The following is a 57,671-nucleotide window of genomic DNA, read 5'->3' on the forward strand; positions in this document are numbered from 1 at the left end:
CGGTCGGGATCGCGACCTCCGGGGCGGTGGAGGCGACGAGGTCGCTGATGGTGACCGAGCCCTGGTAGGAGGCGGTCGCGCGGGTCTCGGCGACGTAGAAGCGGTACACGGAGACGGGGTAGGCCACGCCGGCCGGCACGTCGAACTCGAGCCGGGTCCAGCCCGGCTCGGTCAGGTAGTCGCCGCGGAGCACCACGTCGGTCCCGTTGGCGTCCTTGAGATGCAGCGACGGCCACTCGCCGTGGCCATCGCCCTTGGCCCACAGCCCGAACCGCTGCGGCTGGCCCGCGACCGGGATGCCCGCGGGCGGCTTCGCGTAGGCGGCGCGGGTCGCGGTGGACTGGGTGAAGTCGTAGGTCAGGGCGAGGCCCGCCCCGTCGTGGCCGTCGGCGGGCGCCATCGAGCCGGTCGCGCGGGCCGTCGAGAACGTCCACTGTGCGGCGTCGCCGAAGTCCGCGACGGGTTGTTCCTCAAGGCCGACGGTGACGGCGAGCGCGGTGGTGCGCCCGGCGACGGTGAGCTCGACGGTCCCGGAACCCGCGGCCTTCGCGGTGATCGTGAAGCCGCCCAGGCCGTCCGGTGCGATCGCGTAGAGGTCGTCGTCGTACGTGATGTCGATGTCGCCCGGGTCGATGGGCGCGGTGAAGCCCTGCGCGTCGGCGCCGATGAGCTGGAACGGCGCGCTGGCGCCGATGTCCGCTAGGGACACGAGCCGGCGGGACGGTTCGAGTGCGGCGAGCGGGCCGAGGACCTGGAGCGCCGTGGTGCCTTCCGCGCCGCCGTCCTTGACGGTGACCGTGGCGGTGCCGGAGCGGTTGCGGGCGTGGAAGACGCCGTCGTCGTCGACCCAGCCGAGCCGGGACGGCGAGGTCCGCCAGTGCGGGTCGGCCGCCGCGGGCCCGTATGCGTCGTCGAACGCGGCCGCGTCGAGCGGCCTGGTCAGGCCCGGGAAGACCCGGTCGTAGTCGGCGCCGTCGATCGCGCCGGGGCTGAACGGCGCCTGCGGGGCGAGCGCGAACCCGGCCGGTTCGCCGTCGCCCGCGGGGACGGTGAACGCGAGGCCGTTGCCGACGGCGCGTTCCGTCGCGTCCGAAGGGCTGTTGACGGTGACGAGGTCGTTCGTGCCCGGCGCGCGGGCGATGAGGGTGGAGGAGCCGCCGCCGTCGAGGTTGAGGGCGCTGTGCGCGCCCATCGCGAGGAGCTGCTCGGCGGTCTCTTCGAGGGTGTAGCCGCCGCTGGCGGCCTGGCGGCCGTCGACGGTGAGGACGTAGAGCGTGCGGCCGTCCTCGGCGACGCCGACGGCGGTGCGCGGGTGGCGGGCCTGGTCGGCGTGCGGCACGACCTCGCCGTCCTGGAGGAGGATCTGGCGGCCGGAGACGGCGGTCTCGGGGAGGTCGCCTTGGGGGACGGCGGCGTAGTCGACGGCGACCTCGTCGCCGATCTGCAACTGCGCGAGCGCCTGCGCGCCGGCCTCGCGGCCGAAGAGCACCGTGGCGTCCGCGGCGATCGGACCCGCTTGGGGCGCATCGGTGACGGCCGCGACGACACCGTCCACGACGGTGACCTCGGTGAGGGCCGTCGCGCCGTCGGCGACTCGGGCGCGGCTCGCCTCGCCCCATGCGGCGTCGTACACGCCGATGCTGTCGGCGGGCAGCGCGGTGACGTTGAGGCCGTAGAGGTCGAGCGCGCCGGTGCCGGTCGTCGCCGTGCCGGCGAAGCCGATCGACTGGATCGCGGCGGTGCCGTCGGCGTCGAACCCGATCACGTTCGACGATCCGGCGGCGGCCGACTTGACGAGCTCGCCGTCCGCGATGGCGACGCCCTCGGCGCCGCCGGTGTCGTTGATGTCGAAGAAGTCCGCGTTGAAGGCCAGCACCGCGCCGTCCACGCCGGCGAGCTGGTCGCGGACGGGCGCGGTGGCGGCGACCGAGCCGGGGGAGAGGTATTCGGGGCGCACGTCGGCGTGGAGGTCGATCGTGGCGGCGTCACCGCGGATCCAGCCCTGGTCCTCCCAGCGGTCGAAGGACTCGAGGGCGATGCCGGGGGCGACGGTGGAAGCGCCGGCGGCGACGTCGATGGCGTCACCCTCCGGGGCTTGGGCGTTCGCGGGCGGGGCGGCGAGCGTCGCGGCGAGGACGGCCGCGGCGATCCAGGGGGTCGTGCGCACGATGGGACCTGGCCTTCGGGGAGTGCGGTGCAGGGTCCTCCACAATCTCCCATGAAAATCAGCTACACAGATAGTCCTCGATATGAAAATTTTCGCCGAATTCTGCGGGAACCGCTCACGCCTCGGCGGGGCGGCGGTGGAAGGAGAGGACGAACCCGCCGGTGGCGGCGGCGAGGACGAGCACCGTGAACACCGCTGCGAGCCCGGCTCCCAAGGCGGCCACGGCGAGCGGCGCCGCGACGAGCAGCAGGCTCCACCAGGCGCGGTGGGCGAGGGCGCACAGGGTCAGGCAGAGCGCGAGCGCGCCGCACAGGAGCCAGCGGTGCAGGTCCGGCAGCGGGTCGGTGGCGTGCTCGGCGGCCGTGCCGAGCCCGAACGCGATGAGGGTGACCGAGACGGCCACGACCAGGTGCGCGGGGAGCAGCACGCGCGGAGTGGTGGCGTTCTCCTCGTCGAAGCCGTACCGGAAGTTCAGCCACCACAGTCCGATGAGGAGCGCGAATCCGGCGAGGCCGATGCCCACCTGGCTCCAGCCCCATTCGACCTCGGAGATCGCGGTCACGAGCTGGAGCACGGCCTCGCCGAGGACGATGATGATGAACAGCCCCAGGCGCTCGCCCAGGTGGGTGCCGTCCGTCGACCGCAGTTCCACGGCGGGCACGGGGTTGCGGCCGCGCTGGGCGTGGCGCTCGATGCGGGCCTGGAACTCCTGCAGCCGCGCCGGGTCCTTCATGTCGTCGACGATGCCCGAGGCGAGTGTCAGCGCCACGCCGAACGCCCACAGGGCCAGCAGGTACTTCGGTTCGTCGGTGAACCAGAAGGCGATGATGAACGGCATCAGGCCCGCGTTGCGCTGCACCGCGGACCAGCCTATGACGAGGCGGCCGGTTCGCGTGATCCCTTGCGAGGCGACGCCGCTGGTGTAGATGTAGGCCGCGCCGAAGACCGCCGCGTGCGCGCCGGTGGCCTGGGGGATCGCGGCGGCCATCGCCGCGAGGCCGAGCATGCCCAGCAGCATCGTCCGGTTGCGGGTGCGGTCGGACGCCACGTTGGCGTACACGGTGAACGAGCTCCACACGAGCCAGATCGCGGCGTACAGGATGAAGAACGCCGCCACGTCGAGGCCGTCGGGATGCTCCAGCAGGTGCGTCAGCTGGGCCACGGCCGCGACGACCACGAGGTCGAAGAACAGCTCGAGCCAGGTGGCGTGGCGGGGGACGGTCGTCTGCTCGGTCACGAACGGAAAACCTACTCCTGTCCCGCTCGCGGGACGCGGCGGAGGCCGCCCCCGTTCACCCCGCGGACGCGGTGGAACCCCTCACGACGACCCGGCACTGGACGGTGTGGACGCCGCGGCCGTGCTCGTCGTCGATGGCCTCGAACAGGGCCCGCGCGGCGGCGCGGCCCAGCTCCTCCAGGTTCATGTCCACACTGGTCAGTTGGGGCCGGGCGCCGGTGGCGAGCACGTCCCAGTTGTCGAAGCCCATGACGGCCACGTCCTCGGGGACGCGGCGGCCGCGTTCGCGCAGCGTGTCGAGCACGCCCCGGGCGACCTGGTCGGAGCCGCACAGTACCGCGTCCACGTCCGGCTCGCGGTCGAGGAGCATCCCGGCCGCCGCGCGGCCCCAGCCCTCTTCCCAAGCGCCGTAAGCGACTTCACCGACGAGCGAGAGTCCGGCGGCCTCGAGGGCCGCCTCGGCGCCCGCCGCGCGGTCGCGCGCGGCGCTGTACTCGCGGTCGCCGCTGATGTGCGCGATCCTGGTGCGGCCGCAGGCGATCAGGTGCTCGACGGCCATCCGGCCGGCGTTCACGTTGTCCGGCACGATCGAGAGGTCCTCGGGCGCTTCCGAAGGCGCGTAGGCGTACACGACCGGCACGTCCACCGCGTCGGCCAGCGGCGGCCGCGGGTTCGTGGAGGAGCCCACCACGATGAGGCCGTCCACGCGGCGGCTGAGCAGGGCCTGCACATGGTGGCGCTCGCGGATCGCGTCGCCGCGCGCGTCGCACAGGAACACCGAGACCTGGCCGGCGCCGAACGCGTCCTCCGCGCCCATGAGGATGGGGAGGCTGAAGCGGCCCACCAGGTCCGAGGTGAGGAGCCCGACGGTGCCGGTGCGCCCGGCGAGGAGGCCCCGGGCCAGGGAGTTGGGGGAGAAGGAGAGCTGCGCGGCCGCCTCCAGGACCCGCTCGCGGGTCTGGGCGTGCACGTGGTTGCGGCCGTTGAGCGCCTTGGACGCCGTCGCCACCGAGACGCCCGCCAGGCGGGCCACATCGGACAGTGTGGCGGCGCGCGTGCCGCGCGGTGCGGGGGTTCGGGCCACTCGTCCTCCTTCAGCCGGAGCCCGGACCGGGACCGCCGTCGCGGCGGCCGGATTTCCTCCGGGCTGGATCGACTGTAGCCGACCGGCCGAAACTTTGCCGAACCGGCTTTCGGTCAACGGATCCGAGTGAATTCATGGCAATCAATGCATTGACATCGCTGTGGCCTGACCCATAGCATCGGTGGCGACGCAATGACCGAAAAGGTTTTCGGACCTTTCGGCGCCCCGGCACACCCCCGCATCCTTCCCGGAGGCACGCAATGGTGCATCGCCCCACGTCCACCCGACTCCTCGCCACCGCCGCCTCCCTCGCCCTGGCCGCCGGCCTGGTCGTGGGCACCGCCGGTCCCGCGGCGGCCGAGCAGACCATCGGCTACCCCGAGTTCACCGGCGGCGACGCCGTCCCGCCCGAACCCGTCCCCTACGACGTGACCGGCATGATGCCCGCGATGTACGAGGCCGAGGCCGGCGGCACCGACTTCTGGATGGACCGCCTCCTCGCCCGCGAAGGCGCCGACCCCGCCGGCGACCAGTGGCTCATGACCCGCGGCCGGGCCCTCCTCATGCGCGTCCACGATCCCGACGTGATCGGCTTCGGCGGCCAGCTCGCCTACTACGACCCGTACTTCGACCGCGCCGCGAACACCGACGGCTTCACGATCGACATCGGCGGCGTCGACTTCACCGAGGTCGTCGCCGAACGCCGCCAGACCCCCAGCCACTGGACCAGCGTCCACGAGGGCGGCGACCTCACCGCCGAGGTGCAGAAGTTCATCACCGACGGCAATGTGGCCGTGGCGAACGTGACCGTGACGAACGACGGCGCCGACGCCACCGTGCCGGTCCGCGTCGCATCCGACTTCGCCTGGCAGGCCTCGGGAGACGAGCTCACCGGCGTCCTGGACGCGCAGAACTCCCGCGGCGAGCGCCTCACCACCGTCTTCCCGCGCCTCTCCGGCACCGGCCTCGCTCCCTCGGATGGCGCCCTCGCCGGCGATCTCGAACTCGCCCAAGGCGAATCGGCCACGTTCAAGGTCCAGCTCGGCATGGTCACCACCGAGATCCCGGCGTCCGCCACCGAGTACGAGGCGTACAAGGCCGCCGCTCCTCAGGACGCCTTCGCCACCCACGTGCAGACCTACAACAAGTGGTGGGCGGACAACCTCCCGTACTTCGACGTCCCCGACGAGGCGCACAAGAAGTTCATCTACTACCGCTGGTGGCTGATGCGCTACAACTACCTCGACGCGGACATCCCGGGCAACGACTTCCAGTTCCCGACCTCCATCGAGGGCGTCACCGGCTACAACAACGCCATCGCCCTCACCGTGCCGATGTTCATCGACGACCTCAAGTACCTGCGCGACCCCGCGTACTCCTACGGCCCCTGGGTCTCCACCGGCGAGTCCTCGCAGGGCGGGCGCTTCATGGACAACCCCGGCGACCCCGAGAACTGGTCGAACTCCTACACCCAGTACATCGCCGAGGCCGCCTGGCGCTCCTACCAGATCCACGGCGGCCCCGAGGACGTCGTCGAGAACCTCGCCCGCTACGCCGAGGGCGACGTCAAGGGCCAGCTCGAGACCTTCGACTCCAACGGCGACAACCTCATCGAGTACGACTGGGGCGCGATGACCGGCAACGACGCCGACGCCGTCTCCTTCCACTGGCGGGACGGCGACCTCGACCGCGCCGAATCCGCCTACCAGTACTCCGGCGCCATGGCCGCCGCCGAAGCCTACGAACTCATCGGCGACACCGCGAAGGCCGACGAGATGCACGCCCTCGCCGACGACATCAAGACCGCCATCACCGACGTGCTCTGGAACCCCGAGACGCGGCTGTTCGAGCACGTCCATGTCGAGTCGGGCGAGCACGTGCCATGGAAGGAGATCAACAACTACTACCCGTTCTCCGTGGGCGCCGTCCCGAACGAGCCGCAGTACACGGACGCGCTGCGCCTCTTCGAGGACCCCGCCGAGTACCCGGTCTTCCCGTTCTACACCGCCAACCAGGCGGACAAGGCCGAGGCCGCCGAGCAGGGGAACCCCGGCTCCAACAACTTCTCGCAGATCAACTCCACCGTCCAGTTCCGCCTGTTCTCCTCGGCGATCCGCGACTACGACCAGGACTCCATCACCGCCGAGGACTACAAGCAGCTCCTGTACTGGAACGCCTGGTCCACGTACATCGGCGGCGACACCGCCTGGCCGGACTCGAACGAGTTCTGGGCCGACTGGAACCCCGAGAGCGAATCCATCGACTACCGCTCCTGGATCCACCACACCACCCTCGGCTCCAGCATCTGGACCTATGTGGAGGACGTGGCCGGCCTGCGCCCCCGCACCGACGACAAGGTCGAACTCTCCCCGATCGACATCGGCTGGGACCACTTCACCGTCAACAACCTCCGCTACCGCGACTCGGACCTCTCCATCGTCTGGGACAAGCCCGGCGACGGCACCGTCCACTACCAGGGCATCCCCGAGGGCTACTCCGTCTACATCGACGGCAGGCGCGCCTTCACCATCGACAGCCTCGTCCCGGCCGTCTGGGACCCGAACACCGGCAACGTCGAACTGCCCCAAGGCGGCAAGGTCGTCAAGAGCAAGAAGATGAAGGACCTCTCCGCCCCCGAAGAGGTCGCACTCGACGGCCGCGTCGTCGACGTCTTCGCCAAGGCCGGCGCCGACCTCGAAAGCGACGCCGAGAACCTCGCCGAGGGGCAGGCCGCCACCGCCTCCCACACCGCGAACGGCACCAGCACCGCCGGCGCCGTCGACGGCACCACCATCAACGCGCCCTACTGGTCCAGCGCCGGCTCCGGCAACGAAACCGACTGGTACGAAGTGGACCTCGGCGGCACCGTCGCCATCGACGAGGCACGGCTCTACTTCTACCGCGACAGAACCGTGGACGGCCTCGCCGAACCCGCCGTCTACCAGGTCCAGTACCACGACGGCACCGACTGGGTCAGCGTCGAGGACCAGGCCAAGACCCCCGCGGTCCCGCAGGCCAACTACAACCTCGTGCAGTTCCCGCAGGTCACCACCGACCGCGTCCGCATCGTCATGGACCACCAGGACGGCCACGCCACCGGCCTCAAGGAAGTCCAGATACTTGACACAGGCCACGAGGTCGCGGCCTCCGAGAATGTCGCGCCCTACGCCCTCGCCAGGCAGGACCTCCAGTTCCGCCAACCGATGCAGGCACGCCTCACCGGCACCGTGAAGGACGACGGCCTCCCGCTCGACGGCGCCCTCACCGCCGCGTGGTCCATGGTCGAAGGCCCCGGCGCCGTCGTCTTCGAAGACCCCGCCGCCTCCGCCACCATCGCCACCTTCACCGAACCGGGCACCTACACGCTCCAGCTCGCCGCGAACGACGGCACCGCAGAATCGACCTCCACAGTGGATATCGTGGTCGCCGAGCCCGACGACCGCACCAACGCCGCACTCTTCGCCACACCCACCGCCTCCTACACCTCCCCCTGGGAGAACGTCACCGCCGTCAACGACGGCATCGACCCGCCCCGCTCCAACGACGGCGGCAACCCCCGCTGGGGCACCTGGCCCGAAGAAGGCGAGCAGTGGGTCCAACTCACCTGGGACACACCGGTCCGCGTCGACTCCAGCGACATGTACTTCCTCGACGACGGCGGCGGCGTCCGCACCCCCGCCTCCTGGAGAATCCAATACCTCGACGGCGACCAGTGGAAGGACGTCACCACCACGGACGCCTACGGCACCGCCGCCGACCAGTACAACCAGGTCGCCTTCGACCCCGTCACCACCACCGCCCTCCGCGCGGTCCTCCAGAGCGGCGCCGCCAGCGTCGGCGTCCTCGAATGGAAGGCCTTCGCCGAAGCGCCCCAACAGGTCCGCGCCGTCCACCAGCCGACCATCGTCGGCACCGTGCCCCCACTCCCATCCGCCGTGACCTGCGTGTACGCCGACGGCACCCGGCTCGAACAGCCCGTCGTCTGGCAGCAGCCCACCCCCGAGGACCTCGACGAACCCGCCACCCACGTCGAAGTCGGCGGCCTCGTCACCGGCCTCGCCCTCCCCGCGAACGCCACCGTCCACGTCAGACTCCACGACCAGGTCGAGATCACCGCGCTCGAAACCGAAGCGGTCACCACCGTCGCCGGCCGCGCGCCCCAACTCCCGGCCACCGTCACCGCCGTCTACAACGACGGCTCGAAGGACAACGTCAGCACCGCCGTCACCTGGGAAGCCGTCGATCCGGCCGACTACGCCCAGCCCGGCGCCTTCACCGTCCACGGCACCATCGCCGGCACCTCCCTCGCCGCCGAAGCCACCGTCACCGTCATCAGTTGATCTCCCACCGGCATCTAGGAGACCTCCCATGCAGCCCAAGACACTCAGACGAACGTTCGCCGCCGCGCTGGCCGCGGCCCTGGCCTGGAGCCTCTTCCAGGTCGCGACCCCGGCGCAGGCGCAGCAATTGAATGTGGCCCGCTCGGCGACCGCCTCGGCCTCCTACACCTCCTCTTGGGAGTCCGTGGCCGCCGTCAACGACGGCGTCGAGCCGCCCGGCTCCAACGACACCCAGAACCTGCGCTGGGGCACCTGGCCCCAGACCGGATCGCAATGGGTGCAACTGACCTGGGCGACTCCGGTGACGGTGTCCTCTTCGGACCTCTACTTCTTCGACGACTCGTACAACTCGGGCCCCGGCGGCGTCCGCGTCCCGGCGAGCTGGCGCATCGAGTACCTGAACAACGGCTCCTGGACCGCCGTGAGCGGCGCCAGCGCCTACGGGGTGGCCGCGAACGCCTACAACCACACCAACTTCAACGCCGTGACCACCACCGCGCTCCGCGCGGTCCTCCAGAGCGGGACCGCCTCCGTGGGCGTCCTGGAATGGAAGGTCTGGGGCCAGGGCTCGGTCTCGCAGGCGGGCAACCCGATCGTGCGCGACATCTACACCGCCGACCCGGCGACCCTGGTCGTGGGCGACACGATGTACCTCTACTCGGGCCGGGACGAGGCCGCCACGGGCCAGGACGCCTTCGTGATGGACGAGTGGCACGTGTTCTCCTCCAAGGCGCCGGACGACGACCCGGCCGCGTGGACCTCGCACGGCGCCAAGCTCTCCCTCGCCACCTTCGCGTGGGCCGGGGCGAACGCCTGGGCGTCCGAAGTGGTGCAGGGCCCGGACGGGCGGTACTACTGGTTCGTCTCCGTGGACGGCAAGACCGACGACGGCTGGATGAACATCGGTGTGGCGGTGTCGAACAGCCCGCTCGGCCCGTTCACCGACGCGATCGGCGGCCCGCTGATCTCCGACTCGACGCCGAACTCCTCGGCGCTCAACATCGACCCGACCGTGTTCATCGACGACGACGGCCAGATCTACCTCTACTGGGGCTCGTACTGGCAGCCGCGCATGGCGAAGCTCAACCCGAACATGACCTCCCTGGCCGGTCCGGTGACGACCCCGACGGGGCTCACGGACTTCTGGGAGGCGCCGTGGATGTTCAAACGGAACGGCACCTATTACATGGCCTACGCCTCCAACGGCGGCACCGGCTGCGTGACCAGCTCCTCCTACGCCTGCATCCGCTACGCGACCGCCTCGAACCCGGCCGGGCCGTGGACGCACCGGGGCGTGGTCCTGGGCCAGGTCACCTCCACCACCAACCACCCTGCGATCGAGCAGTTCAACGGCCAGTGGTGGATGGTCTACCACACCGCCGACGCCCCCGGGGGCGGGAACTTCCGCCGCTCGGTCGCGATCGATCCGCTCTATTTCAACGCCGACGGGACGATGCAGCAGGTCGTCCAGACCAGGGGAACGTGATGAGACTGAACCGCCGCAATGCACTCCGCTTGGGCGCCTTGGCGTCAGCGGCTCCCGACTCGTGGGCCGTGCGCCCGTTCGGCCTCGGCGAGGTCGCCTTGGACGACTCGATCTTCACCGCCAAGCGGGACCGGATGCTCGCGTACGCGAAGGGGTACGCGGCCGACCTGGGCGAGTCCGGCGGGCCGGACCGGATGCTCTACAACTTCCGCGCGGCGGCCGGACTGCCCAATGCGGACGGTGTGGAGCCGCCGGGGAGCTGGGACGACGCGAACGGCTACCTGCGCGGCCACTACAGCGGGCACTTCCTGTCGATGCTCGCGCAGGCCTGGGCGGGCACCGGTGACCGCGTGTACAAGCGCAAGCTCGACCACCTCGTCGCGGGCCTGGGGGAGTGCCGGGACGCCTTCGCCGCTGCCGCCGCTGTGGCGACCCCGAGAGTGGAGGGCCGCAACGGGACCGCGGTGCGGCTCACCGGTTCGCCGCTCGGGAACGCCGAGCACCTGAAGCTCCCGGCCGGTCTCGTGGACGGCCTCGCCGCCGTCACGGTCGCGACTTGGATCAAGCTCGCCCCCGTGGACCAGTCGCGGCTGCCCGATCCCTGGGCCGACCCTGCGCCGCTCGCGAACGGCGTGAAGGTCTTCGACTTCGGGGCCGACGCGAACGCGCACATGTACCTCACGATCCGCGCCGACAACGCGAACCCGTTCCCGCGCTTCGCGATCACCACCGGCGGTGCGGCCGCCGAGCAGCGGGTCACCGCGACCGCGCCGCTCCCGGCGGGGGAGTGGGTGCACCTCACGGTCACGCTCGGCGGCGGCACCGCCGTGCTCTACGTGAACGGCACGGCCGCGGCCTCCGGCCCGGTCTCGCTGACGCCGGCCGATCTTGGTGCGGGCGTGGCGAACTGGATCGGGCGCGGACAGTTCCCGCAGGGCCTCACGCAGTACCTCGGCGCGGACGTGGACGAGTTCCACGTCTACGGCTCGGCCCTCACCGCCGAGCAGGTCGCCGCGCTCCTGCAAACCGCTAACGGCGACGTGGCCGCGTACCGCTTCGACGACGAGCCCGGCCCGGTCTGCGCGGACGCCTCCGAGAACGCCCGCCACGCCGAGCTCATCGGCCCCGGCGACGGCAACCGGCACAGCGGTTTCGTCGCCGCCTACCCCGAGACGCAGTTCGTGCGGCTCGAGGAGTTCGCCACGTACGGCGGCAACGCCGGGATCTGGGCGCCGTACTACACGACGCACAAGATCATGGCCGGCCTCCTCGACGCCCACCGCCTCGCGGGCAGCACCGCCGCCCTCGACCTCGCCTCGGGCCTCGGCGACTGGATCCACTCGCGCCTCTCGAAGCTCCCGCGCGAACGCCTCGACCGCATGTGGTCCATCTACATCGCGGGCGAGTACGGCGGCATGAACGAGAGCCTCGCGAACCTCGCCCGGGCCCGGCCCGACCGGCCCGAGTACCTGGAGACCGCGCGGCTCTTCGACAACACCGCGCTCCTCCAGGCCACCGTCGCCGGCACCGACCTCCTCGACGGCAAGCACGCCAACCAGCACATCCCGCAGTTCACCGGCTACCTGCGCATGCACGAGCAGGGCGCGGGCGAGGACTACCGGACGGCCGCGGCGAACTTCTTCGACATGGTCGTGCCGCACCGCCTCTACGCCCACGGCGGCACCGGGGTCGGCGAGATCTTCCGCAGGCGCGGCGTGATCGCGGGTTCCCTGTGGCAGTACCCGAACGACCCCAACCACGCCGAGACCTGCTGCGTCTACAACCTCCTGAAACTGGCGCGGAACCTGTTCTTCCACACCGGGGACCCGAAGTACATGGAGTACTACGAGCGGGCCCTCTACAACCAGATCCTCGGCTCGCGCCGGGACGAGGACAGCACCGAGGACCCCGAGGTCACGTACTTCGCGCCGGTGCGGCCGGGCCGGTGGCGCGAGTTCGGCAACACCGGGACCTGCTGCGGCGGCACCGGCATGGAGAACCACACGAAGTACCAGGACTCGGTGTACTTCGCGTCGGCCGCGGACGACGCCCTCCTGGTGAACCTCTACCTCCCGTCCACTGTGAACTGGTCCGCGCGCGGCGTCGCGATCGAGCAGACCACCGACTACCCGTTCGAAGGCGCGAGCCGCCTCAAGATCCGCGCCCGCCGCCGCACCGCCTTCGCGCTCAAGCTCCGCGTCCCGTCCTGGGCCGAGGAGTTCGCGGTGAACGTCAACGGCCGCGACCAGAAGCTCACGGCCGCACCGGGCACCTACGTCACCATCGACCGCACCTGGCGCGGCGGCGACACCGTCGACGTCGCGATGCCGCTGCGCCTCCACACCGAAGCGGCCCTGGACGACCCCGGCATCGAGTCCGTCTACTGCGGACCGACCCTGCTCGCGATCAAGCACGAGGCGGTCGGCGACGACCTCGCGACCGGCCTCGTCGACCTCGCCGTCGGCGAGGACCTCTCCGCGTTCGAGCCCACCGGCGAACCGCTCGAGTTCAAGGCCGACGGCTACACCTTCGCGCCGTTCCACCTCGGGAACGGCGAGCCGTACCACCTCTACTGGCGGCGGCGGTAGCCGTCGCCGAACCCCTTTGATCCCTTACAAAGAGGAGACCGGAAATGAGCATGAACAAGCGCCCCTCACGGGCCGTGCGCGCGGGGGCGGCGGTCGCCGCGGCGGCCCTGCTGGCCGCCGGGTGCGGCGACGGACGCCCGCCCGGCGGGAGCGACGACGAGGTCGTCCTCGAAGGCGTCGACGACGGCACCACCCTCACCATGTGGACCCGCGCCGCGACGGAGGCCCAGTCCCAGGCCCTCGTGGACGCGTACAACGCGAGCCACGAGAACCAGATCGAGCTCACCGTGATCCCCACGGACGACTACCAGACCCGCGTCGGCACCGCCGCGGGCAACCAGGAGCTGCCCGACCTGTTCGCGCTCGACGTCGTGTTCGCCCCCAACTTCACCACCGCCGGGGCCTACCTCGACATCACCGACCGCATCGACTCGCTCGAGTTCAAGGACGCCCTCGCGCCCTCGCACATCGAGGTGGGCACTGTGGACGGCCGGAAGTACCTCGTGCCGCACACGCTCGACCTCTCTGTCCTGTTCTACAATCGGACGCTCTATGAACAGGCCGGGCTCGACCCGGAGCGGCCGCCCACCACCTTGGCGGAGTTCGCCGAGCAGGCCCGCGCCGTGGACGCCCTCGGCGGGGACGTGAGCGGCACGTTCTTCGGCGGCAACTGCGGCGGCTGCTTCGTCTTCACCTGGTGGCCCACGCTCTGGGCCGAAGGCGTCGAGGTCATGAACGAGGAGGGCACCGAATCGCTCCTCGACTCCCCTGAGGCGCAAGAGCTCTACGCGACCTACCGGGGCCTCGTCGAAGACGGCGTCGTGGCCCCCGGCCACGCCGAGGAGACCGGCGCGACCTGGGTCTCCCTCTTCCCCGAAGGGAACATCGGCGTGATGCCGATGCCCTCCACGATGCTCGGCCTCATGCCCGAGGACATGAACATCGGCGTCGCGCCCATCCCGGGCCTCACCGGCGGCCAGTCCACGTTCGTGGGCGGCGACTCGATCGGCATCAGCGCCAACTCCGAGCACCCGAACCAGGCGTGGGACTTCCTGCGCTGGAGCCTGGAGGAGGAGCAGCAGGTCGAACTCCTCGCCGCCAACGGGGACGTCATGGCCCGCACCGACCTCGCCGACAACGAGTACTACGCGGACAACCCGAACGCCGTCGTCATGAACGACCTCGTGCAGGTCGGCCGCACCCCGTACTCGCTCAACTTCGGCCAGACCTTCAACGACCCGCAGGGGCCCTGGCTGCCGCTGGTCCGCGAAGCGGTCTACGGCGACGCGGGCGCCGATCTCAGCGCCCTCAACGACGACGTCACGGCCTCCCTCTCCAGTTAAGGAACAACCGCATATGCGTCATTCGCGCAAGCTGGCCGGCGCCCTCTACGCCGCCCCCGTGGCGGTCTTCGTGCTGGTCTTCTTCGTCGCGCCGCTGCTGCTGGTCGGGCGCATGTCCGCGTCCGACTGGCCGCTGCTGGCCGGCGACCTCGGCCTCAACCTGCCGGACAACTACGCCGGGATCGCCGACAACCCGCTGTTCTGGCCCGCGGTGGGCTTCACGCTCAAGTACACCGGGATCGTCGTCGTCATCCTCATCGGACTCTCGCTGCTCCTGGCGCTCATCGTCGCCGACCGCCGCAAGGGCACCGGCTTCTTCCGCACCGCGTACTTCCTGCCGACCACGCTCGGGCTCGCGTCGGCCTCCCTGCTGTTCTTCGGCTTCTACAGCCCCGCGATCGGCCCGCTCGACCCGCTCCTGGAATTCCTCGGCATCGGCCCGGTCTCCTGGCTCGGGACCCCCACGGCCGCACTGTGGTCCACTGTGGTCCTCATCGTGTGGAAGTTCGCCGGGTTCTTCATGATCATCCTGCTCGTGGGCCTGCAGGGCATCCCGCCGGACGTCTACGAGGCCGCCCGCCTCGACGGCGCCAACCGCTGGCAGTCCTTCCGGCACGTCACGATCCCGCTGCTCCGTCCCGCGCTCGGGCTCGTGCTCATCCTCTCCGTCACCGGCTCGCTCCTGGCGTTCGACCAGTTCTTCATCCTCACCAAGGGCGGCCCGGACAACTCCACAGTGACCGTGGTGCAGCTCATCTACCGGGAGGCCTTCCAGCGCTTCGACCTCGGCGCCGCCGCCGCGATCTCCGTGGTCGTGCTCGCCGCGCTCCTGGTGCTCAACATCGGCCAGTTCCGCGCCCTCAGAAAGGACCACTAGTGAGCCAGAAGCTCTGGACGACGTCCTACTACGCGCTCGCCGGGGGCCTCACGGTCCTCTTCCTGTTCCCGCTCATCTGGACCGGCTACGCCTCGGTCGCCCCCGCCGGGGCCACCAACCAGCAGGACGGGTTCGGCTTCGGGAACTACGCGAGCCTCCTCGACTACGACGCCGGGCTCGGCCGCTACCTGTGGAACAGCACGTACGTCTCGGTCCTCACCGTCGCGTTCACGCTCGCGCTCTCGATCGCGGGCGGGTACGCGTTCGCGCGGTTCTCCTTCCGCGGCAAGGACACCTTGTTCCTGCTCACCCTCGCGATCCTCATGGTCCCGTACTCGACGCTGCTCATCCCGCTGTACTCGATGCTGGGCGACCTGGGCCTGCGCAACACCCTCACCGGGCTCGCGCTGGTCCTGACCCTCTACCAGCTCCCGTTCGCGGTCTTCATGATGCGCATCTCGTTCGAGGCGGTGCCCAAGGAGATCGAGGAGTCGGCGATGTGCGACGGCGCCGGCACCTTCGGCGTCCTCACCCGCATCATGCTGTTCGCGGTGTGGCCGGGGCTGATCACCGTGGGGCTGTTCTCGTTCCTCGCCGCCTGGAACGACTTCATCGCCCCGCTCATTCTCGTCAGCGAGGCCGACAAGGCCGTGCTGCCGGTGGCCATCGCCAACCTGCGCCAGCAGTCGATGGGCGCCGTCGACTTCGGGGCGACGCAGGCGGGCGTGGTCGTCATGGCGCTGCCGTGCCTGGTGCTCTTCGCCCTGCTCCAGCGCCACTATGTCCGCGGATTCATGTCAGGAGCTGTCAAAGGATGACGACCCCCGTCGTACCAAGTCGCGGGGCGCTGCGCCCGCTCGGCCTCAACGAGGTCCGCCTCACCGGCGGGCACTGGGCCGAACGCCAGTCGGTCAACGCCGCCAACACCATCGCGCACTGCCTGCACTGGCTCGAGACGCTCGGCTGGATCGACAACTTCACGCGGGCCGCCACCGGCGCCCCGTTCGAGCGGGCCGGGCGCGAGTTCTCCGACTCCGAGGTCTACAAGCTCGCCGAGGCCATGGCCTGGGAGATCGGCCGCACCGGCGACCCCGCGCTCGAAGCGCGCTTCACCGAACTCACCGCGATCATCATCGCCGCCCAGGAGGAGGACGGCTACCTCAACACCATGTTCGGCCACCCCGGCCAGCGCCCGCGCTACTCCGAACTCGAATGGGGGCACGAGCTCTACTGCTACGGCCACCTCCTCCAGGCCGGGGTGGCGCGGCTGCGCTGCCACGGCGAGGACGACTTCACGCGGCTGTGCCGCCGCGCCGCCGACCACGTGTGCGACGTGTTCGGCCCCGGCGGGATCGAGCGGGTCTGCGGCCACGCGGAGATCGAAGTGGGGCTGGCCGAGTTCGCGCGCGCGACCGGCGAGGCCCGCTACCTGGAGCAGGCGCGCCTGTTCATCGAGCGGCGCGGCACGCACACGCTCAGCGCCGAAGGCTTCGGCCGCGCCTACTACCAGGACGATGTGCCGGTGCGGGACGCCGAGGTGCTGCGCGGCCATGCCGTGCGGGCGCTCTACCTCGCCTCGGGCGCGGTGGACGTCGCGGTGGACACCGGCGACGACGAACTCCTGGATGCCGTTCGGCGCCAATGGGACCGCACCCTCGCGCGCCGCACCCACCTCACCGGGGGCATGGGCTCGCGGTACATCGACGAGGCCTTCGGGCCGGACTTCGCGCTGCCGCCGGACCGGGCCTACTCCGAGTCGTGCGCGGGGATCGCGGCCGTCATGACCGCGTGGCGGCTCATGCTCGCGACCGGCGACATGGGCTACGGGGACCTGATCGAGCGCGTCTCCTGGAACGTCCTCTCAGGAGCGACCGACCCGGACGGCACGACGTTCTTCTACGCCAACCCGCTCCACGTGCGCACCGCCGACGCGACCCCGCCGCCGTATGCCGTCCTGCCGCACCAGGCCGCGGGCGGGCAGCGCGCGCCCTGGTACGACGTGTCGTGCTGCCCGACCAACCTGGCCCGCACGTTCGCGCAGTTCGCCGTGTACCTCGCCACCGCGGACGAGTCGGGGGTGCAGCTCCACCAGTACGCCCCGGCCGCGATCGACACGGTCGTCGGCGGCTCCCGCTTCGCCCTCACGATGTCGACCGCTTACCCGGACGACGGCGTGATCGTGATCCGGGTGGACGCCAACGACGGCGGCGAACGCACCGTCTCGCTCCGGGTCCCGGCCTGGGCCGAGGGCGCGACGGTCACGGGCCCGGACGGCGCGACCCGCCCGGCCGAGGCCGGCCGCACCGCCCGCGTCACCGCCGCTTTCGCGCCCGGCGACGAGATCCGATTGCAGCTTCCGGTGGCCCCGCGCTGGACCGTCCCGGACCCGCGCATCGATGCGGTGCGCGGCTGCGCCGCCGTCGAACGCGGCCCGGTCGTGCTGTGCGCGGAGTCGATCGACCTCCCCGGCGGCGCGGACGTGGCCGAACTCACGGTGGACGTTTCGGTCCCGCCGCTCGAGCGCGACGGCCGGATCTCCGTGTCCGCGCAGGTCCACGCCCGCGACGGCGGCTGGCCGTACGGGCCGGCCACACCCGACGAAGAGGGCAAGTCCGCCGAGGTCGCGCTGATCCCCTTCCACCGCAGGGCGAACCGCGGCCCCTCCTCCATGCGGGTGTGGCTCCCCGCCACCTGACCGAATTGGGCCGGTGTCGCCCGGAATGCGGGGGCACCGGCCCGCCTCGCCCGCCGCGACGGAAATATCCGGCGGAACATCGCACCGGGAGTCCAAGTGCCGCATGGCCTTGCACCCTTAGGATGAGGTCCGTCGGGTGGGTCGGACGGAGACGAGGAACCGAATAATGAGCGAGCTGCTGGAAATCCTGGGCACCGCGGAGCAGGCGGCCGAGACGGCGGTGGCGGTGATCCGGGCCGGACTCGGGCGCGAGCGCTCCATCAGCGGCAAGGGCGACCGCGATTTCGCCACGGACCTCGACTACGCCGCGGAGGACGCCGTCCGCGCCTTCCTCGAGCAGGAGACCCCCGAGATCCCGCTGCTGGGGGAGGAGCGGGGCCGCACCGGCGACACCGAGTCCCACTACGAATGGGTGCTCGACCCGATCGACGGGACCATCAACTTCGCGCACGGCTCGCCCCTGTTCGGCGTCTCGCTCGCCTTGATGCGCAACGGGATGCCGGTGGTCGGCGTCGTCCACGCCCCCATGTCCGAGGAGCGCTTCAGCGCCGCCCTCGGCCACGGCGCGGCCCTCAACAAGCAGGCCCTGCACGCGAAGGGCCCCACCGATCTCGCCGAGGCCGTGGTCGCCATGGGGGACTTCTCGGTCGGCACGGACGCGGACAAGCGCAATCTCCGCCGCCTCGCGACCCTCCAGCGGCTCGTGCCGAAGGTGCAGCGGATCCGGATGCTCGGCACGGCCGCGCTCGACATGTGCTGGCTCGCCGCCGGCCGGGTCGACGCGGTCATCCACGAGCGCATCAACCTCTGGGACGTGGCCGCCGGGACCGTCATCTGCCGCGAGGCCGGCGTGCTCGTCACCGACCTCGACGGTGTCGACTACGGCGACGGCGCCCTCTCGGTCCTCGCCGCGGGCCCGGCGATCCACCGCGCCCTCCTCGCCGAACTCGCCTGAGCGACAAGCAGAAAGGCGCCGGGGCCGCATGGCCTCCGGCGCCTTCGTCGTGCACAACCGTGTCAGGGCATCCACTCGGGCGGGCCGTCGTGCCGCTCCCGGCAGGCCGCCTCGATCTCGCCCTTCACGTCTTCCCCGGCGTGCAGGCGGACGAGCAGCGGGACCGGCCAGTCCAGTCGCGCGGCCGTCACGCGGCGAGCGCCTGCTCGTCGTAGGCCTTCCGGGCCTCGATGATGTCGGGCTGGTGCCGCTCGGCCCATTCGAGCAGTCCTGTCAGGTGCCCGTAGAGCTCCCGTGCGCTCGGGGTCGCGCTGTACTCGACCTTCGGCGGCACGGTCGGGTAGACCGTGCGCTCCAGCAGGCCGTCGCGTTCGAGGTTCCGCAGCGTCAACGTGAGCATCCGGCGGCTGATGCCGGGGACCGAGCGCTCGAGCTCGGTGTAGCGCACCGGCTTCCGGATGGCCGCGACCAGGATCGAGACCGACCACTTGCCCGCGACCCGGTCGATGATCTGGACGATGGGGCAGGCCTCGGCCTGCACGTCGGACTTCGGCAGGACGCAGTCGTCGCTCATCGGTCCTTCTCTCCGCCCCCGGAACGAGACCGGAGGCACCTGTGTCGCACGTCATAGCCAGGGAAACGGCCGGTCGACCTGGACAGGAACATCCCTGTACCCCCTGGCACATGAAAGTGCCTTCTTACGGATCGCTCCATTGGAACACATGATTACCCCAGGAACAAAACGTTCCCCAATGCAGCCCTTCCCGGAGGAGACACCATGTCACCCATTGCAGGCCAGAGCCTTCGCACCCGCTGGCTCGCGGTGATCGCACTCGCGGCCGCCCAGGTCATGATCGTCCTGGACCAGAACATCGTCAGCATCGCGCTCCCGGCCATCCGCGAGGACCTCGCGTTCAGCCAGGCGAACCTCGTGTGGACCGTCAACGCCTACGTGATCCCCTTCGGCGGCCTGCTGCTCCTCGCCGGCCGGCTCGGCGACCTCGTCAGCCGCAAGCAGGTGTTCCTCGCCGGACTGGCCCTCTTCACCCTCGCCTCCGTCGCGGCGGCGCTGGCGGACTCGCAGGGCTTCCTGCTGGCCGCCCGGTTCGTGCAGGGCATCGGCGGGGCCGTCACGGCCGCCGGGCTGCTCGGCATGATCGTCACGATCTTCCCCGAGCCGCAGCACCAGGTGAAGGCCATCGGCCTCTACGGCTTCGCCTCGGCCGGCGGCGGCGCGGCGGGCAGCGTCGTGGGCGGCGTGCTCACCGAGACGCTCGGCTGGGAATCGGTCTTCTACGTGAACCTCCCGCTCGGCCTGATCGTGGCCGCGATGGCCTGGAAGCTCCTTCCCGCCGAGCGCGGCATCGGACTGAAGGCCGGCGCGGACGTGATCGGCGCGGCCCTCGTGACCTCCGGCCTCATGCTCGCCGTCTACACCCTCATCGAGACCGAGCGGTACGGCCTCACCTCGGCCCGCACCCTGGGCTTCGGCGCCCTCGCCGCCGCCCTGCTCGCCGGGTTCGCGATCCGCCAGGCCAAGGCCGCCTCGCCGCTCATCCCGCCGCGGATCCTGCGCTCCCGCAACGTGACCGGGGCGAACCTCGCGCAGGCGCTCATGGTCGGCGCGGCGTTCGGGTTCATGTTCTTCACCGTCCTGTACCTGCAGCAGGTCCTCGAGTTCGCGCCGCTGGCGGCGGGCCTGGCGTTCCTGCCGGCGCCGGTCGTGATCGCGGTGGTCTCGATGTGGCTCGCCCCGAAGCTCCTCACCCGCTTCGGCGCCCGCCCGATGGTGATCGCCGGCCTCGCTCTCATGGTCGCCGGGTTCATTCTCTTCGCCCAGATGCGGGCCGACGGCAACTACCTCGTGGACGTGCTGCCCGGCATGGTCACCGCGCCGCTCGGCTTCGGCCTGGCGATGCCCGCCCTGATGACCCTCGGCATGGCCGACTCCAAGCCCGAGGACGCCGGGGTCACCTCCGGCCTGTTCAACACGGCCCAGCAGGTCGGCGGCGCGGTCGGCCTCGCGGTCATCAGCACCGCGGTCTCGGCCCGCACCGGCTCGCTCCTCGACGGCGGCGAGTCGCAGGCCGAAGCGCTCACCGGCGGATTCCGCCTCGGCTACGGCGTCGCCGCCGGCCTCGCGGCGGCCGCCCTCGTCATCGCCATCACGGTCATCAACGCCCGCAAGGCATCGGCAGTCGAAGCCGAACCGGTCCCGGTCGCCATCGGCTAAGACGCACAACACGCCCAGGGCCGCCTTCCGCAGTGGATGGCGGCCCTGGGCGTTCTGTACGAGTGGCTCATCCGTTGCGCCGCCCTCGGTTCGCAGGGGCGGCCCTTCGTACCGTCGTGCCGGGCGGTCAGTCGACCGGGGCCACCCGGATCAAATTGTCGTCGGGGTCGGCGACGACGAAGGTGCGTCCGAAGCCCTCGTCGGTCGGTTCCGCCACCACTCGTACGTCTTTGGCTTTCCAGGACTCGTAGAGGGCGTCGACCGAGGCGGGGGCGCCCTCGACCGCCAGGCACAGTTCGCTGGTGCGGATCGTCGTCGCGGCCAGATCGACTTCCGCTCGGCTCCACAGTGCGAGTTGGACTCCCGAGGCGAGGTCGAACGCGATGAAGCCGGGGGTCTCGAGGACCGGCTCCATATCGAAGAGGTCGCCATAGAAACGCGCCGCTGCGGGGGCGTCGCTGACATAGACGATGAACTGGTTCGGTACGGGCATCACTGCGCTCCTTCGAGGTTGTCGAAGGCGCCACCGTAACGGGGAAACATGCCAGGATCCGTCATGTTCACTGCCACCATGGGGAGGTGACTCCCGACAGGTTCTCGGCCCTGCTGCTCGCGCTGCAATCGCGGCCTGAGACGACCGTGGCCGCGCTCGCGGACGAGACCGGCGTCTCGGCCCGGACCGTGATCCGCGATCTCAACTGGCTGCGGGACGCCGGGTTCCCGGTCCTCATGCGGCGCGGGAAGTACGGCGGCGTCTTCATGCTCCCCGGCGGCACGTTGGACGCGGCCCGGCTGACACCGCACGAGCGCGAGCACTTGACGCTCACCGGCCTGGACGAGGAGCAGCGGCGCAGGCTCGGGGTCGAGCCGGTCACCGGCCGGGCCCTCCGCAAGGTCGCGGGTTCGCGTCCGAGCGAGGACCTGCTGCCGATCGGCGACCTCGTGGTCAGTGACAACCGGCCGTGGTTCGGGCGCGAACCTCACGGCGTGACCCCAGCGCAGCTCATCGGCGATCTGCGCCGCGGCGTGCGACTCCGCGTCGAATACCGGCGACCGGGCGAACCGGCGGCTCGCAGGACTGTGGATCCTTACGGGCTTTTGGCGAAAGGCGGGCGGTGGTACCTCGTCGCCGACGAGTCCGGCAAACCGAGACTGCTCAACCTCCAGCGCATCGCCGGATGGGAACCGCTCCGAGCCGTCCGGCGGCTGCGACCCGGGGCACGCCTCACTACCGTTGCGGCTGAGCTGACCTCGGGCTGGGAGGACAAGGGCGACTTGACGTTCCACCTGCTCATTGAGGACTCCCAGGCGGCGCGGGCCGAGCGGATCCTCGGCAGCCGGCTGTCGATCGTCGGGTCCGATGGGCAGGGACGTACTGAGGGCATCCTGCGCTGCCGTGAATTGGAGGACGTGCGTCAGCTCCTGCCGTTCGCCGACACCGTCACCGTCACTGACCCACCCGAGGCGCGCCGCCGCATCAGGAAGCTGGCGCACCAGATCCTCAACCACTATGCGTCAGCGGACTGACCCCGCCCGAGTCCCTGCCTTAGTCCCTGCCCTGGTCCCTGTCAGCCTCCGGCTGTCCGCCCTGACCGGATCCCGGTTCGATCAGGGCGACGACAACGAGGTGGCGCCGGGGGCCCCGGTTGCTCTTCGGCCCGCTGGTTCGATTGGGCCCGAATTCAATCAGGCAGCGACAACAGGGCCTCTCACACGGTCGCAGCGGGTCTCCGGCTGCCCGGGCCTAATTGGGGGTTCGGGTTCAACCTGGCAGCGACAACGAGGTAGCGGCAGGGCTCGGGTCTGACTCCGGCCGCCCGGCCCGAATCGGCCCAAGCTCAACCTGGCAACGACAACCAGGCCTCAGGCGGTCCCGGCCGGTCTCCGACTGCTCGATCTGATCGCCTCGAGGTTCAACCTGGCAGCGACAACGAGGCCTCAGGCGGTCCTGGCCGGTCTGCGACTACCTGGCTTGATCGGGTGCGGCAGCGAGGTGGCAGCGGGGCTCGGGTCGACTCTTCGGCTTCCCGGATCACTTGTCTACCGGTTCAATCGGGCAGCGACAACGAGGTAGTGGCAGGGCCCGGTCGTTCTGCGGCTGCCCTGGCCGATCGGGTCCTGGTTCAACCCGGCAGGGATGGGAGGGTGTTGGCAGGGGTTGGTTTCCTGCCCCGGGCATGCCGAGGGGCCCGATCCCTCTGGGGGATCAGGCTGCGTTGCGTGGTGTTGCCGTGCGGCGCTTCCCCCAGCAGTCGCCCGCTGGGGCAGCCTAAGACCGGCACAGGGGATGGTGGCTTCGGTGTTGCGAACTTCTCTCGGCATCGGGCCTTCGCCGCTCGCATGGCCTTCATTGCCCGGTCTCTGTCGATGGCCTCAGCCATCCCATCCAGGTCGGGCTTCATCGTCTCGGACCATTCCGAGCGGTAGAGCCCGGTCGGGAACACATCCCAGTCTGAGCCTTGGTTCTCGGTGTCCATGTCGTGGTCGGTGCGCCAGTCCGAGCAGCCACAGCCGCCCCCGCTGTCGTTGCCGCCTGGGCCTTCATGACCGTCATGGTGGGTGATGATCGCCTGGCCGGGCCCGGTCTTCTCCACCGACCAACCAGTCGTATGGATCCGCCCGTGGTGGAACCGGCACAGCAGGATCAGGTTCTCAGCGGCCGTCACACCGCCATCAGCCCAATGCTGGATGTGGTGCGCCTCAGTCCAAGCGACCGGCCGGTCACAACCGTGCCAAGCGCACCCGTAGGTGACAGTTTCACACGTTTCACGCGTGACAAATGTTGCGCGTGTGACCATGAAACTCAGTCATCAGGAGATGCAATGGCACATCAACGATCCAAGTCCCGCGCGAAGATGAACCGGTCCGGGCTCCGCATAGTCGGCGTCGTCCGCCTGTCGCGGGTCACCGACGTGACCACCTCACCCGAACGCCAGAAGGAAGCCATCGAACGCTGGGCGCTCGATGCCGGGCACACGATCGTCGGCTGGGCCGAGGACCTCGACGTCTCCGGCTCCACGGACCTGTTCGAGCGCGAGGAACTCGGCCCCTGGCTGCGCGAGCGCGCCTCGGATTTCGACGGGCTGTGCGCGGCAAAGATCGACCGGTGGGCGCGCTCGATCGTGCACTTCTCGAAGCTGCTGGCCTGGTGCGATGAGCACAAGAAGCTCGCCGCCACCGCCGACAAGCAGCTCCACACCGCCGAACCCTCGGGCAAGCTCATCGCCTACGTCGCGGCGATCTTCGCCGAGATGGAACTCGACGCGATCTCCGAACGCGTCACCTCCACCCGAGCGAAACTGCGCCAGCGAGGCCAGTGGGCCGGAGGCGTGGTCCCCTTCGGGTACAAGACCAGCCACGACGTGCAGGGGCGGGCGACCGGGCTCGTACCCGATCCCGAGCGCGCCCCGTGGGCGCGGGGCATGGTCGCCCGGCGCCTCGAGGGCTGGTCGTTCCAGAAGATCGCCGACTGGCTCAACGAGAACGGCGTCTACGGCCTCAAAGGCGCATTCTGGCTGGGCACGAGCGTCGCCAAGTTCCTCGGTGGTCGCCACCTGATCGGGCAGGCGATCCACGACGGCCGCACCGTGGTCGACGAGGCCGGGGAGCCGATCCAGTTCGCCGAACCGCTGATCTCCCTCGCCGACTTCGAGGCGCTCCGGGCCGGATCGGTGGTCCACAACGACCGCGACGGCAAGAGCTACACACAGCGACCCAGAACCGAGCTGTACCTGCTCAAGGACTTCCTGCGGTGCGGGGCGTGCGGGAACAAGATGTACCGCTTCGCCAGCACCCAGAAGGGCATCTTGTACGTCCGGTACGGGTGCAAGGGGACCATCAACCACTGCCCGCACCCGGCCTCGATCAAACTCGAAGAACTCGACCAGGCCCTGTCGGAGCGGTTCCTGGACGACATCGGCAGCCAAGAGGTCTACGAGCGCCGCTTCGTCCCCGCCACCGGCACCGCGGCACAGCTTGAACGACTTGGGCACACCATCCGCGACTTGCGCGACGACCGCGACGCCGGGCTGTGGGAAGGCGAGGACGACGAGTACCGCCGCCGCATGAAGGCGCTGATCGACAAGCGGAGCCAGCTCGAAGCCCAACCTTCGGAGGAGGCGAGGTGGGAGTATGCACCCACTGGCACCACCTATGCGAGGGCGTGGGAGGCCGCCGACATCGCCGAACGCCGTGACCTGCTGGCGGGCGCCGAGTTTAAAGCGCTCGCCTGCCGCCCCGCTATCGACGCGCCCGCCTGGTTCGAGGCGGGCCGGGATGTCATGGTGCCCACCCGCGCCTGCCGCGTCTACGCGGCGTGGAGCCCGCGCCGACTCTGAGACCCCGTGCCGCCCTTGTTCCCCCTGGAGAGGTATCTCGGACCTGCCCGAGCCGGGTAACACGCGCCGTGAGCGGGTCTTTCGCTCGTTTCCGTTGATCGGGTGCTGTTGGGCCCGGTGTGGGGGCCAGCGTCGGGGCGGATGTGGGCACCCGAGTGGGGGCCGGGGGGGGCGGGGGGGGGGGGGCGGGGGGGGGCCCCCCCCCGCCCGCGCGGGGGGAGGCCGGGGGGGGGGCCCCCGGGCCCGCCCGGGCCGGGGGGGCCCCCCCGGCGGCCTCGATGTGGAAGCGCGGGTCGGCGGCCGAGGAGGCGACAACCCCCTCGGCCGCCGCTCCCGCGACCAGGAGCGACCCGCCTTTTGCCAAGCGGGCCAGGCATTTTACGAGGGTGGCGTTAAGCCGCGCGCCCTCGCATTCGGCTAGGACTGGCACGATGCCGAGCGTTGCGGGTGCGCCGTCGGGGAGGCCGCGGTGCCACCTGCTGAGGTCGAGCAGTGCGAAGCGGCGCTCGGTGAGGCCGTAGCCGTGGCCGATGCCGGCCCCGTACCACTCGCCATGATGTGTTCCCGGTCCGAGCACGGCGAGCTCAGCGGCGTGGGCGGCAACCCAGGTGGCGAAGCCGAAGTTGTCCCGGCCGACCCCGTTGCGGGCGTCAGACTCAGACACGAGCCACCGAGTGCGACTCGCAGCCCGGACACTCACCTGCCGACCATCCGGGCCGCGAGCGAGGGCGAGGCCCGGCCCTGCGATGTCCTCGGCGGTGGCGGGTTTGATGACAATGACGGCGTGTGTGCCGTCGACCATCTCGGTGACCGTCCACCGCTCGCTCAGGCGGATGGTTCTCGGCCATGCGGGCACGGGTGGGCCCGCTTCGGCGGTTGGTGTGGGTGCAGACCACGACATGGGAGGCGACGCGGCGTCACCGTGGTCTCAGATGCACTCGATCCTACCGGGCCATGACACAGGAGTCGAGTGTTGTGGCTGTAGGTAATCAAGGTGGGTCGCGAACCGGCCTGCGAACAAGGGGCCTCGCGCTGCTTCCGCAGGTCGAAGAGTTCACGAGACCCTTCTTGGGGGAATATCAGGTAGATACTAGTAGGACCCGCACACGCGCCCGGCTCTATTCGTCGCGAGCTGCGGAAACACTACCCGGCTCGGCCCGATGGCGTCTCGGGAGTGTTCCCGGTAGCGCTTCCGGTACCCCGCACGGGGCAGGTTCCGGGAGTCCTCAGCCGGATGCGGTACCGCCGTCACCACAGGTGGCTGAACGTGTAGATCTCCTCGAGCCTGCGCAATCGACCCGCCGGGTCACCGGCACACCACCAGACTGGACCGAGCGGATCGGCACTGCGGTCGGTGGCGGTGGTGGCGACGAGGTTACGGTCCTCTCCGCGATTCAGGCGGTCGTGCAGGTTCGCTTCGCGGCCGGGTTTGGTGAACTCGATGAGCATCATCCGCGGCGGCGCCTCGGCCAGGATCTCCTCACGGGTCCACTGCCCCTCCTGAACGCGGTTGCTCGCGATGCGTTGCTGCCTGCCGATCTCCTTGCCGTAGTGATAGATCTTCTGGATCAGTCGATCCAGTGTCTCGGTCCCGGTGTCGTACTCGAACCAGAACTCTCGCTTCAAGCCCACAAGCGTGAGGTCAAAACACCCGTCCGCTCGCATCCCCATCACCGACGACACCCGCTCGGCTTCCTGCTCGACGTACCAGCGCTGCAGCGTCGCCGTCGCGTCGTGGCGGCAGGAGAAGGCCAGCCGCGAGTAACAGTCGTTGATGCCCTCCAGATGCGCGCGGTGGGCGGAGAAGAAGAGCGCGTCGGCGTGCTCGCGGGCTTTCGCCTTCGTCGGCGTCCGGCCGGGCTTGGGCTTCTCGCTCTTGCCGAACCAGTCCGTGCCGGGGTCCCTCGCGTAGTCGGCGACCGCGACTGCATGGGTCAAGGAAAGTCCCAGCAGGCCGAGGAAGTACCGGTACGCCTCGTGCGTTGAGGGACGCCGGCGGTCGAGCAGTCCCCGCTCGGTCAAGGTCCGGACCCGGTCGTACGCCGAGGACGCGGAGTCGAAGAAGATCCGCTGCAATTGCTCGATCGTGAACAGTCGAAACCGGGCCAGGTGCTCGATGATCGCCCGGTCTCGGTCGGTGAGCTGATGCGCGATCTCACCGAGCGAAGCCGCTGCGTTCGAGGGCGTGCGCCATGACGCCATCAGTTCACCGCCCCACCGGGCATGGCGCGGGCACACCGAACAGCGGCACCGCCCACAGCGCGGCACCGTTTCACCGTTATCGACATCCAGCGGATCGTGTTCGTGTCCTTCCTCCCGATCGGTGGAAGCAGCCCGGTCTGGCCACCTCCCGTGAACGCGAGTGTCGCTCGAAAATGCCGTTGAGTCGAGGCTTGTGCGGGTCAGCCACCCTGACAGACCCGCACAGGGCCCGCACAAACGATCGCTGTGCGGGCCCTGTGCGGGTGAACGAGCTGACCGGGGCGGGACCCGCGACTCCGTTCGGCTCCGGTCCTCAAGGCCGAAATCTGGTCCGGCCCCATTCGAATACCGGAGACTCGTCCACCATTGTGGTGTCGGAGGTAGGAGGGCCGCCGCGCTCCACCTGGCGCGGCGGCCCGGAGGGGAACCGTCGCTCAGTCGCGGCGCGCGGCGGCCCCTCGGGAGGCAAGTCAGTCGTGACGCGGTGCTTGGTCGATGATCCGTTGCGCCTCTCGAACGGCGTGCCAGTGCGCTTCGAGCCGCTCGATGGCGCGTTGCTCGCGCTCGGCCTGGTCGCCGCGGGCGCGATCGAGGTACCACCCGAGCGTCCGCCGCGGGTAGTCCGGCGGTGGCGGAACATCCCATACTGACGCCTGGCCGCCGAGGATGAGAGCGAGTATCCGGCCAGTCATCTCGTCACCCCAGCCCGGAACTGGTCGAATGCGTGCCGCAGCTCAAGCGGTGCGAGGTCATCGTCGGGAGCGAAGACGGTCAGATCGAGTCGGCCGTATCGGATCACGCCCATACCGGTGAGTGTGGGCCCGGTCCGGTTCAACCAGATGACTTCGCCCGCGAGCGGACTCGCGATCCTGTCAGCTTCGATTTCCCAGCCGCGCCATGTGAACTGTCCGATGATCATGGCGCGGCCCTTCCGGCAAGACACTCCTTGGTGGCCTGGCCCAGGGTCGCGACGTCGAGATACCGGTGTTCGGGCGTCAGCGCGAGCCCGGCCGGGCCAGACACGGCGACGAGCGCTTCCGGGTGCACGTCGGTGCGGTACACGTAGACCATCGGCTGACCGCTGAGCCGGTCGGTGGCAACGTGAGGCCGAAACCGCATGCCTCCGAGCTCGAACTGGTCCCGGTTTGCGAGCACCTCGGCCAGTTTCGCTTTGATCTGGACGCGCTCGGTTGCGGTCCAAACACCTGCTGGCGCCTGCCAGGTGACATTGTGGAGAACGCCGCCAGCATGGCCGAGGAGGGCGATTACCGGGAAGCCGCGACCGGTAGAAGTCAACTGCCCGTCGCCGACTTCATCGTCCACGTACAACTCAGTGCCCGGCAGGTCCCACCGCTCCAAGTACCGCATCCGGTCAGGCACCATGTGGTGCCCCAGATCGTCTTGCATTGGGACCCTCGCGATGCCGACGTTTCGTCTCGCCACTTGCAGCTCCCTCCTTGCTGGCGCTTCGCCCCCAGGAATGACCTGGTAGGGCCCTCTTGATTCGAACGGTGTCCGATTCGCTACCCCAGGCTATGGAGGCGGGAGCGCAGAGCGTTGCCATGTGGCAACGGCACTTGTAGGCTGAGGCGGACCCTGTAGGTATGGAGCAGCGCATGGCGACCGAACCCATCGGCGAACGCATCATGACCCGGCGGAAGCTTCGCGGGCTCAGCATTCGCCGGGCTGCTGAGCTGGCCGACATGAACGCGAGCACCTGGAGCCGGATCGAGAACGGTCTCCGCGGCGCCGACAACCTCCAGATCCTGGCGTCCATGAGCATGGTCCTGCGCTGCTCGGTCATGGACCTGATCGGCGACGGCTACGTCTCCCTCACCAGCGACGGCGTCGGGCTCGTCGACGACGTCCACGACATCCTCGCGGCCCTCATCGAGACGGCCCTGGAGGATGAGGCCACCGCCGACCCGGCGGGGCTTGGCTACCTCAATGCCGAGGCCGATCTGCTCGAAGAGCTATACCGGCGAGGCGACTTCACTGGGACGGCCGCGCGGCTGGCGCCGTTTCTACGTCGTCTGCACGCCACCGCCGTCACCGCAACCAACACAGCCACGGCCACGCGCACACGAGAGCTGACCGTCCAGGCAGCGCACCGAACCATGAACGTCATGCGCTCCACCGGGCAGCGCGCCGACACCTACCTCGCCGGTGAGCGCGCCCGAGACGCCGCCGCCGAACTCGACGACCTCAGCCTAAAAGGCATCGCCGCATTTACTCGTGCGCACGCGGCGTTGAGCTGCGGCAGTATGGAACGCGGCCACAAGTTCGCCGCCGCCGGCCTTCGCATGCTCGAAGGCGGCACGGCCGACCAGCGGACTATGGCCGTCGCGGGCCAACTTCACCTGACCTCAGCGATGACGCTGTATGGGCTCAAGCGCGAATCCGAAGCCGAGACACACCTGGCCGAAGCCGAAGACCTCGCCACGCGCACCGGCGACTGCGGGCAAGAACTCGGCTGGTTCGGTCCCACCAACCTCACGTTCTGGATGGTCGCTATGGAAGTCGACCGGGACCCGCGCCGGGCCATCGCCATCGCGAACACCACCAACCCCAGCGCAATCGACGCCCCCACTCGACAGGCGTCGTTCTATCTCGACGCGGCCAGGGCATGCGCCCGGATCGGCTCGCGCGACTCCGACCGAGCCGCCATACGCATGATCGCCTCCGCCGAGAACGTCGCCCCACAGCGCATCCGCTTCAACCCCCTCGCACGCGAGGTCCTGCGGATCGTCGTGCGCCGCACCAAAGAGAACGCGATCGACCCACAACTGCGAGGCCTGTGCGAACGGATCGGAGTCAAGACATGAACGTCGTCTACCTCATCGTCTGCGGTGCCGGACCCACCATGCACGCCGCCGGGTTCGTTGAGGCCGCCCGCGCCTCGGGATGGGACTGCCACGTCATTGCCACCCCCACCGGCGCTGCGTTCGCCGACCTTGACGCGCTCGAAGCCGCCTCGGGCCACCCGGTGACCACCGAACACCGGAAACCGGGGACGCCCCGCCGAGACCGTCCAAACGCCGACGCCGTCGTCATTGCCCCGGCCACCGCGAACACGATCTGCAAACTCGCCGCCGGGATCGCCGACACCTACGCACTCGATGTCGCCTCCGAACACATCGGTCTTGGCATCCCGACCCTGGTCGTGCCGTTCGCAAACACCGCACTCACCGGACGGGTGCCATACCTACGCGCGACAGCGACGTTGACCGAGGAGGGCGTGACCTTCCTAGAACTAGCCGAGCACGAACCCCACCACGGCGGCCCGCTCGCCGAACAGTTCCCCTGGCACCAGGCCATGACACAAGCCGCCAAACTCGCCGAGACACGCCGCTCCGAGCCAGAGCCAACCGCCACTTCTTGGAGCGGTCCTGCGGAGCCCCCGCCTACAAGCAACACCCACGAATTGCCGGAATCCCGCTAAGCTGACCGAGCCGCCACCCCCTTGGACGGAGCCGCTGCGTGCCCTCAGTCGATGAACTCGCTGCCGCGATCCGCGCCGCGATCGACCAAAGCCGTGACCTCATCGCCGGCCTCGGCGCGAGCCGTGAACAGGCCACCGGGCTTCGAGACGAGCTCGGCACGCTCGGCGTCGAAGCGAAAGCTGAACAGGTCGGCTCGATCGTGGACAGCCTGGAGGAAATGCAGGCGGAGGCTTCGGCAGTCACTGCCAGCCTCGAGTCCGCTCTTGCCACAGCCGAGGCGATCCGCAGCGGCACCGCAGGTGGCGGAGGCGGTGGCGCATCACCGGGTCCGCCGCTGTCACCGTCAGCGCCGCAGCCCGGGCCGAACCGGCCCGGCCCTGACCTCACCCGAGCCGAATTCGATGATCGGAAACTCACCAAGTACGCCCTCAACCCCGAGCACCCAGTCGGCGGCAACAAGGCGCGCGTCATCAAGTCCCGGACTGGGTTCGGGCTCAACGACGCCGCTGAGATCAAACGTCAGATACTGGAGAAAGCCCCGGCCGCAAAGCCGATCATGGGCGACACCGACGAACACGGAACGCGCTGGAAAGTGGATGTGGAGCTGACCGGCCCTGATGGGACGATGGAAGTCCGCACCGGATGGATCGCCGACGCTGCCGGGAGGACTCGGCTGGTGACGATCAGCTTCCCGCCGAAGGGGGAGAGATGAAACTGTACGACGTGGTCGAGCTCGCCGTGGACCTGCCCGAGAAGGGCCTCCGGGAAGGCATGATCGGCACCATCGTCGATGTTTACGACGACCCGCGAGCGTTCGAGGTGGAGTTCGACGACGAGGACGGCGTAGAAATTGCGCTGCTTGCGCTCAAGCCAGAGCAACTGCGGTCGAAGCGGAAGACACTTTGATGACCTATTCTTGGAAGAGGTGCGGCCGGGTGATACTGGTGTCATTGGCAGAATGGCCCGACCGAAGGACCCGGGTTCTCGGTGTGACACCACAAAATCGCCTATTGGATAATACTCTGAATTAATTGACTGTTCAACGAGATTGAGGTCAAATCGTGTCTAGCGACTCAAGTACACCCAGGAAAGCACGGCGCGCTAGTCCGTACTCAACTGGGGGAGGCGGCACCGTTTTTGAACAGCAGTATGGTGCAATAGTCCTCAGTCATATGCTAACGGCTGAACCCCTCGAGGAGCTGGGTAGCAACTTGGTTCCAGTGGAAGTCTCGTTTCAGGCGATGGGTGTGACACCAGTTGACGATCTTCTAATTAAAGGGATTCTCCCGGATGGAACAGTCCGTTCGGTTTCGATTGGGATTAGAAGGTCTCCTTCTTTTGCGCCAAGTAGTGAATCCACAGTTGACTTGATTCGTGCTTACCTCAGGGCACTCGACCGCCATCATGACGAAATTGAGTCGGGCAGATGGGGACTCGCGCTAGTTGTAGCAAGCCCAAATAATCAAGTCAAGCAGATTCGAGAACTCGCAAACATTGCGCGAGATTCGAGAGACTTCATGCAATTTCGCAATAAGATTCTTATCGAAGAGGCAGCTAATCAGCAAGCTCGTGATCGTCTGATTCAAGTTGAGAGAATGATTGAGAAGGCTAAGGTTAACGAATGGAGTGAGGAAGTCAGCCCGATTCACCTCGATCTTACTTGGCAGTTGCTTGCAGCCTTGCGGATTATAGAAGTCCGAGCTGAGGGTGTTGATCAATCCGATCGAACTTCGGCTGTGGGACGGCTTCAAAACATCGTGAAAGATGGAACCGTGGCAGAAGCTGACCATCTCTTTGACAAGCTCTATAATCTGACTGGAAGGTACGCGCCCGCTGCAGCTACAAAGTCGGCAACCTCTGTAAGAAGAGATCTGATCGGATTTCCTTTTTCAAGTGATGCCGTAGAGCACTTGGCGGGCTCGGACGCAAATGAACCTTCATCCTCGCCAATCGTCCGCTCGGACTATCTATCTCTGGTTCAACGAATTTGTCCGAGCATGCTTCATGAACGTCATGATGAACTCGGCAAGATGGAAGACTTTTGTGCCTCCAATAGTAACGAAGGCTATTTTTGGTGGCGAGCACCTGCGTGGGCAGGAAAATCTGCTCTCCTTGCAACTTTCGTACTTAGACCGCCACAAGGAGTCCGCGTTGTTTCGTTCTTTGCGACGGCTCGTTGGGCGGGACAATCAAATGTACGTGCCTATACCGAGATCGTCTTGGAGCAGGTTCTTGAGATCCTAGGTGAGCCGATGCCGGTGTTGCTAACTGAGGCAACCCGTGAGGCACATCTGGCAGGAGCACTCGATCGCGCTGCTAGGCATTGTAGAGATCTCGGTGAGCGTCTGGTGCTGGTCGTTGATGGGCTTGATGAAGATACGGGCGTCACGAGTGATCCCGAAAGCCATAGTATTGCCGCAGCATTGCCGAGCGATTCAAATAGCCCACTTCGTGTAATCGTCGCGAGTCGCCATAACCCTCCGATCCCCAGCGATGTTCCAGACCATCATCCTCTCCGGCGGTTGAAGATACGCCACGACTTGCAGCCATCTTCCTTCGCGGACGTTGTACGACAGGACGCCGAGCGAGAGCTCAGACGGCTGTTGCGTGGAAGCGAAATTGAGCGAGATCTTCTTGGATTGCTGGTGGCAGCGGGGGGTGGCCTCACTGGGCGGGACCTCGCAGAGCTCACGAACCTCCCGGAATGGGAGATCGAAGAGCAGCTGAAGGAGGTCTCGAGTCGAACGTTCGCTAACCGTTCTGGACGTTGGCGCACCACAGAGATGGCCTACATTCTGTGCCACGAGGAGATCCAACAGCAAGCAACAACTATGCTCGGAATGAGTCGGCTGAAAGCTTACAAAGAACGCATCGACATCTGGGCATCAAGCTACCAGACTCGGAGGTGGCCTAGCGAGACCCCAGAGTACCTCCTCCGAGGCTACTTCAGTCTCCTACTTGCGAACCGAGACCTAAATAGGCTAACCTCGTTGGCGATTGACGTTGAGCGCCACGAAAGAATGCTCGACATCATCGGGGGCGACAGTGTCGCGATTAGTGAGGTGCTTTCCGCACAGGAAGTGTTCCTCCAGGATGCGCCTACAGACTTGGAAACATTCTGCCGCCTTGCGGTGCATAGAGTTTCTCTGATGGAGCGGAATAGTCATATTCCGACTCATCTTCCTGTGGTTTGGGCGCAACTAGGCAAGGGAAACCGAGGCGAAGCACTAGCTCGTTCAATCATCAGGCCGATTCAACAAGTTCGCGCGCTAGTTTCGCTTTCTAGAGAACTCTCTGACAATGGAAACAATCAAGACGCACGGGCGATTGTTGAGGCAGCAAGCCAGGTTGCAACCTCCATCGAAGATATCCCAGAGAGAGTTCGATGTCGTGCTGTAGTTGCACAAACTATGGCTCGAATCGGTGATCCCACCCAGGCTCGTATGATTCTTTCTCAAGCAGAGGCCGCCGCGAACTCTCTTACTGAGGGACTTGAAAAGTCAGTTGCGCAATCCGCAATTGTCCGCGGGTTGGCGGCCAACGGAGAACTCGAACATGCGCTCTCTCTCGCAGCATCCGTCCATGACAAAGGCGAGCGTGCTCAAGCAATAGGCGGAGTTGCGAGTGAGATCGCCAACACCGGGGATTGGGAAAGAGCGTTTGAGATTTCAAAGACAATTCAATATTGGTCGACTCGGGCACCATTGCTGTCGAGTATTGGCCATGTTGCAAAGCGGTCCGGCTCAGCAGCCCGTGGTAACGCGATTATTAGCAGTGCGTTGAACCTTGCCGGGCGTATTCGCAACCCTGAGCGTCGCAGTTGGGTCCTGGCTTCTATTGCACACGACCTTGCGCAAGCTGGTAAACGAAATCAGTCCCATCGAGTTTCCCAAAAAGCTCTAAGCGCGCTGGAAGTCATCTCTGGGGAGCATGCGAAAGCAGATAGCTTGATTGCAATAATTCGAGCTTTGGCAGTTTCGGGGTTTGTGTCAGAAGCAACTGAAATTGCGCGGAGTTTCAATAATCTCACACGTCGATCTAAGGCCCTAGCTGTAATTGCTTCAGCACTCGCCAAGCAGGGCAAGAGTGAAAGAGCAGAGAAACTTGCAATGGAATCTGAGAGCACTGCGAGGATTGCGAACGATAGAGGTCGTAAGGATATTGATCTTGTTACTCTGTCTCAAGCTCTGGGCACGGTTGGTGACTTCGTTCGAGCTGAAACTACAGCCAAATTGATTCATGATGAATCTAAACGAGACAAGGCATTTACCTTGCTTTCGGAGGCAATCGCGATTTCCGGGGACATAGAGACGGCGCAGCAGACCGTCGACCATATTTCCAATCACGGGAAGCGGCTCAAGGCACTAACCAGAATTGTGAAATCGGTCGCTTCGATCCTTGACACCTCTGAACTTGATCGGTTGTTGGATACTATCCCTGATGCAACTGTTCGTAACAGTCTGCGCCGATGGATATCGAGGAACACCGGACTTCAGCAAGCTGATTCTGCTCCGAGTTCGAACGCACTTACGTTCAGTTCTGCTGAGTCTCGTGCAACTGAGGTTGACGAAGTCCTTGAGCTGAACTCCTCGAAAAATGATCTCTTCCGCATTGCCCGTGAGCAGACTGAACTTGCGATGGAATTTCTCGATGATGGTGACGTGGCGAGCGGGTTGAGCGCAATCGGGTCTATTGTGATCCCTACCCTTCGCATCGATGCACTGTTGCAAATTTCTAAGAAATTGGAGGAACATGATCAGAGGTCGCTTTCGGAAGACCTCGTCGAGCGAGCTATTCAAGCATGTGCCTCGATTTCAAATGAAGCCGTGAGGGATAGAACTCGCTCTAAGATCGCTAGGTTCCTGGCCGAGAATAGTGACCTACTTCGAGGAGAGGAACTTGCATATGAGGTTTCTAGCCTCCCAGCCAGGCAAAGAACGCTGGCGACTCTTTCCAGTATTGCGGGGCAGTTGTGCAGATGGGCAGAAGCTGAGAGGATTGCTCTTTCGATTCATGACTCCTCATTGAGGGAAAAGTCATTGGTGAGCCTTGTGGCGAGTCTTGCCGAAAAGGGATCCTTCGAAGAGGCAAGCCGAGTCGCCGCATCAATAGCTGACCCGCTTGCCCGTTCCTCGGCATTGCGCGAAATTTCTCTAGCCTTGGCGGATCAGGGTCATTCGGTGCACTCGGAGGAAGTAGCAGCACGAATCCCTGACTCTAACATACGAGCGCGCTCATTTGCGTCGATCGCTCCTCGCGCTAGTCGTGAACACTCGAGCCTCCTTATTTCGAAGGCGTTGAGCGGCGGCCACTGGCGCCTTTCCATACCCACACTCGTCAAGGTGGCTCCGGAAACAGTCTCCGTATTGGCGAATGAGTTCCTCCTTATAATGGGCACCCGGAATAGTGGCGTCGGTTGAAATGCGGACAAGCCACGGGGTGAGACGCCCCGAATCGGCCTTCGGCACCGGAGACGCTCTCAGGTGTCAAGTTAGGAGATGTCCGGGGTTGAGTTTGTCGCAGGCATCGCTCACTATGGGCGAATGCAGCAGAAAATTGCGTATGGGCCCGGCGAACTCTGGGGGTACCGCGCTCGGGCGCGGGACGAGTTGGCCTGCGTGAAGGTGCTGAAGGTCGGCACCAAACGGCCGCTTCGACTCAAGATCAGGTTCGTAGACGACGAATATGAAGGACGCGAGGACTGGGTACCCCCGGCGAGGCTGAAAGTACGTTGGCAGGATCGGGTTCGCTTCATCGCCGCGGAGCAGCGTTGGCAGACAGTCGAAGACGCGTCCGCCGAAGCCGTCGACACACTCGAAGCCAACACCTGCATGCTGGTCTTTGACCACCTCAAGGCTCTCCAGTACATCGATTGGCGGTCAGCCGACCGCAGCGCGATCCTGATGGTGGACGACCTCGGCACTCTCGAGGCCACGACAGGCCTCAAGCGCGAGGACCTCCTGTCATATCCGGTGGCGTACAGCGAGGACGACCAGATCGCCGCCCCGTGGCCGGCACTGAGGGTCGTCGCCCAGGCTCTGGCGCGCGCGAACGCCGAAAAGCTCCTTGATCTCGCCGACAAAGAAGAACGGGACCGGGCACGCCGAGCCATCTACGGCCAGCACTACCCCTCGCGCTCAGGAGTTCGGCACATCGAGCCTGAAATTTGCATCGAGGTCGACCGCGAGTACGCCCCGCAATGGGAGATGTTGCGAACCTGGTGCGGCGCAGAGATTCAAGCACGACGCGATGAGCTGTCCGAGCTCCGGGGTGAAGTAGCCCGCCTGTCGATGTTGGTGGAAGCGGCCATCACCGAACTCGACAAGGCGGGCAGCCGAAAGGCGGCCCGGCGTCTTGAGCGGGAGCTCAACGTCCCGCTGGATCTCATTCGAGCATCACAGAGAAGACTTGATTCCTGAACGAACTCATACCGGCTCCGCAACGAAGGTATGGCGATGTCTGTACCAGCCACGGAACGCAGCGCAAAATGCCCATGATATGGTGGTTTACCTGCGGGAACGCGGTTAGTGAAACTGTCGCCTACGGGCAGCCTTCCGGCTGCTCAAGCTCCAGCTTCCTGCGCAGCGAAGCGTTCGGCAAGCGCATCGCCCTGCCCAGTTCCACGGCTTCACCGGTCGTGTAGTTGAAGACCGAGGGGATGACCCCGGCTTCGCAAGCGAGCAGGCGGGCACGGGCAACGCTGATCGGCTGGCCTTCCAGGAGGGGGAGGCGGCCGGTGTCCTTGCCCTGCAACGTCTCGATGTCCACCACCAGATCCAGGGTGGCAGTGTGCCCATGCCGGGTGGCCGCCTGCGGGGAGGACCCGTACCCGGCCAGGAGCTGGTGCAGGGCTTCGGCATTGCGGTTCGCCTGCGCGGGCAGGAGCCCTTCGCCTTCGTCTTCGCTGGTGCTCTCGGTGTCTTCTTGGCGGGGCGGCGGGCAGGCGGTCTTCAGGTACTTGTCCAGCAGCCGACCGGTCGCATCCGAGAGCGTGCCTTCCAAGTGCCACATGCCATTGCCGGTCTCGGTGAGTTCGAGCCGCTGGAGGGACTGCTCACCCAACTCGTCGAACAGTTCGGTCTCTTCGGCGATCGATGCCCACAGCTCATCCAGGTGCCGCCGCAGGTCTTTGAAGGAAGCATGGGCGCAGTACTCAGCCACCATGGCCTCGGGAGTCGCGCACTCCACCGAGGCATCAAAGGGCGAAGCAACCGGGGCCCTGAAGGGGGTGCGGGCGAACAGGCGCATGGCGGGGGTCTGGTCGAGTTGGCGGACGGCATAGGCGACCTGGTCGATCCTGGCCGTTCCCGTCGTTGCCGCTTTGGCCAGGATCCGGAACTTCCCGGAGAGCCGGGCGATGGCCGCGATGGATCCTGCCGTGTTGAACGTGAAGTCGAACTGGGAGAGCAGGAGGTCCCTGAGGGCGGAGAACCCGAACTCGGAGCGGTGCAGACCCTGCTCCTTCATGGCGATCACGGAGGAGAGGACCTGGGTGTGGAAGGCATTGATACCGGCAGCGGCTTCATCGAGGGCCGATCGGATCGCGGCGGCCTGAGAGCGGCGGTCGGAGGAACCGGCGAGGATCGAGACGGGGGAGGGAGTCGGAGTGGTGTGGGTGTTGCAGTGGGCCATGGGTCTCGCCTCCTCACCTGTTCTCGAATGATCTGCCTGTTTTCGCTTCCTTGTTCGTACTTCAATGATGACATCCCACCGCGCTGGTGTCATCACCCGATAGAGTGAACATTCCATAGAGGACTATCAATGTCCGCCCCGGCCCGCCCCGCCGCCACCCGCAAACATCCTGGGATGCAAGGAAAACCGAGAGGGGATCACCCCGCATCCCCCGCGCTGCCTGTCAGCCGCTGGGCACACCCACCCGCCCTCAGACCTCTTTGTCGCTGCCCGCTCTAACCTCAATAGACACGGCGCAGCAAGCATGAAAGGCGCGGCAAACCGACCGCCCCGCAATCCTCAGTCCCGGAGCGCGATCGCCCACGACGGCACGTGCTCGGTGAGCCAGACGCCGTTCTCGGACTTGTAGAACGTGAAGCCCGCGCCGACCATCCGCTGGGCGTCGACGACGAGAACGACGGGCTTGCCGCGGCGCGAGCCGACCCTGATCGCGGTCTCGTGGTCGGGGGAGAGGTGCACGTGGTGCCGGTCCATCGGCTTGAGGCCCTCGTCGAGGATCGAGGCGACGAAACCGCCGGTGGTCCCGTGGTAGAGCACGGGCGGCGGGACGACCGGGACGAGACCCAGGTCGACGTCCACGGTGTGGCCCTGGTTGGCGCGGATCCTTCCGTCGCGCAGGGCGAACCGCTGCTTGTCGTTGCGGAGCACGACCTCTTCGAGCTCGTCGCGGGTGACCTTGAAGTTCCGGTCGTCGAGCGCCTTGAGCAGGACGTCGACGTCGACCCACCCCTGTTCGTCCAGTTCGATACCGATCCGGCCGGGGTCGTGGCGCAGGTGCCGCGAGAGGTACTTGGAGACCTTCACCAACCGTCGTTCGTCCACTTCGCACTCCGATCGACTTGAGGGACCGCCAGACTACCGCGGCACCCTACAGCTGCGTCAACGCGAAAATCAGGGCCAGCGCCGGGAACAGGCCCTGCTTGAGCGCCGCGGAGGCCATCGAGCGGTCCTTGAGGACGAGCACGAGGGCTGCGCCGAGCATCGAGGCGCACGCGAACACGATGAGCGTCATGCCGACGGTGTTCTCCGACTGCACCACCGCGACCCCGACGAGCGCGCCGATCGCGAGGAACAGGTTGTACCAGCCCTGGTTGAACGCCCAGGAGCGGACGGTCTCGACGTTCGCAGTGTCGACGCGGAACACCCCGTGGTGCACCTTCGGGTCGGAGAAGCGCAGGCATTCCATGACCCAGATGTAGACGTGGAGGAGGCCCGCGAGGGCGGCGAGAATCTGGACTGCGATCAACATGGACAGCATTCTCCCCGACGCGCCGCGGCGATGTCGCCGGTCGGGTCCGTTCAGTCCGCTTCGAGCACGAGGAGGTCCGGCGGCACGAGGGTGCGCGTGCGCAGAAGCTCGCCCACGAGGTTGTGGTTGAGCATGTTGCCCACCGGCTCGCCGACCTCCTCGCGGGTCAGGCCGGGCACGCCCGCGGCCGAGAGTCGCTTGCGCACCTTGGTCACGAGGTGCTCGGCCTTCTTCGGCCCCCAGCCCTCGCGCGGGTGCAGCTCGGCGAGTTCGGCGGCGACCTGCTTCCAGGACACGGGCTGCGGGTAGGCGTCGTGCAGGAGGTACCGCTGGGCGAGGCAGACGAGGGCCAGCCGCTCGTCCGCGTCGAGCTTCCACGGCCGGTCCTTCAGCGTGGCCGCCTCGGGCGCGGGCGTCGGCAGGCGCCCGTCGACGCCGGCCACGTACAGCTCCACGAGGTGCCGCCGCCGGGATGTGCCGCTGATGAACACGGGCGTGTACCCGGTCTCGAGCGGGAAGGACTCGTCCTCGGGGAAGAGCATGCGCGCGCCGGGGAGCTGGAGCGGCAGGTGCCCGGTGTTGGCGAGCCACCAGTGGTCGCCGCGGCGGGCGAGGCGGCCGTGGCTGCGGCTGACGCGGCGGTCGTCCTCGCCCACGCACACGTGCACCTCGGGCCGGTTGCGTCCGAACAGGACGACGCGTTCCTCCTTGGGACGGAACCGAACCCCGCCGGAGACGGAGAGGGCGTAGATGGTGCCCGGCTCGGACTCGGGCACGCCGAACGCGAGGCTGGCGTGGTTCGACGGGAGCGGTTCGAGCCCTTCGACCTGGGGGATGTCGGTCATGTCGACCTCCTTTCCGGCTCCAGCCTGGCACGGCCGTTCGGGACGGGTCCCGAGCCGCGTCGCCCGCAATGGACGCGAGCGCGGACCGCAAGCGGCGCTACGTGTCCGGCAGGGCCTCCGCGGCGGACCGGGCCAAGGCGACGCCGAGGTCGCACAGGTTCTCCGGCCGGTCGTCCTCGTTGCCGATCACCAAGATCCGCACGTATTCGGCGGTGATCTCACGGTCCGGTCCGGCGCTGGTGAACTGGCGGTGGATGACGCTGATGAGGCAGGTGCCGGAGTCCCAGTGCTCGCCTTCGTCGTAGGCGACGCGGCCGTCGAGGGTGAGGCGTTCGCCGTCGTCGGCTTCGGGCGGGTCGTCTCGGTCGAACAGGAGGCGCACCTTGGTGGTGCTGGTGGTGCTGACCCACTGGCAGGTCCAGTCGCCGAAGCCCTCGATCGGGTCGTCTGCGGCGACGCCGGGGAACTGCTCGAGGGCTTCGTCGTCGAGGAGGCCGCACGCGTCGAGGTGGAACAGCGACGCGGGGTCCTCCTCGTGCTCGCGTCGCGCCACGGGGCCTTCCTCGGTGAGCCGGGCGACGGCCGCGGCGGCGGCGGTGTCGATGACGGCGCAGACGTCGCTGTCCTCGCCGGGGTCCTGCTTCGCCAGCATCTCGGCGAAGTGCTCGCCGTCGGGGAAGACGAGCGTGCGCACGCACTCGTCGTGGGCGCCTTCGTCGCTGATGATGCCGAACTCCCCGTCCATCGTGACCGGGCCGTCCTGGTTGGGGTCGCCGTTCGTCTCGTAGAGGTAGAGGTTGAGGTCGACGCCGCCGGTCTCGTTCTCGATGCGGAGGTCGCAGGCCTCGAAGGCGCCGTCGTCGGTGTCGATCTCGGTGGATCCGTAGGCGTTCAGGGCTGCCTCGTCGTACAGCGCGCAGGGGTCGGCGGTGGTCGGGTCGCCGATGAAGTCCCAGGGGTCGAGTTCGGCGGCTTCGCCTTGCGGCGCTTTGTTATCGCCTTCGGGCAGGACGTTCCAGACGGCGGCGGCGAGGAGGACGAGGGCCGCGGCGGTGGCCCCGGACCAGAGCCAGGACCGGCGCAGTCGCACGGCGCGCCCGGCCCCGGGCGCCGTCTCGCCGCCGATCCGCCCGAGTTCGACGCGGGCCTCGTGGATCTTGATGCGCCGCTTCGGATCGGTCTGCAGGAGCCGGTCGAGCAGCGGCGCGAGCGCCCCGGCGCGCTTGGACTCGACCCGCTCGCCCTGCGCGGTCCGCCACAGCAGCGAGTGCGCGTTGCCCTCGCCGAAGGGGGAGGTGCCCTCCACGAGGTGGAAGACGGTGGCGCCCAACGAGAACACGTCGGCAGCGGGGGTGAACTTGCCGCCCCGCACCACTTCGGGGGCGACGTACCCGGGAGTGCCGGTGACCGCGCCGGTCCCGGTGAGGGTCGGCTCGGCGTGGACCTGCCTCGCGATTCCGAAGTCGGCGAGTTTCGCGTGTCCCTGTTCGGTGACCATGACGTTCGCGGGTTTGATGTCGCGGTGGAGGATCCCCTTGGCGTGCACCGCCTCCAGGCCTCCGGCGAGCTGCGCGCCGTACCGCGCGGCCGTCTCGACGGTCACCGTCCCGGTGTCCGCGAGGGTCCGGCCCTGCACGTACTCCATGACGATCCACCAGTCGCCGTCCTCCTCGACGGCGTCGTAGACCGTGACCACGTTGGGGTGGTTCACGCTCGCGAGCACCTCGGCCTCGCGGCGGACCTTGGACGCGGCGGCCGCGTCCCCGCCGCTGAGGGCCCGCTTGAGCGCTACCGACCGCTCGCGCAGCCGCAGGTCGGCGGCGCGCCACACCTGCCCCTGGCTGCCCGAGCCCAGGCGCTCCTCCAACCGGTACCGATCGCCCACGACCTGCCCAGCGCGCAATCGTCTCTCCGCTCACTGAAAACCAAGCTCACCGAAAACCCGAAACGCCCCCATGTGTCGCGCTCCACATTAACGCACCGAAGCGACGCAAACCCGACGCGGGAATGCGGCCTCGGACAACGGCTCCCCGCAGCTCGTGTTCCCGGGTCAGTCCTGCCCGAGCTCCGCGGTCACCCGGATCTCGACGCGCATCTTCGGGGCGCCGAGCGCGGCGACCCCGATCTGGGTCCAGATCGGCGCGCGGTCGCCCATCCGCAGGCGGAACTGCTCGGCCATGACGCGGGTCGGCCGTTCGCCGATGAACGTGTCGTCGTCGGGCAGATGGTAGGAGTTGACGTGCACGACGTCCCGCCAGGTCGCCCCGGCCGTGTTGAGCGCCTTCTCGACGTTGTCGAAGGCCCGCACGATCTCCGCTTCGAGGTCCTCGGGGAAGGTCAGGTCGTCGTCCCACCCGCCCTGCCCCGAGATCTCGACGCGGTCGCCGATCCGCAGCGCCTGCCGGTAGTGCAGCATCGCCTCCAACTTCTCGCCCGCGCCCTGCGTGACGAAGAATGCCGGCTTGCCCATGATGGTCTCCCTACATTGACTTCAACCTTGAAGTAAACCTAGCATGATGGCTTCAAGGTTGAAGTCAACCCTCGTGGGTATATTGCCACCATGACCGAACCCGCCGAGAAGCTCTGGCTCGACCCCGAGGAGAAGGCGGCCTGGACCGGCGCCGCCTCCCTCGCCTGGCTCCTCCCGGGACGGCTCGAAGCGCCGCTGCAGAAGGAGTTCGGCCTCACCCTCTTCGACTACCTGACCCTCAGCCACATCTCCGAGGCCCCCGGCCGCCGCCTGCGCATGAGCGAACTCGCCTACCTCGCCAACGGCTCCCTCTCGCGCCTCTCCAACGTGGTCAAACGCTTCGAGCAGCGCGGCTGGGTCGAGCGCTCGCCCGATCCCGACGACGGCCGCTACACGATCGCCGCGCTCACCGACGCCGGCTTCGACGTCGTGGTCGCCGCCGCCCCCGTCCACGTCCGCTCCGTCCGCGAATTCGTCCTCGACCCCCTCGACGCCGAGGACCGGCGCGCCCTCGCCCGCATCGCCGCGAAGCTCGCCGTCCGGCCCGAAGACCTCGCCTGACGCGCTGGGCCGCAAGGGCTGCCGCATGCACGGGAACGAGAAACGCCGCCGACCGGATGACCGGTCGACGGCGGACGCCGTGGTGTCGACTAGATGTTCTCGACGACCTCGTAGGTGCCGTCGCTGTTGTTGTCCTCGGCGTACGTGTCCAGGAAGCCGTCGGCGTCGGTGTCGGCCTCGACGGTGTTGACGTAGCCGTCGCCGTCGGTGTCGACGCCGGTCGTGTCCAGGTACGTGTCGCCGTCGGCGTCCACGGTGATCGTCTCCGCGTACCCGTCCCCGTCCTCGTCGGTGGTGACCGTGTCGACCCAGCCGTCGCCGTTCATGTCGGACTCGATGGTCTCGGCGTAGCCGTCCCCGTCGTTGTCGTACGAGGTGGACTCGTTGACGCCGTCACCGTCGACATCGGTGTCCGCGATCGAGGAGTAGACGTCGTCCGACGACGTGTCGTCGGCGTAGGCGTCCTCGGTGTACGAGTCTTCCGTGTACGAAGTCGAGTCGTCCGCGGAGAAGTCGTCCGCCGAGTCGGTGCCGTAACCGTCAGTGGTGTAGTCGTCTTCAACCGTGTCGAATTCGCTCATCGCTAGCCCTGCCTCGGGATTGAGAAGTGTTCGGTGCTGTCGTCGAAAACCATAGATCCCGCCCGCAAGGCCCATCCTCCCCGGTTCGTGCCACTAGCGAATCCCGAACCGCCCCATCACCCACAGCCATCCTGACAGCCGCGCCCGCCGATTGATTCCCTGCATTCGGTGCCTCCTTCGGGGCCGGCTCGTAGGATGGCGGCGGGAGGCGGGCATGAGCGGACTGACACCGGGGTTCCGAGGGCATCGGCGGATCGAGAGCGACCGGGTGCCGCCCGGGCAGTACCTCACCGAGGACTTCCCGGTGCTCAGCGCCGGGCCCACGCCCTCGATCGGCACCGACGACTGGACGTTCACCGTCGTCGCCGAGACCGGCGAGCGGCACGTGTGGGACTGGCGGCAGTTCGCGGCGCTGCCGCAGGAGACCCCGACCGCCGACATCCACTGCGTCACCAGATGGTCCAAACTCGACACGACCTGGAAAGGCGTCTCGATCGACACCCTGCTCGCCGAGGTCGACACCACCGCGGACTTCGCCGTCGTCCACACCTTCGACGGCTACACCACGAACATGCCGTTCGCCGACATCACCGACGGCCAGGCATGGGTGGTCACCGAGTACGAAGGCGAGCCGCTGGCGGCCGAGCACGGCGGGCCCGCCCGGTTCCTGCTGCCGCACCTGTACTTCTGGAAGTCCGCGAAATGGGTCTCGGCGATCACCTTGCACGACGAGGACAATCCGGGCTTCTGGGAGCGCGCCGGCTACCACGACTACGGCGACCCCTGGCTCGAGCAGCGCTACCAGTCGGGGTGGTGACCCGATGTGGCAGAAGGCTCGCCTCGTCGAGCGCAGAGTCGAGACCGCCTCGGCCACGACGCTGGTCTTCGAACCGGAGCAGTGGGACGGGCACCTGGCGGGGCAGCACGCCGACATCCGGTTGACGGCCGACGACGGTTACCAGGCCGTCCGCTCCTATTCGCTCGCCGCTCCGGCCCGGGACGGCCGGATCGAGTTCACGGTCCAGCGCGTGATCGACGGTGAGGTCTCGCCGTACCTGTGCGACGACCTGCCCGAAGGCGCCTACGCCGAGATCAGGGGACCGGTCGGCGGCTGGTTCGTCTGGAGAGAGGCCGACACCCGGCCGGTCATGCTCGTCGCCGGCGGGTCGGGCATCGTCCCGCTCCAGGCGATGATCCGCCAGCGCCGCGCCGTCGCCTCGCGAGTCCCGTTCCGGCTGCTGTATTCAGTGCGTTCCCCGGCGGAGGTCATCTACTCCGACGAGCTCGCCCGTCCCTCCTTGAACGGCGGCCTCGAGACGTCCCTGCTCTACACCCGCGAGGCACCGCCCGAGGTGAGGCGCCCGCTCGGCCGGATCGGCCTCGCCGACATCACCGCCCACGGCTGGCCCCCCGAGTTCGAACCCGCGTGCTTCATCTGCGGCCCAGCGGGTTTCGTCGAAGCGGCCGCCAAGATCCTCATCGCCCTCGGCCACGACTCGCACCGGATCAAGACCGAACGCTTCGGCTGACCAGGAGGACACGATGAACGACCACATCGACGGCAACATGCTCGCCGGGGCTCTCTGGCAGGTCTTCCGCCCCGACATCACTGCGGCGCAGGCGCGCTGCGCGGGGTGCGGCATGGTCGGACCGGTGGCGGGCCTGACCGTCTATGCAGACGCCCCGGGCACGGTGGCCCGCTGCGTCAGATGCGAGCAGGTGAACCTCCAACTGGTCCAGAGCCCGACCGACCTGTGGCTCAGCACGACCGGCCTGTCCTTTCTCCGCTTCCGCATCCCCGGGCAGTAGGCCTCCGGCAAAGGCCTTGGCGCGCGGTCGCCCAACAGAAAATCGCCGCTCCTCAGCGTTGCAGCTGGTGAACGGCGATTTCGAGAGTCGCACTCTGTGCTGTGTCTGGTAGCCCGGGTGGGATTCGAACCCACACTGTACGGGTTTTGAATCCGTCTTCTCTGCCAGTTGGAATACCGGGCCGGACACCGGTCAGTGCTCCGGAGCCGGTGCAAATGATACCCGGTGCGGCGGGGCGCCCGGCCCACCGGTCCTGGGCGGGAAACGAACCCGCACCGCACGCCGTCCGCACTCCCGATCCGGGCGCGCAAGGCGGGTTGCCCCGCTCACGTTCCGGTTCCATCGTCCGAAACGCTCGGCATAGGAACGTGCGACCGCAACACACGGCGGCTAAGCTAGCGTCCTGGTGTGCCGGAACCGACGCACGCCCCCACGTCCATTCGCGCACGAAAGGTACGGACCCGCATGACGAGCAAGGCCGCCGAGGAGCCCCGCAAGCGCGTGCTCATCGCCGAAGACGAGGGGCTCATTCGCCTCGACCTGGCCGAGATGCTCACCGAGGAGGGTTACGAGGTCGTGGCCGAGGCCGCCGACGGTGAAGCCGCCGTCCGCCTCGCCCAGGAGCACCAGCCCGACCTGGTCATCTGCGATATCCAGATGCCGATCATGGACGGCCTCCAGGCCGCGGAGAAGATCGTCTCCGCGCGCATCGCCCCGGTCGTGATCCTCACCGCCTTCAGCCAGCGCGACCTCATCAGCCGCGCCCAGTCCGCGGGCGCCATGGCCTACCTCGTGAAGCCCTTCCAGAAATCCGACCTCGTCCCCGCGATCGAGCTCTCCCTCACCCGCTTCGCCGAGATGACCGCCCTCGAGAAAGAGGTCGCCAACCTCACCGAACGCCTCGAGGTCCGCAAGCTCGTCGACCGCGCCAAAGGCCTGCTCATGACCCAGTACGGCATGGCCGAGCCCGACGCGTTCCGCTGGATCCAGCGCGCCGCGATGGACCACCGCCTCTCCATGCGCGCCGTCGCCGAACGCGTCATCGCCGAAGCCGAGCAGAAGGAAGCCCAGGAAGCCGAATAGGCCCCTAGCGCACACAAGGCCCGCGTCCTCCGCAGCATTCACGGCTCGCAAGCTTCGCCGAGGGGGGACGCGGGCCTTAGCGCTGCCCCCGAGCCACGCCGTCACCGGCTTGTGCCGGACTTGTCGGACCCACTCGCTAGGCTCGGGGACGTGACCGCTTCGCAATCGCGCCTGCTCCTGATCGACGGCCATTCGATGGCCTACCGCGCGTTCTTCGCGCTGCCCGCCGAGAAGTTCGCCACCGACGACGGGCAAGTCACCAACGCCGTCTACGGCTTCGCCTCGATGCTCATCAACCTGCTCAAGGCCGAGGAGCCCACCCACGTCGCGGTCGCCTTCGACATCTCCCGCAAGTCCTTCCGCACCGAGGAGTACGCCGCCTACAAGGACGGCCGCGGCGAGACCCCCCAGGAGTTCAAGAGCCAGATCCCGATCATCCAGGAGCTCCTGGACGCCTTCGGCATCCCCTGGCTGACCAAGGAGAACTTCGAGGCGGACGACATCATCGCCACTCTCGCCACCCGCGGCGAGGCCGCCGGGTTCGCCACCCTCATCTCCTCCGGGGACCGCGACGCCCTCCAGCTCGTCAACGAGGCCACCACCCTCCTCTACCCGGTCAAGGGCGTCACCGAGCTCGCCCGCTACACGCCCGAGGCCGTCGAGGCGAAGTACGGCGTCACCCCCGACCGCTACCGCGACCTCGCCGCCCTCGTCGGCGAGAAGGCGGACAACCTCCCCGGCGTCCCCGGCGTCGGACCCAAGACCGCCGCCAAGTGGATCGTCAAGTACGGCTCCCTCGACGGCCTCGTCGCCAAGGCCGACGAGATCACCGGCAAGGCCGGGCAGAGCCTCCGCGACAACCTCGACGACGTGCTCCGCAACCACCGCCTCAACGGCCTCGTCTGCGACCTCGAGCTCGACAGGACCGTCGAGGAGCTCGCCTGGGAGGGCTGGTCCGTCTCCGAGACCAACCGCCTCTTCGACGCCCTCCAGTTCCGCGCCCTCGGCGAGCGGCTCAACGCGAACCTCGCCGCCAAGGCCGTGGGCGCCGCCGCCGTCCCGGCCGCCGAAGTCGACCACACCGAAGCCGCCGCGCTGGTCCCCGGCGGCCTCGCCGCCTGGCTCGGCGCCCGCGCGGGCGACATCGCGATCGCCTTCTCCGGCACCTTCGCGTCCGGCGCCGGCTCGTTCGACTCGATCGCGCTGGCCCAAGGCGGCCAGGCGCTCTGGTTCGAGCCGTCGCAGCTCGACGCCGAGGACGAGTCGACGTGGGCGGCGTGGCTCGCCGACCCGGCGAAGAGCAAGGTCGTGCACGACGCGAAGGCGTTCCTGTGGGGCGCCGACGCCGCGGGCTGGCCCGAGGTGCAGGGGATCAAGGCGGACACGGTGATCGCCGCGTACCTGCTCAAGCCCGAGCAGCGCTCGTACGCGCTCGGCGACCTCGCGATGCAGTTCCTCGGCCGCGAACTGGAGACCCCCGAGTCCCCGGCCGACGACGGCGCCCTGCTGGGCCTCGATGCGGCAATGAACGACGGCACCGCGAAGCTCGAAGCCGACTGCGCCGCGGCCGCGGTCATCAGCGACCTCGCCGCCGAGCAGACCGCGCGGCTCGCCGACCGGCACCAGGCGCACCTCGCCGAGGCCATGGAGTACCCGCTCGCGGGCGTCCTGGCGCGCATGGAGATCCTGGGCATCGCCGCCGATGAGGGCCACTTCGCGGACATCGAGTCCGGGTTCGCGATGCAGTCGAAGGAGGCCACCGAGCGCGCTCACGAGATCGTGGGCCGCCCGTTCAACGTCGGCTCGCCGAAGCAGCTCCAGGAGATCCTGTTCGAAGAGCTGGGGATGCCGAAGACCAAGCGCACCAAGACCGGTTACACCACCAATGCCGAAGCGCTGCAGCAGCTCTACGTGAAGACCCAGCACCCGCTCCTGGAGCAGCTGCTGCGGTTCCGGGACGTGGAGAAGCTCAAGCAGATCGTCGCCACGCTGCGCGCCACGATCCAGACGGACGGGCGCATCCACACCACGTTCCACCAGACCGTGGCCGCGACGGGCCGCCTCTCCTCGGCCGACCCGAACCTGCAGAACATCCCGGTCCGCTCCGAGGCCGGCCGCAACATCCGCGCCGGGTTCGTGGTCTCCGAGGGCTTCGAGTCGCTGATGACCATCGACTACAGCCAGATCGAGATGCGGATCATGGCGAGCCTGACGGGCGACGAGGGCCTGATCGACGCGTTCGTCTCGGGGGAGGACATCCACAACGCGGTCGCCGCGAAGGTCTTCGCCGTCGCGCCCGAGGCGGTCACCGCCGAGCACCGCCGCAAGATCAAGGCGATGTCGTACGGCCTCGCCTACGGCCTGTCCACGTACGGCCTCAGCCAGCAGCTCGGCGTCTCCACCGAGGAGGCCCAGCAGCTGTCGAACGACTACTTCGCCCGTTTCGGCAAGGTCCGCGACTTCCTCCACCGCACCGTCGAGGAGGCCCGCAAGACCGGGTACACCGAGACGATCATGGGCCGGCGCCGCTACTTCCCGGACCTCACCTCGGACAACCGCCAGCGCCGCGAGATGGCCGAGCGGGCCGCGCTCAACGCCCCGATCCAGGGCAGCGCCGCGGACATCATGAAGACCGCGATGCTCGGCGTCGACCGCGAGCTGCGCTCCTCCGGCCTCGCCTCGCGGGTGCTGCTGCAGGTGCACGACGAATTGGTGTGCGAAGTCGCACCCGGTGAAGCGAACGCGCTCGAAACGCTCGTCCGCGAGCAGATGTCGAGCGCCGCCGAACTCGCGGTACCGCTCACGGTCTCCGCCGGATTCGGCGAGTCCTGGGAAGCCGCCGCCCACTAGCGGGTCAAGGCGCCGCTTGCCGGCCTCAAGTGTTCGTGGCTGTCGACACGAGCCCCCGGCCCGGACTGGCGCGCCGTAATCGCGCACGGTAACCTGGGATGGCCTGGGCATGTCCGCGTCCTCAGAAGGGAGCAGGGCGCGTTGCCAGCGGCAAGGGCGGCCCGGGGAACGAACTGCGAGCATTCGCGTCTTGCGAGGGCGCGGGCGCGAGCCCACGAATCTTACGTATCCGGAGCACCAGCCCACATGACGAGCAGCATCGAGGCCACCTCGAGCAACGCTGAGAACAGCACCACGGTCGAAGAAACGTTTTCCGACGAGGAGCTCCTCGCCGCGATCGACGCGACCATCAAATACTTCAATGACGGCGATATCGTCGAAGGTACCGTCGTCAAGGTCGACCGGGATGAAGTCCTGCTCGACATCGGCTACAAGACCGAGGGCGTCATCCCCTCGCGCGAGTTGTCGATCAAGCACGACGTGGACCCCGAAGACGTCGTCTCTGTGGGCGATCACGTTGAGGCCCTCGTCCTCCAGAAGGAGGACAAGGAAGGCCGTCTGATCCTCTCGAAGAAGCGCGCGCAGTACGAGCGTGCGTGGGGCACCATCGAGAAAATCAAGGAAGAGGACGGCGTCGTTCGCGGCTCGGTCATCGAAGTGGTCAAGGGCGGTCTCATCCTCGACATCGGCCTGCGCGGCTTCCTGCCCGCGTCCCTGGTCGAGATGCGTCGTGTGCGCGACCTGCAGCCGTACGTCGGCCGCGAGCTCGAAGCCAAGATCATCGAACTCGACAAGAACCGCAACAACGTGGTCCTGTCGCGTCGCGCCTGGCTCGAGCAGACCCAGTCCGAGGTCCGCACCGAGTTCCTCCACCAGCTCGCGAAGGGCCAGGTCCGCAAGGGCACGGTCTCCTCGATCGTCAACTTCGGCGCGTTCGTCGACCTCGGCGGGGTCGACGGCCTGGTGCACGTCTCCGAGCTGTCCTGGAAGCACATCGACCACCCGTCCGAGGTCGTCGAGGTCGGTCAGCCGGTCGAGGTCGAGGTCCTCGAGGTGGACCTGGACCGCGAGCGCGTCTCCCTGTCGCTGAAGGCGACCCAGGAAGACCCGTGGCGCCAGTTCGCCCGCACCCACGCGATCGGTCAGATCGTCCCGGGCAAGGTCACCAAGCTCGTTCCCTTCGGCGCGTTCGTGCGCGTCGAGGACGGCATCGAGGGCCTGGTGCACATCTCCGAGCTGGCCGAGCGCCACGTGGAGGTGCCCGAGCAGGTCGTCAAGGTCGGCTCCGACGCCATGGTCAAGGTCATCGACATCGACCTGGACCGTCGCCGGATCTCGCTCTCGCTCAAGCAGGCCAACGAGGCCTTCGTCGAGAACGAGGAGCAGTTCGACCCGACGCTGTACGGCATGGCCGCGCAGTACGACGACCAGGGCAACTACATCTACCCGGACGGTTTCGACTCCGAGACCGGCGAGTGGATGGAGGGCTTCGACGAGGCCCGCGAGGAGTGGGAGCGGCAGTACGCCGAGGCCCGCACCCGCTGGGAGGAGCACGGCAAGCAGATCGCCGAGCGCGTCATCACCGAGGCTCCCGCCAAGCCCGCCGAGGGCGAAGCGGCCCCCAAGGGCGAGAAGAAGGGCGGCAAGGCCCCTGAGAAGAAGTCGGCCCCGGCCGAGCCTCAGGGCACCCTGGCCACCGACGAGGCGCTCGCGGCTCTGCGCGAGAAGCTCGCCGGCAACTAGGCCCGAGGCGACTGCCTCCGCAAACCGGCGGTAGTCGCTCGTTCAGCTGAAATACACACTGCCCGTCCCAGGCTGTTCGCCTGGGGCGGGTAGTGTTTTATTTGTGCTTAGAGTCGCATTGACAGGTGGCATCGGAGCCGGTAAGAGCACGGTCGCAGCGAAGCTGTCCGAACTCGGAGCCCGCGTCGTGGACGCGGACGCCCTCTCCCGTGAAGTCGTCGCCCCGAACACCGAGGGGCTGGCCGCGGTGGTCTCCCGCTTCGGACCGGAGGTCCTCGACGCCGACGGCGCGCTCGACCGCGCCGCGCTCGCGACGATCGTCTTCGACAGCCCGCACGCTCGTGCGGAGCTGGAGGCGATCGTGCATCCGCGGGTCCGGGCCCGCGCCCGAGAACTCACCGACGCCATGCCCGACGACGCGATCGTCGTCCAAGACATCCCGCTCCTGGCCGAGACCGGCCAGGCGCCAGGCTTCCACCTCAACATCGACGTGGAGGCGCCGCGAGAGCTCAGGCTCGAACGGCTCGCCGAGCGGGGCCTGCCCCGTGAAGACGCCATCCGGCGCATCGACGCCCAGGCCTCCGACGCGGAGCGCCGCGAGGTCTGCGACGTCGTCCTCCACAACGACGGCGACCTCCACGAACTCGAACATCGCGTGAAGCTCCTGTGGGACGAGCGCATCGTGCCGTTCGCCGAGAACCTCCGGCTGGGCCGGTACGAGCCCCGGCCCGACAAGCTCCAGCTGGTTCACTCCGACCCCGAATGGGCGCACCGCTTCGAGCACCTGGCGGCCCGCATCCGCCGGGTCATGGGCCCCAGCGCGGTCCGCATCGACCACGTCGGCTCGACCGCGGTGCCGGACTTCCCCGCGAAGGACGTCATCGACATCCAGGTCACGGTCGTGGCGCTCCCGCTCGTCGACGCGTTCGAGGACGCCCTGGGCGACGCCGGGTTCTTCGGGAAGGTCGGGCAGGACACGCCCAAACCGGAGTTCCCGTCGGCCGAGGAGTGGGAGAAGCGCTTCTACGGCTACGCCGACCCGGGCAACATCGCCCACATCCACTTCCGGTCGATCGAGACCCCCGGGCAGCGGTTCGCGCTGCTGTTCCGCGACTGGCTGCGCGACGACCCGCAGGCCCGCGCCGACTACGCCCACGTCAAGGGCGTCCTCGCCGCGAAGTTCGACTCCACGCGGGACTACACCGAGGCCAAGGAGTCGTGGTTCAGCACGGAGGCCTGGCCGCGCGCGAACCGCTGGGCCGAAGAGACGCACTGGCACGCCCCGGTCTGTTAGCGGAGGTGATGCAGACGGGCCCGGCCGTTGTCGGCCGGGCCCCGTCGTATGCCTTCTCCGGTCAGCCGGTCAGCCGGTCAGCCGGTCGCCTCGGCTCCCGTTGCGGCTCAGCCGATCTGCTCGGCGAGCTCCCACGGGATCTCGACCATCGGGAAGTCCTCATCAGACAGTTCGGCGCTCGCGACGCCGTAGTACGACATCATCTCGACCTCGCTGAGCCGGTCGCCGCTGAGGTGGTAGCGGAAGGCCGACTGCCCGGGAGCGGCCTCGGCGTCCCCGGCGACCGGGAACTCGACCACGTTCACCGTGCTGCCGTCGACCTCGTCGACCCGCAGGAGGAACGCCTTCTCGGCGATCGCCTCGGTGTCGTCGGACTCCTCGGAGGCCATCTCGAGGAGCCGGAACACCAGCGACTCGACCGGCCCGAAGTGGTCCGCCGCGTCCTCGTCGGCGAGCGCGTGCGCCTCCCAGCCCTCGGTCGGCGGTGTCTCGGGCAGGTCGTCGCCCTCGGCCGGGACCGTGGCGTACCCGCCGGGGCGGGCCAGGAACAGCCGCTGCCCGTCCGCGTCCGTCAAGTGCAGGTACGCGGTCATGGTGCGCCAGTCGATCGTGCCGCTGCCGGTGGTCATCTGCCCGTCGCCCGTCGGCACGGTCAGTTCCACCTCGGCGGTGTCCTCCCAGTTGCCCTGCCGCACTTCGGCGACGGTCTCGGCCAGGTCCTCGTCGACGGCCGCGGGCGCGATCGCCGGGCCGCCCAGCACGTCGGCGGCCACGAGCCCGCTCGCGTCGAACGCGACGTCGCGCAGGAAGTCCACGGCCGAGAGGTTCGTCTCGCCCGTGTTCACCTGGAACCGCCGCAGGTCCCCGTCGCCGTCGAGCGAGTACAGGGCCTCGGGGCTCGCCGCGCCCTGCTCGTTCGTCTCCACCATGATCGGGGCCCGGAAGGAGTCCACGGGCTCGCCGTCGATGATCCCCTCCTCCCGCCACGTGGCCTTCTCCGCCAGCTCGGCCGGGTCGTCCGCCTCGGCGGCAGTGAGCGTGAACAGGGACGACGCAAGGATGTCGATGGTCGTCTCGAGCGGCGTGGTCGCCCCGGAGAGCATCTGCCGGGTCGTCCAGCCGTCCTCGGGGACGCGCACCTCGCCGAAGGCCGCCTCATCGTCCGCGTGCGTCGCGATCAGGCCGGGGATGGCCTGGACCAGCCGGTGGCCCTCGCCGTCCGGCACGCGCGCGTACAGCATCGGCACCTGCCAGTCGAGGTACCCGTCGGCGGTCACCGTCTTGCCGTCCAGCGGCACGCCGATGCGGATCGCGACCGGGTCGGCGCCGTGGTTGCGCTCGCGCATCCCGGCCAGCAGCGCGGCCTCCTCCTCGTTCACAGGCCGCTCGGCGTCCGACCGGCCCGGACTGCAGGAGACGGCGAACCACCCGGCGACGGCGATCGCGATGAGGAGGGCCATGACCCACATGAGGGCCGATTTCCAGGGAACTGCGGTAGTGGAGCTCACGCAGGGACCAACGAGTCGGACCGTGAAAAGTCACCGCCGATCGCGAAGTGTGTCGTACCCCGGCGCTACGGTTGGGCCGTGGCATTCGATATTCCGCGCGCCGAGGGGCGCTTCGAGGTGGTAGCCGACTGGGAGCCGTCGGGGGACCAGCCGACCGCGATCGCCCAACTGACCGAACGCATCGAACGGGGCGAGCGGGACGTGGTCCTGCTCGGCGCCACCGGCACCGGCAAGTCGGCGACGTCCGCGTGGCTGATCGAGCAGCTCCAGCGGCCCGCGCTGGTGATGGTCCACAACAAGACCCTCGCCGCGCAGCTGGCGAAGGAGCTGCGCGAGCTCCTGCCGAACAACGCCGTCGAGTACTACGTCTCGTACTACGACTACTACCAGCCCGAGGCCTACGTCGCGCAGTCCGACACCTACATCGAGAAGGACGCCTCGATCAACGAGGAGGTGGAGCGGCTGCGCCACCGCGCCACCTATTCGCTGCTGACCCGCCGCGACGTGGTCGTGGTGGCCACCGTCTCGGCGATCTACGGCCTGGCCACCCCCGCCGAGTACCTGGAGCAGGCCACCGAGGTCGCGATCGGGCAGGAGTGGGACCGGGACAAGCTGCTGCGCCGCCTCGTCGACGTCCAGTACGGCCGCAACGACGTCGCCTTCACCCGCGGCACCTTCCGGGTGCGCGGCGACACGATCGAGATCATCCCGGCCTATGAAGAGCTGGCGATCCGCATCGAGATGTTCGGCGACGAGATCGACCGGCTCTACTACCTCCACCCGATCACCGGGGACGTGATCCGCGAGGTCGACCGGGTGCTCATCTTCCCCGGCTCGCATTACGCCACCGGCAACGAGCGCATGGCCCGCGCGATCCGGGACATCGAGGTCGAACTCGAGGAGCGGCTGACCGAGCTCGAGTCCCAGGGCAAGCTCCTGGAGGCCCAGCGGCTGCGGATGCGCACCGTGTTCGACCTGGAGAACATGAAGCAGACCGGCACCTGCAACGGCATCGAGAACTACTCGCGGCACATCGACGGCCGCCCGGCCGGCACCCCGCCGCACACCCTCCTCGACTACTTCCCCTCCGATTTCGTGACCATCGTCGACGAGTCGCACCAGACCATCCCCCAGATCGGCGCGATGCACGAGGGCGACGCCTCGCGCAAGCGCAACCTCGTGGACTTCGGCTTCCGGCTGCCCAGCGCGCTGGACAACCGGCCGCTGCGCTTCGACGAGTTCCGCGAGCGCGTGGGCCAGAGCGTGTACCTCTCGGCCACCCCCGGCAAGTGGGAGATGGAGCAGACCCGCGGCCAGTTCGTGGAGCAGGTCATCCGCCCCACCGGCCTGGTCGACCCGCACGTGGAGGTCCGGCCGACCAAGGGCCAGATCGACGACCTCATGCACGAGATCGGCGAGCGCGCGAAGAAGGACGAGCGCGTCCTCGTCACCACCCTGACCAAGAAGATGGCCGAGGACCTCACCGACTACTTCATGGACAACGGCATCCGGGTGCGGTACCTGCACTCCGAGGTCGAGACCCTGCGCCGGGTCGAGCTGCTTGGGGAGCTGCGCCGCGGCGACTACGACGTGCTCGTCGGCATCAACCTCCTGCGTGAAGGCCTCGACCTGCCCGAGGTCTCGCTCGTGGCGATCCTCGACGCGGACAAGGAGGGGTTCCTGCGCTCGGCCACCTCGCTCATCCAGACGATCGGCCGCGCGGCCCGCAACGTCTCCGGCACGGTGCTCATGTACGCGGACAACCTCACCGATTCGATGAAAGCCGCGCTGGACGAGACCGACCGGCGCCGCGAGAAGCAGATCGCGTACAACAAGGCGAACGGCATCGACCCGCAGCCGCTGCGCAAGCGCATCGGCGACATCATGGAGGACCTGTACGACTCGGCCGCCGAGACCGCGAAGGTCCTCGAGGACGACCCGTGGGCGACCCTCCCGAAGGGCAAGCGGGAGCAGGGCGCCGGGAAGGTCCGCTCGGAGATCCTCAAGCAGCTCGAGGAGCGGAACGAGCAGATGCTCGCGGCCGCAAGGGAACTCAGGTTCGAACTCGCCGCCGCCTACCGCGACGAGATCACCGATCTCAAGCGCGAACTCCGCGAGATCGACGAAGCGGGCGCTTAGCCGCCCGCGCCCGTGCAGCGGGTGAAATGTCGGGTCCGGGCCTCAGCCGCCGAGGGGAGGCCCGGTCGCCGTGTTTACGCTTTGACGTCCTCGAAGTGCTCGACGAGCGGCGGCTGGGCGAAGTACGGGCCGATGGCCGCGCGCCACTTCGGGAAGCGCTCGGTCTCGCGGAATCCCTGCTCATGGGCCTCGACGGAGTCCCATTCGATGAGGAGCACGAAGCGGGTCGGCGTCTCGACGCCCTGGGTCATGCGCATGGACCGCAGGCCGGGGGAGACCTCGACGAACTCGCGGGCGGTGCGGTACGCCTCTTTGAAGGCCTCTTCCTGACCAGGGGTGACTTTGATTTCAGCGACTTCGAGAACCATGGGCGGAGCCTCCCACAGCACCAGCCACACTGACACCACCCGGTGTAGTGTCGAGAGTGAAGTCACAAATCTGACTGATGACAAGTCGGGTTCCGGCAGGCAGAATTATCCCGTCTGTTCAGAATCAGGTATGTGGGGAGTATCCCGCAGCGTGCTGCGCTGTTAGCGTCGTCGTCAATGCACGGGACCGCGATCGGTCCCCGGTGGCGCTGGTCCGCGAGGACCGGGAGAGACCATGTGACCCTCCAAAGGCAAGGAAGGCAACACATTGGATCTCCCCGCGTGGGCCTGGGCTCTCACGATGGTGGTGCTGGCGTCCGTGGTCGTTCTCGACCTCGCGATGGCCGTGCGCAACCCCCATAAACTCTCGACAAAGGAATCCGCCGCTTGGGCCGGCGTGTACATCGGCGCGGCACTGGTCTTCGGCGTCATCATGTTCGTCACCCAAGGCGCGCAGTACGGCGGGCAGTTCTACGCCGGCTATCTGACCGA

Annotated in this window: 46 protein-coding genes and 1 tRNA gene (2 of these 47 only partly in view); 27 read left to right on the plus strand and 20 right to left on the minus strand. The window is 68.0% G+C overall.

The window, feature by feature from the left end; genetic code table 11:
• The 3 genes from O2L01_RS16425 to O2L01_RS16435 form a co-directional block, all read right to left on the minus strand.
• Nucleotides 1-2,167, minus strand: partial view of a phosphodiester glycosidase family protein gene (locus O2L01_RS16425; RefSeq protein WP_270123058.1) — the 5' portion only. Its footprint begins 1,088 nt before the window's first position; only the first 2,167 of its 3,255 coding nucleotides appear in the window; the start codon lies at nucleotides 2,165-2,167; its stop codon lies beyond the left edge, outside the window.
• A 115-nt stretch (nucleotides 2,168-2,282) separates the two neighbouring features.
• Nucleotides 2,283-3,404: a low temperature requirement protein A gene (locus O2L01_RS16430; protein ID WP_270123059.1), complete on the minus strand. Its 1,122-nt coding sequence runs from the start codon at nucleotides 3,402-3,404 to the stop codon at nucleotides 2,283-2,285.
• Nucleotides 3,405-3,459: 55 nt separating this feature from the next.
• Nucleotides 3,460-4,488: a LacI family DNA-binding transcriptional regulator gene (locus O2L01_RS16435; protein WP_270123060.1), complete on the minus strand. Its 1,029-nt coding sequence runs from the start codon at nucleotides 4,486-4,488 to the stop codon at nucleotides 3,460-3,462.
• Nucleotides 4,489-4,748: 260 nt separating this feature from the next.
• On the opposite strand from O2L01_RS16435, the gene O2L01_RS16440 reads away from it, so the two are divergent.
• From O2L01_RS16440 to O2L01_RS16475, 8 genes are all read left to right on the plus strand, one after another.
• Nucleotides 4,749-8,828, plus strand: coding sequence for a galactose-binding domain-containing protein (locus tag O2L01_RS16440; RefSeq protein ID WP_270123061.1), 4,080 nt, complete (start codon nucleotides 4,749-4,751; stop codon nucleotides 8,826-8,828).
• A 28-nt stretch (nucleotides 8,829-8,856) separates the two neighbouring features.
• Nucleotides 8,857-10,314, plus strand: coding sequence for a family 43 glycosylhydrolase (locus tag O2L01_RS16445; protein ID WP_270123062.1), 1,458 nt, complete (start codon nucleotides 8,857-8,859; stop codon nucleotides 10,312-10,314).
• Nucleotides 10,314-12,902 carry a beta-L-arabinofuranosidase domain-containing protein gene (locus tag O2L01_RS16450; protein ID WP_270123063.1) on the plus strand — a complete coding sequence of 863 codons (2,589 nt, stop codon included), beginning with the start codon at nucleotides 10,314-10,316 and terminating at the stop codon, nucleotides 12,900-12,902. Before O2L01_RS16445 ends, O2L01_RS16450 begins: the two co-directional genes overlap by 1 nt.
• A 50-nt stretch (nucleotides 12,903-12,952) precedes the next feature.
• Nucleotides 12,953-14,245, plus strand: coding sequence for an ABC transporter substrate-binding protein (locus O2L01_RS16455; protein WP_344468999.1), 1,293 nt, complete (start codon nucleotides 12,953-12,955; stop codon nucleotides 14,243-14,245).
• Nucleotides 14,246-14,258: 13 nt separating this feature from the next.
• A complete protein-coding gene (locus tag O2L01_RS16460; protein ID WP_270123065.1) occupies nucleotides 14,259-15,122 on the plus strand; it encodes a carbohydrate ABC transporter permease in 864 nt (287 codons plus the stop codon).
• Nucleotides 15,122-15,940 (plus strand): carbohydrate ABC transporter permease, encoded by an 819-nt coding sequence (locus O2L01_RS16465; protein ID WP_270123066.1) that lies wholly within the window; start codon nucleotides 15,122-15,124, stop codon nucleotides 15,938-15,940. Before O2L01_RS16460 ends, O2L01_RS16465 begins: the two co-directional genes overlap by 1 nt.
• Nucleotides 15,937-17,817, plus strand: coding sequence for a glycoside hydrolase family 127 protein (locus O2L01_RS16470; protein ID WP_270123067.1), 1,881 nt, complete (start codon nucleotides 15,937-15,939; stop codon nucleotides 17,815-17,817). Before O2L01_RS16465 ends, O2L01_RS16470 begins: the two co-directional genes overlap by 4 nt.
• A gap of 166 nt (nucleotides 17,818-17,983) precedes the next feature.
• Nucleotides 17,984-18,772 (plus strand): inositol monophosphatase family protein, encoded by a 789-nt coding sequence (locus O2L01_RS16475; protein ID WP_270123068.1) that lies wholly within the window; start codon nucleotides 17,984-17,986, stop codon nucleotides 18,770-18,772.
• A 62-nt stretch (nucleotides 18,773-18,834) separates the two neighbouring features.
• On the opposite strand, the gene O2L01_RS16480 is transcribed toward O2L01_RS16475, so the two are convergent.
• Both O2L01_RS16480 and O2L01_RS16485 read right to left on the minus strand, forming a co-directional pair.
• The gene (locus O2L01_RS16480; protein WP_270123069.1) at nucleotides 18,835-18,963 is read right to left on the minus strand and encodes a PPC domain-containing DNA-binding protein; all 129 of its coding nucleotides are present in this window, start codon (nucleotides 18,961-18,963) and stop codon (nucleotides 18,835-18,837) included.
• Nucleotides 18,960-19,346 carry a winged helix-turn-helix transcriptional regulator gene (locus O2L01_RS16485; RefSeq protein WP_270123070.1) on the minus strand — a complete coding sequence of 129 codons (387 nt, stop codon included), beginning with the start codon at nucleotides 19,344-19,346 and terminating at the stop codon, nucleotides 18,960-18,962. Before O2L01_RS16485 ends, O2L01_RS16480 begins: the two co-directional genes overlap by 4 nt.
• A gap of 204 nt (nucleotides 19,347-19,550) precedes the next feature.
• Here O2L01_RS16485 and O2L01_RS16490 point away from each other — a divergent pair, with 204 nt between their 5' ends.
• Complete coding sequence (locus O2L01_RS16490) at nucleotides 19,551-21,005, plus strand: MFS transporter (RefSeq protein WP_270123071.1); 1,455 nt, start codon at nucleotides 19,551-19,553, stop codon at nucleotides 21,003-21,005.
• Between the two features lie 127 nt (nucleotides 21,006-21,132).
• Here O2L01_RS16490 and O2L01_RS16495 read toward each other — a convergent pair whose 3' ends face one another.
• On the minus strand, nucleotides 21,133-21,498 hold the full coding sequence (locus O2L01_RS16495) for a VOC family protein (RefSeq protein ID WP_270123072.1): 366 nt from the start codon (nucleotides 21,496-21,498) through the stop codon (nucleotides 21,133-21,135).
• A gap of 86 nt (nucleotides 21,499-21,584) precedes the next feature.
• Between O2L01_RS16495 and O2L01_RS16500 the strand changes: the two genes are divergently transcribed.
• On the plus strand, nucleotides 21,585-22,532 hold the full coding sequence (locus O2L01_RS16500; RefSeq protein ID WP_270123073.1) for a helix-turn-helix transcriptional regulator: 948 nt from the start codon (nucleotides 21,585-21,587) through the stop codon (nucleotides 22,530-22,532).
• Nucleotides 22,533-23,128: 596 nt separating this feature from the next.
• Here O2L01_RS16500 and O2L01_RS25705 read toward each other — a convergent pair.
• A complete protein-coding gene (locus O2L01_RS25705) occupies nucleotides 23,129-23,803 on the minus strand; it encodes an HNH endonuclease signature motif containing protein (RefSeq protein WP_344468938.1) in 675 nt (224 codons plus the stop codon).
• A gap of 24 nt (nucleotides 23,804-23,827) precedes the next feature.
• On the opposite strand from O2L01_RS25705, the gene O2L01_RS16505 reads away from it, so the two are divergent.
• Nucleotides 23,828-25,342: a recombinase family protein gene (locus O2L01_RS16505; protein ID WP_270123074.1), complete on the plus strand. Its 1,515-nt coding sequence runs from the start codon at nucleotides 23,828-23,830 to the stop codon at nucleotides 25,340-25,342.
• Nucleotides 25,343-26,590: 1,248 nt separating this feature from the next.
• On the opposite strand, the gene O2L01_RS16510 is transcribed toward O2L01_RS16505, so the two are convergent.
• The 3 genes from O2L01_RS16510 to O2L01_RS16520 all read right to left on the minus strand — a co-directional run bounded on the left by O2L01_RS16510 (nucleotide 26,591) and on the right by O2L01_RS16520 (nucleotide 28,951).
• Nucleotides 26,591-27,544, minus strand: a complete 954-nt coding sequence (locus tag O2L01_RS16510) for a replication-relaxation family protein (RefSeq protein WP_270123075.1) — start codon at nucleotides 27,542-27,544, stop codon at nucleotides 26,591-26,593.
• Nucleotides 27,545-28,232: 688 nt separating this feature from the next.
• On the minus strand, nucleotides 28,233-28,463 hold the full coding sequence (locus O2L01_RS16515; RefSeq protein ID WP_270123076.1) for a hypothetical protein: 231 nt from the start codon (nucleotides 28,461-28,463) through the stop codon (nucleotides 28,233-28,235).
• Nucleotides 28,460-28,951, minus strand: coding sequence for a hypothetical protein (locus O2L01_RS16520; protein ID WP_270123077.1), 492 nt, complete (start codon nucleotides 28,949-28,951; stop codon nucleotides 28,460-28,462). Before O2L01_RS16520 ends, O2L01_RS16515 begins: the two co-directional genes overlap by 4 nt.
• Before the next feature lie 209 nt (nucleotides 28,952-29,160).
• Here O2L01_RS16520 and O2L01_RS16525 point away from each other — a divergent pair, with 209 nt between their 5' ends.
• From O2L01_RS16525 to O2L01_RS16550, 6 genes are all read left to right on the plus strand, one after another.
• Entirely contained in the window at nucleotides 29,161-30,369 is a 1,209-nt protein-coding gene (locus tag O2L01_RS16525; RefSeq protein ID WP_270123078.1) for a helix-turn-helix domain-containing protein, read from the plus strand.
• The gene (locus O2L01_RS16530) at nucleotides 30,366-30,986 is read left to right on the plus strand and encodes a flavoprotein (RefSeq protein ID WP_270123079.1); all 621 of its coding nucleotides are present in this window, start codon (nucleotides 30,366-30,368) and stop codon (nucleotides 30,984-30,986) included. The genes O2L01_RS16525 and O2L01_RS16530 overlap by 4 nt, the downstream gene beginning before the upstream one ends.
• Before the next feature lie 38 nt (nucleotides 30,987-31,024).
• Entirely contained in the window at nucleotides 31,025-31,699 is a 675-nt protein-coding gene (locus tag O2L01_RS16535) for a DUF6883 domain-containing protein (RefSeq protein ID WP_270123080.1), read from the plus strand.
• Complete coding sequence (locus tag O2L01_RS16540) at nucleotides 31,696-31,893, plus strand: DUF4926 domain-containing protein (protein ID WP_270123081.1); 198 nt, start codon at nucleotides 31,696-31,698, stop codon at nucleotides 31,891-31,893. Before O2L01_RS16535 ends, O2L01_RS16540 begins: the two co-directional genes overlap by 4 nt.
• Before the next feature lie 305 nt (nucleotides 31,894-32,198).
• Nucleotides 32,199-36,407 carry a P-loop domain-containing protein gene (locus O2L01_RS16545; protein WP_270123083.1) on the plus strand — a complete coding sequence of 1,403 codons (4,209 nt, stop codon included), beginning with the start codon at nucleotides 32,199-32,201 and terminating at the stop codon, nucleotides 36,405-36,407.
• Between the two features lie 123 nt (nucleotides 36,408-36,530).
• Entirely contained in the window at nucleotides 36,531-37,406 is an 876-nt protein-coding gene (locus O2L01_RS16550) for a hypothetical protein (protein ID WP_270123084.1), read from the plus strand.
• A 121-nt stretch (nucleotides 37,407-37,527) separates the two neighbouring features.
• On the opposite strand, the gene O2L01_RS16555 is transcribed toward O2L01_RS16550, so the two are convergent.
• From O2L01_RS16555 to O2L01_RS16580, 6 genes are all read right to left on the minus strand, one after another.
• Nucleotides 37,528-38,619: a DUF222 domain-containing protein gene (locus tag O2L01_RS16555; protein WP_270123085.1), complete on the minus strand. Its 1,092-nt coding sequence runs from the start codon at nucleotides 38,617-38,619 to the stop codon at nucleotides 37,528-37,530.
• Between the two features lie 339 nt (nucleotides 38,620-38,958).
• The gene (locus O2L01_RS16560; protein ID WP_270123086.1) at nucleotides 38,959-39,501 is read right to left on the minus strand and encodes an RNA 2'-phosphotransferase; all 543 of its coding nucleotides are present in this window, start codon (nucleotides 39,499-39,501) and stop codon (nucleotides 38,959-38,961) included.
• Nucleotides 39,502-39,547: 46 nt separating this feature from the next.
• Nucleotides 39,548-39,928: a DUF1304 domain-containing protein gene (locus O2L01_RS16565; RefSeq protein WP_270123087.1), complete on the minus strand. Its 381-nt coding sequence runs from the start codon at nucleotides 39,926-39,928 to the stop codon at nucleotides 39,548-39,550.
• Nucleotides 39,929-39,978: 50 nt separating this feature from the next.
• Nucleotides 39,979-40,773: an FHA domain-containing protein gene (locus tag O2L01_RS16570; protein ID WP_270123089.1), complete on the minus strand. Its 795-nt coding sequence runs from the start codon at nucleotides 40,771-40,773 to the stop codon at nucleotides 39,979-39,981.
• Nucleotides 40,774-40,870: 97 nt separating this feature from the next.
• On the minus strand, nucleotides 40,871-42,676 hold the full coding sequence (locus O2L01_RS16575; protein WP_270123090.1) for a serine/threonine-protein kinase: 1,806 nt from the start codon (nucleotides 42,674-42,676) through the stop codon (nucleotides 40,871-40,873).
• A 147-nt stretch (nucleotides 42,677-42,823) separates the two neighbouring features.
• On the minus strand, nucleotides 42,824-43,243 hold the full coding sequence (locus O2L01_RS16580) for a Rid family hydrolase (RefSeq protein WP_270123091.1): 420 nt from the start codon (nucleotides 43,241-43,243) through the stop codon (nucleotides 42,824-42,826).
• A gap of 90 nt (nucleotides 43,244-43,333) precedes the next feature.
• Between O2L01_RS16580 and O2L01_RS16585 the strand changes: the two genes are divergently transcribed.
• Nucleotides 43,334-43,804 (plus strand): MarR family winged helix-turn-helix transcriptional regulator, encoded by a 471-nt coding sequence (locus tag O2L01_RS16585; protein WP_270123092.1) that lies wholly within the window; start codon nucleotides 43,334-43,336, stop codon nucleotides 43,802-43,804.
• A gap of 89 nt (nucleotides 43,805-43,893) precedes the next feature.
• Here the strand turns inward: O2L01_RS16585 and O2L01_RS16590 are convergent, their stop codons facing one another.
• On the minus strand, nucleotides 43,894-44,385 hold the full coding sequence (locus O2L01_RS16590; RefSeq protein WP_270123093.1) for a hypothetical protein: 492 nt from the start codon (nucleotides 44,383-44,385) through the stop codon (nucleotides 43,894-43,896).
• A 214-nt stretch (nucleotides 44,386-44,599) separates the two neighbouring features.
• Between O2L01_RS16590 and O2L01_RS16595 the strand changes: the two genes are divergently transcribed.
• Genes O2L01_RS16595 through O2L01_RS16605 form a run of 3 tightly spaced genes read left to right on the plus strand, consistent with a single transcriptional unit; the run spans nucleotide 44,600 to nucleotide 46,194 of the window.
• Nucleotides 44,600-45,202, plus strand: coding sequence for a molybdopterin-dependent oxidoreductase (locus O2L01_RS16595; protein ID WP_270123094.1), 603 nt, complete (start codon nucleotides 44,600-44,602; stop codon nucleotides 45,200-45,202).
• A 4-nt stretch (nucleotides 45,203-45,206) separates the two neighbouring features.
• Nucleotides 45,207-45,914, plus strand: a complete 708-nt coding sequence (locus tag O2L01_RS16600) for a ferredoxin reductase (RefSeq protein ID WP_270123095.1) — start codon at nucleotides 45,207-45,209, stop codon at nucleotides 45,912-45,914.
• A 13-nt stretch (nucleotides 45,915-45,927) separates the two neighbouring features.
• Nucleotides 45,928-46,194, plus strand: coding sequence for a DUF6510 family protein (locus O2L01_RS16605; RefSeq protein WP_270123096.1), 267 nt, complete (start codon nucleotides 45,928-45,930; stop codon nucleotides 46,192-46,194).
• A 106-nt stretch (nucleotides 46,195-46,300) separates the two neighbouring features.
• Here O2L01_RS16605 and O2L01_RS16610 read toward each other — a convergent pair.
• Nucleotides 46,301-46,377, minus strand: a tRNA-Leu gene (locus O2L01_RS16610).
• Nucleotides 46,378-46,659: 282 nt separating this feature from the next.
• Between O2L01_RS16610 and O2L01_RS16615 the strand changes: the two genes are divergently transcribed.
• The 4 genes from O2L01_RS16615 (at nucleotide 46,660) to coaE (ending at nucleotide 53,164) form a co-directional block, all read left to right on the plus strand.
• Nucleotides 46,660-47,277, plus strand: coding sequence for an ANTAR domain-containing response regulator (locus tag O2L01_RS16615; protein ID WP_153024992.1), 618 nt, complete (start codon nucleotides 46,660-46,662; stop codon nucleotides 47,275-47,277).
• Nucleotides 47,278-47,427: 150 nt separating this feature from the next.
• Nucleotides 47,428-50,127, plus strand: coding sequence for a DNA polymerase I (polA, locus tag O2L01_RS16620; RefSeq protein ID WP_270123097.1), 2,700 nt, complete (start codon nucleotides 47,428-47,430; stop codon nucleotides 50,125-50,127).
• A gap of 246 nt (nucleotides 50,128-50,373) precedes the next feature.
• On the plus strand, nucleotides 50,374-51,870 hold the full coding sequence (gene rpsA / locus O2L01_RS16625) for a 30S ribosomal protein S1 (protein WP_270123098.1): 1,497 nt from the start codon (nucleotides 50,374-50,376) through the stop codon (nucleotides 51,868-51,870).
• A 103-nt stretch (nucleotides 51,871-51,973) separates the two neighbouring features.
• The gene (coaE, locus tag O2L01_RS16630) at nucleotides 51,974-53,164 is read left to right on the plus strand and encodes a dephospho-CoA kinase (protein ID WP_270123099.1); all 1,191 of its coding nucleotides are present in this window, start codon (nucleotides 51,974-51,976) and stop codon (nucleotides 53,162-53,164) included.
• 107 nt (nucleotides 53,165-53,271) lie between these two features.
• Here coaE and O2L01_RS16635 read toward each other — a convergent pair whose 3' ends face one another.
• Nucleotides 53,272-54,672 (minus strand): hypothetical protein, encoded by a 1,401-nt coding sequence (locus tag O2L01_RS16635; RefSeq protein WP_270123101.1) that lies wholly within the window; start codon nucleotides 54,670-54,672, stop codon nucleotides 53,272-53,274.
• 78 nt (nucleotides 54,673-54,750) lie between these two features.
• Here O2L01_RS16635 and uvrB point away from each other — a divergent pair, with 78 nt between their 5' ends.
• Nucleotides 54,751-56,811 (plus strand): excinuclease ABC subunit UvrB, encoded by a 2,061-nt coding sequence (gene uvrB / locus O2L01_RS16640; RefSeq protein WP_270123102.1) that lies wholly within the window; start codon nucleotides 54,751-54,753, stop codon nucleotides 56,809-56,811.
• Nucleotides 56,812-56,885: 74 nt separating this feature from the next.
• On the opposite strand, the gene O2L01_RS16645 is transcribed toward uvrB, so the two are convergent.
• Nucleotides 56,886-57,179 (minus strand): antibiotic biosynthesis monooxygenase family protein, encoded by a 294-nt coding sequence (locus tag O2L01_RS16645; RefSeq protein WP_270123103.1) that lies wholly within the window; start codon nucleotides 57,177-57,179, stop codon nucleotides 56,886-56,888.
• A gap of 268 nt (nucleotides 57,180-57,447) precedes the next feature.
• Between O2L01_RS16645 and O2L01_RS16650 the strand changes: the two genes are divergently transcribed.
• Nucleotides 57,448-57,671 carry the 5' portion of a TerC/Alx family metal homeostasis membrane protein gene (locus O2L01_RS16650; protein WP_270123104.1) on the plus strand. Its footprint extends 838 nt past the window's final position, so only the first 224 of its 1,062 coding nucleotides appear in the window; its start codon is at nucleotides 57,448-57,450; its stop codon lies off the right edge, out of view.

This window comes from Glycomyces lechevalierae (assembly GCF_027622945.1).
GTDB classification, from domain to species: domain Bacteria; phylum Actinomycetota; class Actinomycetes; order Mycobacteriales; family Micromonosporaceae; genus Glycomyces; species Glycomyces rutgersensis.

Coding starts and splice junctions, on each gene's coding strand:
- O2L01_RS16520 (WP_270123077.1), bottom strand. CDS start 28,951: ATGCAAGACGATCTGGGGCACCACATGGTGCCTGACCGGATGCGGTAC.
- O2L01_RS16565 (WP_270123087.1), bottom strand. CDS start 39,928: ATGTTGATCGCAGTCCAGATTCTCGCCGCCCTCGCGGGCCTCCTCCAC.
- O2L01_RS16460 (WP_270123065.1), top strand. CDS start 14,259: ATGCGTCATTCGCGCAAGCTGGCCGGCGCCCTCTACGCCGCCCCCGTG.
- O2L01_RS16580 (WP_270123091.1), bottom strand. CDS start 43,243: ATGGGCAAGCCGGCATTCTTCGTCACGCAGGGCGCGGGCGAGAAGTTG.
- O2L01_RS16505 (WP_270123074.1), top strand. CDS start 23,828: ATGGCACATCAACGATCCAAGTCCCGCGCGAAGATGAACCGGTCCGGG.
- O2L01_RS16510 (WP_270123075.1), bottom strand. CDS start 27,544: ATGGCGTCATGGCGCACGCCCTCGAACGCAGCGGCTTCGCTCGGTGAG.
- O2L01_RS25705 (WP_344468938.1), bottom strand. CDS start 23,803: ATGGTCACACGCGCAACATTTGTCACGCGTGAAACGTGTGAAACTGTC.
- O2L01_RS16615 (WP_153024992.1), top strand. CDS start 46,660: ATGACGAGCAAGGCCGCCGAGGAGCCCCGCAAGCGCGTGCTCATCGCC.
- O2L01_RS16595 (WP_270123094.1), top strand. CDS start 44,600: ATGAGCGGACTGACACCGGGGTTCCGAGGGCATCGGCGGATCGAGAGC.
- O2L01_RS16600 (WP_270123095.1), top strand. CDS start 45,207: ATGTGGCAGAAGGCTCGCCTCGTCGAGCGCAGAGTCGAGACCGCCTCG.
- O2L01_RS16590 (WP_270123093.1), bottom strand. CDS start 44,385: ATGAGCGAATTCGACACGGTTGAAGACGACTACACCACTGACGGTTAC.
- O2L01_RS16550 (WP_270123084.1), top strand. CDS start 36,531: ATGCAGCAGAAAATTGCGTATGGGCCCGGCGAACTCTGGGGGTACCGC.
- rpsA (WP_270123098.1), top strand. CDS start 50,374: ATGACGAGCAGCATCGAGGCCACCTCGAGCAACGCTGAGAACAGCACC.
- O2L01_RS16485 (WP_270123070.1), bottom strand. CDS start 19,346: ATGAGCGACGACTGCGTCCTGCCGAAGTCCGACGTGCAGGCCGAGGCC.
- O2L01_RS16645 (WP_270123103.1), bottom strand. CDS start 57,179: ATGGTTCTCGAAGTCGCTGAAATCAAAGTCACCCCTGGTCAGGAAGAG.
- O2L01_RS16475 (WP_270123068.1), top strand. CDS start 17,984: ATGAGCGAGCTGCTGGAAATCCTGGGCACCGCGGAGCAGGCGGCCGAG.
- O2L01_RS16490 (WP_270123071.1), top strand. CDS start 19,551: ATGTCACCCATTGCAGGCCAGAGCCTTCGCACCCGCTGGCTCGCGGTG.
- O2L01_RS16470 (WP_270123067.1), top strand. CDS start 15,937: ATGACGACCCCCGTCGTACCAAGTCGCGGGGCGCTGCGCCCGCTCGGC.
- O2L01_RS16585 (WP_270123092.1), top strand. CDS start 43,334: ATGACCGAACCCGCCGAGAAGCTCTGGCTCGACCCCGAGGAGAAGGCG.
- O2L01_RS16605 (WP_270123096.1), top strand. CDS start 45,928: ATGAACGACCACATCGACGGCAACATGCTCGCCGGGGCTCTCTGGCAG.
- O2L01_RS16445 (WP_270123062.1), top strand. CDS start 8,857: ATGCAGCCCAAGACACTCAGACGAACGTTCGCCGCCGCGCTGGCCGCG.
- O2L01_RS16570 (WP_270123089.1), bottom strand. CDS start 40,773: ATGACCGACATCCCCCAGGTCGAAGGGCTCGAACCGCTCCCGTCGAAC.
- O2L01_RS16440 (WP_270123061.1), top strand. CDS start 4,749: ATGGTGCATCGCCCCACGTCCACCCGACTCCTCGCCACCGCCGCCTCC.
- O2L01_RS16515 (WP_270123076.1), bottom strand. CDS start 28,463: ATGATCATCGGACAGTTCACATGGCGCGGCTGGGAAATCGAAGCTGAC.
- O2L01_RS16530 (WP_270123079.1), top strand. CDS start 30,366: ATGAACGTCGTCTACCTCATCGTCTGCGGTGCCGGACCCACCATGCAC.
- O2L01_RS16455 (WP_344468999.1), top strand. CDS start 12,953: ATGAACAAGCGCCCCTCACGGGCCGTGCGCGCGGGGGCGGCGGTCGCC.
- O2L01_RS16495 (WP_270123072.1), bottom strand. CDS start 21,498: ATGCCCGTACCGAACCAGTTCATCGTCTATGTCAGCGACGCCCCCGCA.
- O2L01_RS16555 (WP_270123085.1), bottom strand. CDS start 38,619: ATGGCCCACTGCAACACCCACACCACTCCGACTCCCTCCCCCGTCTCG.
- O2L01_RS16540 (WP_270123081.1), top strand. CDS start 31,696: ATGAAACTGTACGACGTGGTCGAGCTCGCCGTGGACCTGCCCGAGAAG.
- O2L01_RS16525 (WP_270123078.1), top strand. CDS start 29,161: ATGGCGACCGAACCCATCGGCGAACGCATCATGACCCGGCGGAAGCTT.
- O2L01_RS16450 (WP_270123063.1), top strand. CDS start 10,314: ATGAGACTGAACCGCCGCAATGCACTCCGCTTGGGCGCCTTGGCGTCA.